Source organism: Variovorax sp. SG517, from assembly GCF_013376045.1.
In the GTDB taxonomy this organism is placed as follows: Bacteria; Pseudomonadota; Gammaproteobacteria; order Burkholderiales; family Burkholderiaceae_C; genus Variovorax.
The window spans coordinates 56761-113473 of record NZ_JABMJG010000014.1 but is presented as its reverse complement, the minus strand read 5'-3'; the positions used below and the strand labels follow the sequence as shown (position 1 = coordinate 113473).

49 protein-coding genes (2 of these 49 running past the window's edge) are annotated in these 56713 nt (G+C 68.7%); 25 read left to right on the top strand and 24 right to left on the bottom strand.

Annotated elements, in window-relative coordinates; all coding sequences use genetic code 11:
• Positions 1-852: the 3' portion of a threonine ammonia-lyase, biosynthetic gene (gene ilvA, locus FHT32_RS32005; protein ID WP_176668576.1), read on the top strand. It extends 765 nt beyond the left edge of the window; 852 of the gene's 1617 nt are visible here — the last part of the coding sequence; the start codon falls outside the window, past its left edge; it ends in the stop codon at positions 850-852.
• 67 nt (positions 853-919) lie between these two features.
• Here the strand turns inward: ilvA and FHT32_RS32000 are convergent, their stop codons facing one another.
• On the bottom strand, positions 920-1564 hold the full coding sequence (locus FHT32_RS32000; protein ID WP_176668575.1) for a type II secretion system protein N: 645 nt from the start codon (positions 1562-1564) through the stop codon (positions 920-922).
• A gap of 50 nt (positions 1565-1614) precedes the next feature.
• On the opposite strand from FHT32_RS32000, the gene gspG reads away from it, so the two are divergent.
• From gspG to FHT32_RS31930, 14 genes are all read left to right on the top strand, one after another.
• Positions 1615-2055: a type II secretion system major pseudopilin GspG gene (gspG, locus tag FHT32_RS31995; RefSeq protein WP_019654497.1), complete on the top strand. Its 441-nt coding sequence runs from the start codon at positions 1615-1617 to the stop codon at positions 2053-2055.
• Positions 2030-2548 (top strand): prepilin-type N-terminal cleavage/methylation domain-containing protein, encoded by a 519-nt coding sequence (locus tag FHT32_RS31990; RefSeq protein ID WP_176668574.1) that lies wholly within the window; start codon positions 2030-2032, stop codon positions 2546-2548. The genes gspG and FHT32_RS31990 overlap by 26 nt, the downstream gene beginning before the upstream one ends.
• Positions 2545-2937 (top strand): type II secretion system minor pseudopilin GspI, encoded by a 393-nt coding sequence (gene gspI / locus FHT32_RS31985; protein ID WP_176668573.1) that lies wholly within the window; start codon positions 2545-2547, stop codon positions 2935-2937. The genes FHT32_RS31990 and gspI overlap by 4 nt, the downstream gene beginning before the upstream one ends.
• 3 nt (positions 2938-2940) lie before the next feature.
• On the top strand, positions 2941-3642 hold the full coding sequence (locus tag FHT32_RS31980; protein ID WP_176668572.1) for a type II secretion system protein J: 702 nt from the start codon (positions 2941-2943) through the stop codon (positions 3640-3642).
• Positions 3639-4673 (top strand): type II secretion system minor pseudopilin GspK, encoded by a 1035-nt coding sequence (gene gspK / locus FHT32_RS31975; RefSeq protein ID WP_176668571.1) that lies wholly within the window; start codon positions 3639-3641, stop codon positions 4671-4673. Before FHT32_RS31980 ends, gspK begins: the two co-directional genes overlap by 4 nt.
• Before the next feature lie 126 nt (positions 4674-4799).
• Positions 4800-6011 carry a type II secretion system protein GspL gene (gspL, locus tag FHT32_RS31970; RefSeq protein ID WP_176668570.1) on the top strand — a complete coding sequence of 404 codons (1212 nt, stop codon included), beginning with the start codon at positions 4800-4802 and terminating at the stop codon, positions 6009-6011.
• Complete coding sequence (gene gspM / locus FHT32_RS31965; RefSeq protein ID WP_176668569.1) at positions 6008-6556, top strand: type II secretion system protein GspM; 549 nt, start codon at positions 6008-6010, stop codon at positions 6554-6556. The genes gspL and gspM overlap by 4 nt, the downstream gene beginning before the upstream one ends.
• Before the next feature lie 19 nt (positions 6557-6575).
• Entirely contained in the window at positions 6576-7376 is an 801-nt protein-coding gene (gspN, locus tag FHT32_RS31960) for a type II secretion system protein N (protein ID WP_176668568.1), read from the top strand.
• A gap of 5 nt (positions 7377-7381) precedes the next feature.
• Positions 7382-9712 carry a type II secretion system secretin GspD gene (gene gspD, locus FHT32_RS31955; RefSeq protein ID WP_176668567.1) on the top strand — a complete coding sequence of 777 codons (2331 nt, stop codon included), beginning with the start codon at positions 7382-7384 and terminating at the stop codon, positions 9710-9712.
• 16 nt (positions 9713-9728) lie between these two features.
• Positions 9729-11120 (top strand): GspE/PulE family protein, encoded by a 1392-nt coding sequence (locus FHT32_RS31950; protein WP_176668610.1) that lies wholly within the window; start codon positions 9729-9731, stop codon positions 11118-11120.
• Positions 11121-11129: 9 nt separating this feature from the next.
• Complete coding sequence (gspF, locus tag FHT32_RS31945; protein WP_176668566.1) at positions 11130-12368, top strand: type II secretion system inner membrane protein GspF; 1239 nt, start codon at positions 11130-11132, stop codon at positions 12366-12368.
• A 34-nt stretch (positions 12369-12402) separates the two neighbouring features.
• Positions 12403-13302: a 5'-nucleotidase gene (locus FHT32_RS31940; RefSeq protein WP_132796810.1), complete on the top strand. Its 900-nt coding sequence runs from the start codon at positions 12403-12405 to the stop codon at positions 13300-13302.
• Between the two features lie 55 nt (positions 13303-13357).
• On the top strand, positions 13358-14749 hold the full coding sequence (locus tag FHT32_RS31935; protein ID WP_176668565.1) for an 8-oxoguanine deaminase: 1392 nt from the start codon (positions 13358-13360) through the stop codon (positions 14747-14749).
• A gap of 171 nt (positions 14750-14920) precedes the next feature.
• Positions 14921-16930 carry a lipoxygenase family protein gene (locus tag FHT32_RS31930; protein ID WP_176668564.1) on the top strand — a complete coding sequence of 670 codons (2010 nt, stop codon included), beginning with the start codon at positions 14921-14923 and terminating at the stop codon, positions 16928-16930.
• Positions 16931-16932: 2 nt separating this feature from the next.
• Here the strand turns inward: FHT32_RS31930 and FHT32_RS31925 are convergent, their stop codons facing one another.
• From FHT32_RS31925 to FHT32_RS31915, 3 genes are read right to left on the bottom strand one after another with little or no spacing between them, the layout of a single operon-like run.
• Positions 16933-18213: a cytochrome c gene (locus tag FHT32_RS31925; RefSeq protein WP_176668563.1), complete on the bottom strand. Its 1281-nt coding sequence runs from the start codon at positions 18211-18213 to the stop codon at positions 16933-16935.
• A gap of 13 nt (positions 18214-18226) precedes the next feature.
• The gene (locus FHT32_RS31920) at positions 18227-18946 is read right to left on the bottom strand and encodes a c-type cytochrome (protein WP_176668562.1); all 720 of its coding nucleotides are present in this window, start codon (positions 18944-18946) and stop codon (positions 18227-18229) included.
• Positions 18943-19131, bottom strand: coding sequence for a DUF2970 domain-containing protein (locus tag FHT32_RS31915; RefSeq protein WP_176668561.1), 189 nt, complete (start codon positions 19129-19131; stop codon positions 18943-18945). The genes FHT32_RS31920 and FHT32_RS31915 overlap by 4 nt, the downstream gene beginning before the upstream one ends.
• A gap of 105 nt (positions 19132-19236) precedes the next feature.
• On the opposite strand from FHT32_RS31915, the gene FHT32_RS31910 reads away from it, so the two are divergent.
• Positions 19237-20655, top strand: coding sequence for a PLP-dependent aminotransferase family protein (locus FHT32_RS31910; RefSeq protein ID WP_176668560.1), 1419 nt, complete (start codon positions 19237-19239; stop codon positions 20653-20655).
• Here FHT32_RS31910 and FHT32_RS31905 read toward each other — a convergent pair.
• The 6 genes from FHT32_RS31905 to FHT32_RS31880 form a co-directional block, all read right to left on the bottom strand.
• Complete coding sequence (locus FHT32_RS31905) at positions 20603-21871, bottom strand: MFS transporter (protein ID WP_176668559.1); 1269 nt, start codon at positions 21869-21871, stop codon at positions 20603-20605. The two genes, FHT32_RS31910 and FHT32_RS31905, sit on opposite strands and share 53 nt — an antisense overlap.
• Before the next feature lie 298 nt (positions 21872-22169).
• Positions 22170-22997, bottom strand: a complete 828-nt coding sequence (gene phnX, locus FHT32_RS31900; RefSeq protein WP_176668558.1) for a phosphonoacetaldehyde hydrolase — start codon at positions 22995-22997, stop codon at positions 22170-22172.
• Between the two features lie 49 nt (positions 22998-23046).
• Positions 23047-24192 (bottom strand): TIGR03364 family FAD-dependent oxidoreductase, encoded by a 1146-nt coding sequence (locus tag FHT32_RS31895; protein WP_176668557.1) that lies wholly within the window; start codon positions 24190-24192, stop codon positions 23047-23049.
• Entirely contained in the window at positions 24189-25904 is a 1716-nt protein-coding gene (locus FHT32_RS31890) for a putative 2-aminoethylphosphonate ABC transporter permease subunit (protein ID WP_176668556.1), read from the bottom strand. The genes FHT32_RS31895 and FHT32_RS31890 overlap by 4 nt, the downstream gene beginning before the upstream one ends.
• Positions 25905-26219: 315 nt before the next feature.
• Positions 26220-27299, bottom strand: a complete 1080-nt coding sequence (locus FHT32_RS31885; protein ID WP_176668555.1) for an ABC transporter ATP-binding protein — start codon at positions 27297-27299, stop codon at positions 26220-26222.
• A gap of 31 nt (positions 27300-27330) precedes the next feature.
• The gene (locus tag FHT32_RS31880; protein ID WP_176668554.1) at positions 27331-28365 is read right to left on the bottom strand and encodes a putative 2-aminoethylphosphonate ABC transporter substrate-binding protein; all 1035 of its coding nucleotides are present in this window, start codon (positions 28363-28365) and stop codon (positions 27331-27333) included.
• A gap of 296 nt (positions 28366-28661) precedes the next feature.
• On the opposite strand from FHT32_RS31880, the gene FHT32_RS31875 reads away from it, so the two are divergent.
• Both FHT32_RS31875 and FHT32_RS31870 read left to right on the top strand, forming a co-directional pair.
• Positions 28662-29222 carry a phosphonate degradation HD-domain oxygenase gene (locus tag FHT32_RS31875; protein ID WP_176668553.1) on the top strand — a complete coding sequence of 187 codons (561 nt, stop codon included), beginning with the start codon at positions 28662-28664 and terminating at the stop codon, positions 29220-29222.
• A gap of 108 nt (positions 29223-29330) precedes the next feature.
• On the top strand, positions 29331-31121 hold the full coding sequence (locus tag FHT32_RS31870; RefSeq protein WP_176668552.1) for an ABC transporter ATP-binding protein/permease: 1791 nt from the start codon (positions 29331-29333) through the stop codon (positions 31119-31121).
• Here the strand turns inward: FHT32_RS31870 and queC are convergent.
• From queC to FHT32_RS31855, 3 genes are all read right to left on the bottom strand, one after another.
• The gene (gene queC, locus FHT32_RS31865) at positions 31073-31807 is read right to left on the bottom strand and encodes a 7-cyano-7-deazaguanine synthase QueC (protein WP_176668609.1); all 735 of its coding nucleotides are present in this window, start codon (positions 31805-31807) and stop codon (positions 31073-31075) included. The genes FHT32_RS31870 and queC overlap by 49 nt on opposite strands.
• Positions 31808-32009: 202 nt before the next feature.
• A complete protein-coding gene (locus FHT32_RS31860) occupies positions 32010-32483 on the bottom strand; it encodes a DUF1854 domain-containing protein (RefSeq protein ID WP_176668551.1) in 474 nt (157 codons plus the stop codon).
• Positions 32480-34768, bottom strand: coding sequence for an ABC transporter ATP-binding protein (locus FHT32_RS31855; protein ID WP_176668550.1), 2289 nt, complete (start codon positions 34766-34768; stop codon positions 32480-32482). Before FHT32_RS31855 ends, FHT32_RS31860 begins: the two co-directional genes overlap by 4 nt.
• 85 nt (positions 34769-34853) lie before the next feature.
• Here FHT32_RS31855 and cphA (FHT32_RS31850) point away from each other — a divergent pair, with 85 nt between their 5' ends.
• From cphA (FHT32_RS31850) to FHT32_RS31830, 5 genes are all read left to right on the top strand, one after another.
• Positions 34854-37145, top strand: a complete 2292-nt coding sequence (gene cphA, locus FHT32_RS31850; RefSeq protein ID WP_176668549.1) for a cyanophycin synthetase — start codon at positions 34854-34856, stop codon at positions 37143-37145.
• A 46-nt stretch (positions 37146-37191) separates the two neighbouring features.
• Positions 37192-39759: a cyanophycin synthetase gene (gene cphA / locus FHT32_RS31845; protein WP_176668548.1), complete on the top strand. Its 2568-nt coding sequence runs from the start codon at positions 37192-37194 to the stop codon at positions 39757-39759.
• 152 nt (positions 39760-39911) lie between these two features.
• Positions 39912-40340: a hypothetical protein gene (locus FHT32_RS31840; protein ID WP_176668547.1), complete on the top strand. Its 429-nt coding sequence runs from the start codon at positions 39912-39914 to the stop codon at positions 40338-40340.
• A gap of 97 nt (positions 40341-40437) precedes the next feature.
• A complete protein-coding gene (locus FHT32_RS31835; protein ID WP_176668546.1) occupies positions 40438-40899 on the top strand; it encodes a hypothetical protein in 462 nt (153 codons plus the stop codon).
• Between the two features lie 140 nt (positions 40900-41039).
• Positions 41040-41336, top strand: coding sequence for a hypothetical protein (locus FHT32_RS31830; protein WP_176668545.1), 297 nt, complete (start codon positions 41040-41042; stop codon positions 41334-41336).
• Positions 41337-41408: 72 nt separating this feature from the next.
• On the opposite strand, the gene FHT32_RS31825 is transcribed toward FHT32_RS31830, so the two are convergent.
• The 10 genes from FHT32_RS31825 to FHT32_RS31780 all read right to left on the bottom strand — a co-directional run bounded on the left by FHT32_RS31825 (position 41409) and on the right by FHT32_RS31780 (position 54214).
• Entirely contained in the window at positions 41409-42326 is a 918-nt protein-coding gene (locus FHT32_RS31825; RefSeq protein WP_176668544.1) for a dihydrodipicolinate synthase family protein, read from the bottom strand.
• A gap of 16 nt (positions 42327-42342) precedes the next feature.
• A complete protein-coding gene (locus tag FHT32_RS31820) occupies positions 42343-44091 on the bottom strand; it encodes an IlvD/Edd family dehydratase (protein ID WP_176668543.1) in 1749 nt (582 codons plus the stop codon).
• Between the two features lie 36 nt (positions 44092-44127).
• A complete protein-coding gene (gene yjfF / locus FHT32_RS31815) occupies positions 44128-45156 on the bottom strand; it encodes a galactofuranose ABC transporter, permease protein YjfF (RefSeq protein ID WP_176668542.1) in 1029 nt (342 codons plus the stop codon).
• A complete protein-coding gene (locus FHT32_RS31810; protein ID WP_176668541.1) occupies positions 45153-46199 on the bottom strand; it encodes an ABC transporter permease in 1047 nt (348 codons plus the stop codon). The genes yjfF and FHT32_RS31810 overlap by 4 nt, the downstream gene beginning before the upstream one ends.
• The gene (locus FHT32_RS31805; protein WP_176668540.1) at positions 46196-47722 is read right to left on the bottom strand and encodes a sugar ABC transporter ATP-binding protein; all 1527 of its coding nucleotides are present in this window, start codon (positions 47720-47722) and stop codon (positions 46196-46198) included. The genes FHT32_RS31810 and FHT32_RS31805 overlap by 4 nt, the downstream gene beginning before the upstream one ends.
• Positions 47723-47732: 10 nt before the next feature.
• Positions 47733-48950 (bottom strand): multiple monosaccharide ABC transporter permease, encoded by a 1218-nt coding sequence (mmsB, locus tag FHT32_RS31800; RefSeq protein ID WP_176668539.1) that lies wholly within the window; start codon positions 48948-48950, stop codon positions 47733-47735.
• Positions 48937-50505, bottom strand: a complete 1569-nt coding sequence (gene mmsA / locus FHT32_RS31795) for a multiple monosaccharide ABC transporter ATP-binding protein (RefSeq protein ID WP_176668608.1) — start codon at positions 50503-50505, stop codon at positions 48937-48939. Before mmsA ends, mmsB begins: the two co-directional genes overlap by 14 nt.
• A 2-nt stretch (positions 50506-50507) precedes the next feature.
• Entirely contained in the window at positions 50508-51578 is a 1071-nt protein-coding gene (gene chvE, locus FHT32_RS31790; protein ID WP_176668538.1) for a multiple monosaccharide ABC transporter substrate-binding protein, read from the bottom strand.
• Positions 51579-51717: 139 nt separating this feature from the next.
• Positions 51718-52683 carry an ABC transporter substrate-binding protein gene (locus FHT32_RS31785; RefSeq protein ID WP_176668537.1) on the bottom strand — a complete coding sequence of 322 codons (966 nt, stop codon included), beginning with the start codon at positions 52681-52683 and terminating at the stop codon, positions 51718-51720.
• A 76-nt stretch (positions 52684-52759) separates the two neighbouring features.
• Positions 52760-54214 (bottom strand): aldehyde dehydrogenase family protein, encoded by a 1455-nt coding sequence (locus FHT32_RS31780; protein WP_176668536.1) that lies wholly within the window; start codon positions 54212-54214, stop codon positions 52760-52762.
• Between the two features lie 148 nt (positions 54215-54362).
• Here FHT32_RS31780 and FHT32_RS31775 point away from each other — a divergent pair, with 148 nt between their 5' ends.
• Positions 54363-55328: a LysR family transcriptional regulator gene (locus FHT32_RS31775; protein WP_176668535.1), complete on the top strand. Its 966-nt coding sequence runs from the start codon at positions 54363-54365 to the stop codon at positions 55326-55328.
• A 24-nt stretch (positions 55329-55352) separates the two neighbouring features.
• On the opposite strand, the gene FHT32_RS31770 is transcribed toward FHT32_RS31775, so the two are convergent.
• Positions 55353-56126 (bottom strand): SDR family NAD(P)-dependent oxidoreductase, encoded by a 774-nt coding sequence (locus FHT32_RS31770; protein ID WP_176668534.1) that lies wholly within the window; start codon positions 56124-56126, stop codon positions 55353-55355.
• A 143-nt stretch (positions 56127-56269) separates the two neighbouring features.
• Here FHT32_RS31770 and FHT32_RS31765 point away from each other — a divergent pair, with 143 nt between their 5' ends.
• Positions 56270-56713, top strand: partial view of an SMP-30/gluconolactonase/LRE family protein gene (locus FHT32_RS31765; RefSeq protein WP_176668533.1) — the start only. 507 nt of this gene lie beyond the right edge of the window; the window shows 444 of its 951 coding nt (coding positions 1-444); it begins with the start codon at positions 56270-56272; the stop codon falls past the right edge of the window.

Sequence of the window (56713 nt, the reverse complement as noted above, 5' to 3'; positions counted from 1 at the left end):
GGCGAGGAAACCTTCCGCATCGCCAGCGAGCTGGTCGACGAATACATCGCCGTCGATACCGATGCGGTGTGCGCCGCCATCAAGGACATCTTCGTGGACACGCGCAGCATCGTCGAGCCGGCCGGTGCGCTGGCGGTCGCGGCCATCAAGGAATATGTCGCGCAGCACGGCCGCCATGGCGAAACCTATGCGGCGATCCTGTGCGGCGCGAACATGAATTTCGACCGGCTGCGTTTCGTCGCCGAACGCGCCGAGGTCGGCGAGGAGCGCGAGGCCCTGTTCGCCGTCACCATGCCCGAGGAGCGCGGCAGCTTCCGCCGCTTCTGCGAACTGATCGGCGAGATGCCGGCCAGCGAGTCGGAAGCGCCGGGCACGGGCGGCGGCGCGCTGCGCAACGTGACCGAGTTCAACTACCGCATCAGCGATGCGGCCAAGGCGCATGTGTTCGTCGGCCTCACGACGTCGACGCGCGGCGAATCGGCCGTCATCGCACGGACCTTCGCTGCGCATGGCTTCGATGCGCTCGACCTCACGCACGACGAACTCGCCAAGGAGCATCTGCGGCACCTGGTGGGCGGACGCACCGGCCTCGCGCACGACGAGCGCCTGCTGCGCTTCGTGTTCCCCGAGCGCCCGGGCGCGCTGCTCAAGTTCCTGAGCCTGATGCAGCCGAGCTGGAACATCAGCCTGTTCCACTACCGCAATCAGGGGGCCGACTACGGCCGCATCCTCGTCGGCCTGCAGGTGCCGGCCGGCGAGTCCGCCGAGTTCGACGCGTTCCTCAAGACGCTGGGCTATCCCTACGTCGAGGAAACGGCCAACCCGGCGTACCGGCTCTTCCTTCAGGCCTGAAAAGGCAGAAGCCGGCGCAAGGCCGGCTTCGCTCATCGATCCAGAACCCTGACGGGCGCTGACGGGGTTACTGCGCGGCCTGTTGTTGTTGCAGCGGCGCAGCCATCGCAGCCGGTTGTTGCAGCAACGCGCCGCCGGGCTGCGACGGCGGAGGCTGCATCTGCTGCTGCGGCATTTGCGGCGGAGCCGCGACCGCCGGCATCGTCGCAGGCGGCACGGCCAACACCGGCGCCCCCGCCAGCGCGGGGTTGGAAACGCTGATCGGCGCGCGCACCGGCAGTTGCAGCGTGAACGCGGCGGGCCCGTCGGCGCGCAAGCCGATCGTCGCGGAACGCAGGCCCACCGACTGCAGCACGTAGCTCTCGCCGACCGTCGAACCGACGCGGAAGGGCCGCGGCGGCTTGCCGTCGATGGAGATCAGCGCCGCTCCCTGCCTGGAAGGATCGGCCACCACGCCCGACAGCGCGAAGCGACTGGCCGCTTCCGGAGCCACGGGGGCCGTGCGCGACTCGGGCAGCACGCCCAGCAGGCGCGCCACCGCATCGGAGTCCGCCGCCACCGAAGGCCGAGGCATGGCCGCGGCAGCCGCGACAGCGTCCGTCGGCGACGCCAGGCGAAGCGCCCAGAACACCGCGGCACCGGCCGCCAGCGCCCAAAGCCCCGTCGTTGCAAGTGGGGCATGCCAGCGGGCTGCGGAGTAAGGACTTGTCATGGCCGCGGATTATCATGCAGCGCGCTTTCCGAATCATGTCCGCACAAGCTATGAACAAATTCCTCCGTGCCGCTACCCGTACCGTCCAACGCGGCTTCACGCTGATCGAGCTGATGGTCGTGTTGGTCATCATCGGCGTGCTGGCGGCACTCATCGTCCCGAACGTGATCGAGCGCGCCGACGACGCCCGCGTGACGGCCGCCCGCACCGACATCAACAACCTGATGCAGGCGCTCAAGCTGTACCGCCTGGACAACCAGCGCTACCCCACCGCCGAACAGGGCCTGCAGGCGCTGCTCACCCGCCCGACCACCGGCCCGGCCGCTCCCAACTGGAAGCCCTACGTCGAGAAGCTGCCCAACGATCCCTGGGGCCATCCGTACCAGTACCTGAACCCGGGCATCAAGGGCGAGATCGACGTGCTCTCGTTCGGCGCCGACGGCCAGAGCGGCGGCGAGGGCAAGAATGCCGACATCGGCAGCTGGCAGTAGCAGCGGCGGCTCGCACGCGCCGCCCCTCACCCCGCATCCACGCCGCTGCCACCGCCGGCCAGGCGGCTTCACACTGCTGGAGTTGATCGTCGTGATCGCCATCATCGCGATCGCCACCGCCGCCGTGAGCTTCGCCATCCGCGACACCAGCGCCGCCAACCTCGACCGCGAGGCCGACCGGCTTGCGGCCCTGCTCGAGTCGGCCCGCGCACAGTCGCGCGCCAGCGGCATCGTGGTGCGCTGGCGGCCGGTCGAGGGCAGCTTCAGGTTCGACGGCCTCCTGCCCGGCTCGCTGCCTGACGGCTGGGCCGCCGAGGGCATCACCGCCCAGGTCTCGCTCGCCAACGGCACGCTGGTGCCCGCGCTGCAACTCGGGCCCGATCCGATCATCGCGGCGCAGCAGGTCATGCTCTATTCCGCCGGCCCGCCCGCGCGCGCGCTGCGCATCTCGACCGACGGGGTGCGCCCCTTCACCGTCTCGGCGGTTCAATGAAAGCGCGACACGCTCCGGCTTCACGCGCCGACTCCCGCACCGGCGGCTTCACGCTGATCGAAGTGCTGATCGCGCTCGGCATCGTCGCGATCGCACTGGCCGCGGGTTCGCAGGCCACCATGTCGCTCACGCGCAACGCGCAGCGCCAGTCCGACCTCGTGCTGGCCGACCTGTGCGCCGAGAACGAACTCGCCAAGGCCCGCCTGTCGCGCCAGATGCCGGCGGTGGGCGACTCCGGTTCGATCTGCCTGCAGGCCGGCGTCTCGTTCAACGTGACCACCTCGACCATCCCCACGCTGAACCCGAACTTCCGGCGCGTCGACGTGCAAGTGCGCGACGAGGCCGACTCGCCGATCCTGCGCATCTCCACCGTGGTGGGGAGGTACTGATCGATGCCGACGCAACAACACGCTGGCATCCGCACCGCGCGCGGCTTCACGCTGATCGAGCTGCTCGTCGCCATCGCGGTGATGGCGCTGCTCTCGCTCGTGAGTTGGCGCGGGCTCGAGAGCATGTCGCGCGCCACCACGCAGAACCAGCAGCGCGCCGACACCGTGCTCACGCTGCAGGCCACGCTCGCGCAATGGGGCGCCGATCTCGACGCCGTGACCACGATCGCGCAGACGCGCCCCGTCGACTGGGATGGCCGCGTGCTGCGGCTCACGCGCCGCGGCAGCGACGACACGGCGCCGTCGGTGCAGGTGGTGGCGTGGACGCTGAAGTCGGGCCCCGACGGCGTGCGCTGGCGGCGCTGGCAATCGCTGCCCTTCACCACGCGCGGCGAATGGCAGCAGGCCTGGAACCTCGCGGCCGCCTGGGCGCAGGACGGCGGCGCGGGCTCGAACGGCGGCTTCAGCGACGTTGCGCTGGTGCCGGCCAACAGCTGGCAGCTCTTCTTCTTCCGCGACAACAGCTGGGTACCGGCCAGCCAGCTGCCCGTGGCACAGCCCAACCCCAACAATCCTTCGGGCCCCGTCGTCGCCATGCCCGATGGCGTGCGCCTCGTCATCACGCTGCCGCCGGGCGAGGGCCTATCGGGCACGCTGACGCGCGACTGGGTCAAGCCGACCGTCGGAGCGCCGAAAACCTCATGACGCCGACGCCCGAAAGAAGAGCAGCAAACGGCGAATGGCGCCGCCAGCGCGGCGCCGCCCTGCTCGCCGCGATGCTGACGGTGATGCTGGTGGCCACCTTCGCCGCCGCGGCGTTGTGGCAGCAATGGCGCTCGGCCGAGGTCGAAGGCGCCGAACGCGCACGCGTGCAGGCGGCCTGGGTGCTGATCGGCGCGCTCGACTGGTCGCGCCTCATCCTCGGGGAAGACGGCCGCGCCGGCGGTCCCGACCATCTGGGCGAGCCCTGGGCCGTTCCGCTGGAGGAAGCGCGGCTCAACAGCTTTCTCTCGGCCGAGAAGAACGTGGCCAGCGACAACCTCGAAGGGCTGCCGGACGCTTTTCTCTCGGGCCGCATCGTCGATGCGCAGTCCAAGCTCAACGTGCTCGCGCTGGTGGACAACGGCAAGCCGTCGCCCGCGGGCGTCGCCACCTTCACGCGGCTGTTCAACCTGCTGGGCCTGCCCGCGTCGGAGCTCAGCCTGATGACCACCGGGCTCGCTGCCGCGCTTGCCACGGGCACTTCGACCGACGGCAGCAGCGGTGGTGGCGGCGGCAGCAGCGGCGGCGATTCGGGTGCCGCGCCGCTGCTTCCGCAGCAGGTTTCGCAACTGGTGTGGCTGGGCCTCTCGCCTTCCACGGCCGCAGCGCTCGAGCCGTACGTGACGATCCTGCCGGTGAAGACCACGCTCAACCTCAACACGGCGAGCGCCGAAGCCATCAGCGCCAGCATGGAGTCGCTCAACATCGCCAGCGCGCGCCAGCTGGTGGAGCGCCGCTCGCGCGCCTTCTTCAAGGACATCGCCGCCGCCAACGCCGCGCTGCCCAGCGGCACCGCACCGTTCAACGCCGCCCAGCACGGCGTCGGCACCCAGTTCTTCGAGGTCTACGGCAAGCTGCGGCTCGATCGCACCTACGTGGAGGAACGCTCATTGCTACAGCGAAACGGTGTCACGGTGACGACGATCTGGCGCACGCGCGGCGCCGGCGCAACGGACACTACGGTCAAACCCTGATCTCGATGCATTATTTGTAGCCTAAAAGCCCTCCAACGCGCGTAGCCTCTACGCGACGCGCTATGAAAAACAGAGCGTCATCTTGTCAGACGCGCACCTACAATCACCGGCTTTTCCAAGATCCACATGACTCCCCTGCTGCTCATTGCTCCCCTCCCTCCGGCCGATGCCGCGGGAGAGTACGACTGGGCCCAGGCAGGCGACGACGGCATCGCATTGCGCAACCAGGGCCGGGCGTTGCTGGCGCTGCTGCCCTCGAGCACGGAGGTCATGCTGGGCATTCCCTCCGCGGCTCTCTCGTGGCACCGCGTCACGCTGCCCAAGGGCAGCATGGGCAGCGCGTCGAAGCTGCGCGCCGTGCTCGACGGCCTGCTGGAGGAACACCTGCTCGACGAGCCCGAAGCCCTGCACTTCGCGCTCGAGCCCGACGCCAAGCCCGGAGCACCCGTGTGGGTGGCGGCCTGCAACCGCATCTGGCTGCGCAGCGTCGTGCAGGGAATCGAGGCAGCCGGCCGCCGCGTGGTGCGCATCGTCCCCGAATTCGCGCCGCAGCCGGCCGACGGTCCGCCGATGCTGCTGGTCACCGGCGAACCGGAGGCCCCGAGGCTCACGGCGTGCGACGCCGACGGCGTGGTCTCACTGCCGCTGGCGGGCGCCGGGCAGGCCCTGTCCGACGGCCTGCCGCTGGACACCGCCGTCATCTCCACCGAACCCGCCGTGGCCGAGGCCGCCGAGTCGCTGCTGCAGCGCCGCGTACCCATCGTGCAGTCGCCGCAGCGCTGGCTGCAGGCCGCGCGCACGCCATGGGAGCTCGCCCAGTTCGACCTCGCGGTGACCGGCCGCGCGCGCGCGGGCAAGAAATTCGCGTCGGTGGTGCAGACGCTGCGCTACGCGCCCGAGTGGCGCGCCGCGCGCTGGGGCGTGGTCGCGCTGCTGCTCACCCAGCTCATCGGCCTCAACGCCTGGGCCTGGAAGGAACGCAACGCGCTCGAATCGAAGCGCCAGGCCGCCAAGGCGATGCTGACGGCGACCTTCCCCTCGGTGAAGGTCGTGGTCGACGCGCCGGTGCAGATGCAGCGCGAGGTCGCCTCGCTGCAGCAGGCCGTGGGCGACGTGGCGAACAGCGATTTCGAACCCATGGTCGGCGCGCTCGCCGCCGTGCTTCCCCCCGGCAAGGTGCCGAGCGCCGTCGACTACAGCGCCGGCCAGCTGCGCCTGCGCGGCCTGGGGCTGCAGCCCTCGGAGGTTTCGCAGATCACCGGCGCGATGGCGCCGCGTGGCTACAACGTGCGCACCGAGGGCGACCTCCTGCTGGTACAGGCCGAGGCCAACCGATGAATTTCAGCGAACAGCTCAAGGCCCGCTGGGCCACCCTGGAAGCGCGCGAGCGCCGCATGGTCTACGCCGCCGCCGCGCTCGTGGCGCTGGCGCTGCTGTGGTGGATAGCGCTCGCTCCCGCGCTGCGCACGCTGTCGGCGGCACCGGCCGAGCACGCGCAGCTCGATGCGCAGCTGCAGCAGATGGCCACGCTGCAGGCCCGCGCGAAGGCCCTGCAATCGCAGCCCCGCCTGAACCGCGACGACGCGATGCGCGCGCTCGAGACCTCCGTGCGCGAAGGCCTGGGCAGCAGCAACGCGCAGCTCATGGCATCCGGCGGCGACGGCGCCGCCACCGTCTCGCTGCGTGCAGCGCCCGCCGCGACCGTCGCCCAATGGCTCGGCCAGGCGCGCGGCAATGCGCACGCGGTGCCGCGCGAAGTCCATCTGACCCGCGCACCGGCCTCGACACCGGCACCGTCGGCACCTGGCGCGAAGGATGCGCCGAAGACGCCGCCGGTGCGCTGGGACGGCACCGTGGTCATGGCGCTGCCCGCGGCGCGATGAACAGCAACAAGCGCCCCGCATGCTGAGCAGCACCCCCATCCCCCAAGCCCGACCGCGCCGCGGCTGGCGTTGGGCGCTGCTCGGCGCCCTCGCCGGCGTGCTGGCGGCAGTGGTGCTGTTCGCGCCGGCGCGCTGGCTGTCGGCGGCGCTGTCGAGCTGGAGCCAGGGCCGCCTGGTGCTGGCCAACCCGCGCGGCACCGTCTGGAACGGCACCGCCGCCGTGGTCTTTGCAAGCGGCGCGGGCGGCACGCAGGCGGTGTCGCTGCCCGGCCTGGTGCACTGGCGCATGCGCCCCGGCTTCAGCGGCATCTCCGCCAGCCTCGACCTGCCGTGCTGCGCCGCGCAGCCGCTCGAACTCAAGGCCAGCCCGCGCGCCGGCGGCATGCTGGTCGCATGGCAGGACAGCCGCTCGCGCTGGCCCGCCACCCTGCTCATGGGCCTGGGCGCGCCATGGAACACGCTCAAGCTCGAAGGCGCGCTCGACCTCTCCACCAAGGCCTTCGCCATGCAGTGGGACGGCCCCGCGCTGCGCATCGCCGGCCAGGCCACGCTCGACGCCACCGACGTCTCCTCCAGCCTCTCGACGCTGCGGCCGATGGGCAGCTACCGCCTCACGCTCGAAGGCGGCAGCCGTCCCACGCTGCTGCTGAGCACACGCGAGGGCAGTCTCGAGCTCAACGGCAGCGGCAGCTGGACCGGCACCTCCTTCCGCTTCAACGGCGAAGCCAGTGCCGCGCCCGGCCGCGAAGACGCACTTTCCAATTTGTTGAACATCATCGGGCGGCGCGACAACGCGCGTTCGATCATCACCCTGGGTTGATCCTCATGATGAAGCCACTGTTTTCGACCGGCACCGTCGCGCTTGCCGTGCGCGTGCTGATCGCCGCCACGTTCCTGCAGGGCGCGCCCGCCGCGTTCGCGCAGACCGGCGACGCGCCGCGCCGCGGCGAGCCGATCACGCTGAACTTCTCCAATGCCGACATCGAGGCCGTGGCCCGCACCATGGCGGTGGTCACCGGCCGCGACGTGGTGGTCGACCCGCGGGTGAAAGGCACGATGAACCTGGTCACCGACCGCGCGATCCAGCCGGCGGCGGCCTTCAACCAGTTCGCCTCGGCGCTGCGCCTGCAGGGCTTCGCGGTGGTGGAGGCCGACGGCCTCTACAAGGTGGTTCCCGAAGCCGACGCCAAGCTGCAGAGCAGCACCGTCAACACCTCCATCGGCGCCACGGCGTCCAGCGGCAGCAACCAGATCGTCACGCAGATCTTCCGCCTCAACTACGAGTCGCCGAACAACCTGCTGCCGGTGCTGCGCCCGCTGATCCCGCCGAACAACACCATCAACGTGAACCCGGGCAACAACTCGCTCGTGATCACCGACTACGCGGACAACATGCGCCGGCTGGCGCGCATCATCGCGTCGCTCGACGTGCCGAACGCCTCCGACATCGAGATCATCCAGCTCAAGCATTCGGTGGCCACCGACATGGTGCCGCTGGTGCAGCGGCTGGTGGACGGCGGCGGCTCGGGCGCGCCCGGCGCGCCGGCGTCCCCCGGTGCGGCCGATGCGTCGTTCCGCACCACGCTCATGGCCGATCCGCGCAGCAACTCGCTGATCATCCGCGCGGCCAACCCGGCGCGCGTGGCGCTGATCCGCACGCTGGTCGACAAGCTCGACCGCCCCGCCGCCGAGAGCAGCAACGGCGCGGCCGGCAACATCTACGTGGTCTACCTGAAGAACGCCGATGCCGTGCGCCTCGCGTCCACGCTGCGCGCTGCGATGGCGGCCAACCAGCTGAATACGACGCCGGGAACGCCGGGCGCCACGGCCAGCGCCGTGCCGCAGCAGAGCGCGCCGCAGGCGATGCAGGTGAACCTGAACAACAGCGGCCAGTCGGGCGTCTCGGCCGCCGCCAGCGCACCGCTGAACAACGCCAACCAGCCGTCCACCGGCGGCCAGATCCAGGCTGACCCGTCGACCAACTCGCTGATCATCACCGCGCCCGAGCCGCAGTACCGCCAGATGCGCGCGGTGATCGACAGGCTCGACGGCCGGCGCGCGCAGGTCATGATCGAGGCGCTGATCGTCGAGGTGAGCGACACGGCCGCCGCGAAGTTCGGCGTGCAATGGCAGAGCGCGCTGGGCAGCAACGCGGTGATCGGCACCAACTCCTCGGTGGCCGGCGCCAATCTGCTCACGCTGACCCAGGCGCTGGCCACGCGCAACGCCGCCGGCGTGGCGGGGGCGATCACGCCGGGTGCGAACCTCGGCATTGCCGGCAAGATCGGCGGCCAGTACATCCTGGGCGCGATCGCCAGCTTCTTCGACAGCGACAAGGACGCCAACGTGCTGTCCAAGCCCAACCTGCTGACGCTGGACAACGAAGAAGCCAAGATCGTGATCGGCCAGAACGTGCCCTTCGTGACCGGCCAGTACGCCAGCACCTCGGGCTCGGTTGGCGTCAACCCGTTCACCACCGTCGAGCGCAAGGACGTCGGCCTCACGCTGCGCGTGCGACCGACCATCAACGAGAACGGCACCGTCAAGCTGACGATCTTCCAGGAGACCTCCACGGTCGATGCGAACACCGTCAACAACCAGAACGGCCCCACCACCAACAAGCGCTCGATCGAATCGAGCGTGCTGGTGGAAGACGGCGGACTGGTCATGCTCGGCGGCCTGCTGTCGGACACCTACAACAACACCGTCGAGAAGGTGCCGCTTGCCGGCGACATCCCGGTGCTCGGCAACCTCTTCAAGAGTCAGGCCCGCACGCGCGAGAAGGTCAATCTCATGATGTTCCTGCGTCCGGCGGTGATGCGCGATGCGGGCACCACCGAAGCCTTCGCGTACGACCGCTACGACGAGATCCGCGGCATGCAGCAGCGCACGCAGCCCGACACTTCCAACGTGATGCTGCGCGGCGTGAGCGGCTCGAACATCCTGCCCGAGATCGCACCGCCGCCGCGCGCACTGGCGCCTGCGTCGGCGGCTCCGTCGGCCACCACCTCCGCGCGCGGCGGCTCGCGCCTCGAAGGCACCCAGCTGATCCCGCCGCCGCAGCCCGCCGCGGACACCCGCAAGCTCGCGCCGAGCCCCTTGCGCGGCGCCCTGCCCCCCACGGCCGACCCGGTGAGCTCGCGGGAAATGCCTTGATACTGCCCTGATGTCCATGCGCTACCCCCTGCCCTACGCCTTCGCACGCAGCCAGCAGCTGTTGCTGGAGGAGACCGACGACGGCCGCTACACGCTGTGGATGTCGCCCAACCCGGCGCGCAGCGCGGTCGGCGAGGTTTCGCGCAAATACGGCGTGCAGGCCTTCGAGGTGCTGGCCGACGGCCCGCTGGCGCAGCGCATCAGCGCGGCCTACGCGCAGGGCGAGTCGAGCGCAGCCGCGGTGGTGAGCGAAGTGCAGAGCGACGCCGACCTCTCGCGCATGATGCAGGAGCTGCCGGCGGTCGAAGACCTGCTGGAGAGCGCGGGCGACGCGCCCATCATCCGCATGCTGAACGCGCTGCTCACGCAGGCCGCGCGCGACGGTGCCAGCGACATCCACATCGAGCCCTACGAGCGCACCTCGTCCGTGCGCTTTCGCATCGACGGCACGCTGCGCGAGGTGGTGCAGCCCAACCGCGCGCTGCACGCCGCGCTGATCTCGCGGCTGAAGATCATGGCCGACCTCGACATCTCCGAGAAGCGGCTGCCGCAGGACGGGCGCATCTCGCTGCGCATCGGCACGCGCGCGGTCGACGTGCGGGTGTCGACGCTGCCCAGCGCGCACGGCGAACGCGCGGTGCTGCGTCTGCTGGACAAGAGCGAATCGAAGCTCACACTCGAATCGGTGGGCATGCAGGGCGACACGCTGGAGCGCTTCGAGAAGCTCATCGCGCAGCCGCACGGCATCATCCTCGTGACCGGGCCCACGGGCTCGGGCAAGACCACCACGCTGTACGCCGCGCTGGCCCGGCTCGACGCGAGCCGCAGCAACATCATGACGGTGGAAGACCCCATCGAGTACGAGCTGCCGGGCGTGGGCCAGACGCAGATCAACGCCAAGATCGAGCTCACCTTCGCCAAGGCCCTGCGCGCCATCCTGCGGCAGGACCCGGACGTGATCATGATCGGCGAAATCCGTGACTTCGAGACCGCGCAGATCGCCATCCAGGCCTCGCTGACCGGCCACCTGGTGCTGGCCACGCTGCACACGAACGATTCGGTCAGCGCCGTCACGCGCCTGACCGACATGGGCGTGGAGCCTTTCCTGCTGAGCTCGTCGCTGCTGGGCGTGCTCGCCCAACGCCTCGTGCGCAAGGTCTGCACCTCGTGCGGCGGAGCGGGCTGCGAGGCCTGCGGCCAGACCGGCTACCAGGGCCGCACCGGCATCTTCGAACTGCTGGTGGCGGACGAGACCGTGCAGGGCCTGATCCACGGCAAGGCGGCCGAAAGCGAACTGCTGCAGGCCGGTGCGCGCGGCGGCCTGCGCCTGATGCGCGAAGACGGCGAGCGGCTGGTGCAGGCCGGCATCACCTCTCGCGCCGAGCTGCTGCGCGTCACCCGCGACTGACGAGCCGAGATGCCCGCCTACGCATTCGAAGCCATCGACGCCAGCGGCCAGTCGCGCGAAGGCGTGCTGGAGGCAGACACCGCACGCAGCGCGCGCAGCCTGCTGCGGGCGCAGGCGCTCATTCCGCTGTCGGTCAAGCCGGTGGGCAGCGACCACGTCAACGGCACCGGCCAGCGCAGTGTGCTCAGTCGCTGGCTGGGTGGCGGCAAGCGCGTCTTCAATTCGACCGGGCTCGCGGTGTGGACGCGGCAGCTCGCGGGGCTCGTCTCTTCTGGCCTGCCGCTGGAACGCGCGCTCACCGCGCTGACCGACGAGGCCGAATCCGACCAGCAGCGCAACCTCGTCGCCTCGCTGCGCGCCGAAGTCAACGCGGGCTCGCCGTTCGCGCGGGCGCTGTCGGCGCATCCGCGCGAGTTCTCGCCCATCTACACGGCCGTGATCGGCGCCGGCGAGCAGAGCGGCAACCTGGGCCTCGTGCTCGACCGCCTCGCCGACGACCTCGAGGAGCGCCAGGCGCTGCAGCAGAAGCTGATCGGCGCGGCGCTGTATCCGGCCATCGTCACGCTGGTGGCGATCGTGATCGTGATCTTCCTCGTGAGCTACGTGGTGCCTCAGGTGGCACAGGTGTTCGCGGGCACCAAGCGCTCGCTGCCTTTCCTCACCACGGTGATGCTGTCGCTGAGCGCCGGCGTGCGCAACTACGGCTGGTGGATGCTGGCCGCCGTGGTGCTCGCGGCCGTCGGCGCACGGCTCGCGCTGGCGCAGGAGGCGCTGCGCCTGAAGTTCGATGCGGCCTGGCTCAAGCTGCCGCTGGTGGGCAAGCTCTCGCGCGGCTACAACGCAGCGCGCTTCGCGAGCACGCTCGCCATGCTGGCCACCGCCGGCGTGCCGATCCTGCGCGCGCTGCAGGCCGCTTCAGAGACGCTGGGCAACCGCGCGATGCGCGCCGACGCGCTCGACGCGCTGGTGCTGGTGCGCGAAGGCGCGCCGCTGGCCTCGGCGCTGGCGCAGAAGAAACGCTTTCCGGGCCTGGTGTCGATGTTCGCGCGCCTCGGCGAGCAGACCGGCACCCTGCCGCTGATGCTGCAGCGCGCCGCCAACCAGCTCGGCGCCGAAGTCCAGCGCCGCGCGATGCACCTCGCCACCATCCTGGAGCCGCTGCTGATCGTGGCGATGGGCGGCGTGGTGATGCTGATCGTGCTGGCGGTGATGCTGCCGATCATCCAGCTCAACCAGTTCGTCAAGTGACGACGGCCGGCCCGCAGCGCAGGACGTACTCGACATGCCAGTAACCCTCGAAGACAAGCTCGTGGTCGCGATCTCCTCGCGCGCCCTGTTCAACCTCGAGGAAGAAAACAAGGTCTTCGAGGCGGGCGACAACGAGGGCTACATGAAGCTGCAGCTCGACCGCATCGACGTGCCTGCCGCGCCCGGCATCGCCTATTCGCTGATCCGCAAGCTGCTGCGCTTCAACGACGACGGCGTGCAGCGCGTGGAGGTGGTGATCCTGTCGCGCAACGACCCGGTCTCGGGCATGCGCATCTTCAGGTCGAGCGCGGCGGCCGACATCAAGCTGCAGCGCGGCGTGTTCACCCAGGGCCGACCGCCCTTCGGCTACCTGCGCCCGCTGCGCGCGCACCTGTTCCTGTCGGTCAACGCGCAGGACGTGCGCGAGGCGCTCAACGCCGGCTTTCCGGCCGCGCGCGTGCTGGTCGAATCGGTGAAAGCGAGCGACGCATGGCCGAACGAAGTGCGCATCGCCTTCGACGGCGACGCGGTGCTGTTCTCCGACGAGGCCGAGCGCGTGTTCCAGGCCCAGGGCCTCGATGCCTTCCAGGCGCACGAACTCAGCAAGGCCGACCTGCCCCTGCCCGAAGGCCCGTTCAAGCCGCTGCTGGCCGCGCTGCACCGCCTGCAGATGGCAGGCAACGCGCAGATGCGCATCCGCACCGCGCTGGTCACCGCGCGCAGCGCCCCGGCGCACGAGCGCGCGATCCGCACGCTGATGAAGTGGAACATCCGCGTCGACGAGGCCATGTTCCTCGGCGGCCTGCCCAAGGGCGAGTTCCTGCGCGAGTTCGAGCCCGACTTCTTCTTCGACGACCAGACGGGGCACGTCGATGCGGCCTCGCGGCATGTGCCGGCGGGGCATGTGAGCAGCGGGATCAGCAACGAGTCCTGAGCGGCGGCATCGCCTTGCGCTTGCCCGCGACCCGGGCCACGGCAAGAATGCCGCCATGCTGATCCTCCGACACGCCGACATCCTCGTCACCATGGACGCCGCCCGGCGCGAGATCGCCGACGGCGCCGTGGTGTGCGACGGCCCCACGATCGCCTGGGCCGGCCCCACGGCCGATCTGCCCATCGCGTACCTCGAAGCCCTGCGCGACGGCCGCGCCGAAGCCATCGACATGCGCGGCCACGTGGTGATGCCGGGCCTGGTCAACACACATCACCACATGTACCAGAGCCTCACGCGCGCAGTGCCCGAGGCGCAGGACGCCGAGCTCTTCGGCTGGCTCACCAACCTGTACCTGCTGTGGGCGCGCATCACGCCCGAGATGATCCGCGTGTCGACGCAGACCGCGATGGCCGAGCTGATGCTCTCGGGCTGCACCACCACCAGCGACCATCTCTATCTCTTTCCCAACGGCTCGCGGCTCGACGATTCGATCGAGGCGGCCGACGCGATGGGCATGCGCTTCCATGCTGCGCGCGGCAGCATGAGCGTGGGCCGCAGCGCCGGCGGGCTGCCGCCCGATGAAGTGGTCGAGACCGAGGAAGCGATCCTGCGCGACAGCGAGCGGCTCATCGGCCGCTGGCACGACGCCTCGCGCCATTCGATGCGCCGCATCGTGCTCGCGCCCTGCTCGCCTTTCTCGGTGTCGCGCGACCTGATGCGCCTGTCGGCCGAACTCGCGCGCGAGCGCGGCGTGTCGCTGCACACGCACCTGGCCGAGAACGACAACGACGTCGCCTACTCGCGCGAGAAGTTCAGCATGACGCCAGCCGAGTACGCCGAAGACCTGGGCTGGGTCGGCCGCGACGTGTGGCATGCGCACTGCGTGAAGCTCGACGAGGCCGGCATCGCGCTCTTCGGTCGCACCGGCACGGGCGTGGCGCACTGCCCGTGCTCCAACATGCGGCTGGCCTCGGGCATCGCGCCCATCGGTGCGATGCGCCGCGCGGGCGTGCCGGTGGGGCTGGGCGTGGACGGCAGTGCGTCGAACGACGGCGCGCACATGCTGGGCGAGGCGCGGCAGGCGATGCTGCTGCAGCGCGTGGGCTACGGACCGGCAGCGATGACGGCGCGCGAGGCGCTGGAGATCGCCACGCTGGGCGGCGCGCAGGTGCTGGGCCGCGACGACATCGGTGCGATTGCGCCCGGCATGTCGGCCGACATCGTGGCCTTCGACATGCGCGGCGTCGCGCACGCGGGCGCGGGGCACGACCCGGTGGCGGCGCTGGTGTTCTGCACGCCGGGCGCGGTGTCGCTGAGCGTGATCGGCGGCGCGGTGCGCATCCGCGGCGGTGCATTCACCGGGCTCGAGCTGGCACCGCTGCTGGCCAGGCATCGCGACCTGGCGCGCACGCTGTACGAAGCGGCACGGCACCCGCACACGGCCTGACGACGCCCTGACCAGGCGTTGCAGGGAACGCGCCTCGGAGTAGGCAGCAACCCTGATTGCCAACGCCCGAGCCCCTCCGCAGAATCCGCCCACCGAATAGAACGACCGTTCGATTCGGTGGCCGAGCCTTCCGTCGGCCTTCCCGAGACTCACAACAACAGGGAACTCCCGATGAAGCGCAGAGACATCCTCAAATGGTCCGCCTCGGCGGGCGGCCTGGGCCTGCTGGCGGGCAAGACATCCACCGCCTCGGCCGCATTGCCGGTGCCGAAGCCCATGCTGCCGCAGAAGATCGACCCGATCAGCGCCACCTTGCGCCGGCTCGAACTCGTGGGGCGGCAGGCGACCTATGTCTGGACCGAATCGCACATCAACCTCGCCGGCGTGCCGATGGGCGCGGTGGTGCCCGCCACCGAACTGCCGGCGCTGGAGCATCAGCTCAAGACCATCGCGAAGGCGCTGGAGGCCGTCACCAACTTCGCGGCCTCGTTCGCCACCAGCGCGCTGGCTTCCAGCAGCCTGCAGTCGCTCGACAACCTGCGCACGCGGCTTGCCAGCCTGCAGGCCAGCTTCGACCAGCTGCTGGCCGCCAACAGTGGGCTGGCGACGCTGCCCGCCGCAGTGCTGGCGCTGCTGGGCACGCTCACCGGCACGGCGGGCGACATCGCGACGCAGCTCAAGCAGATCCACCACGACCTGCTCTCGCAGGGCCCGCTGGGCGTGCTGAACGGACCGAAGACGGTGGCGCAGTACGACGCGCTCTTCGTCACCATCGAGAAGCCGGCCATCTCGCAGCTGCTGCACGACAACGACCTGTTCGCCGCCATGCGCGTGGCCGGGCCCAACCCGATGCTGATCCAGCGCGCGACGACGCTGCCGGCCAAGTTCCCGCTGGGCGACGCGCAGTACCGGCAGGTGATGGGCGCGGGCGACAGCCTCGCCGATGCCGCTGCCTCGGGCCGGCTCTACATCCTCGACTACGAAGGCCTGGGCGACATGGCGCCGGCCGGCGCGCAGGTCAAGCCGCTCACGGGCACTGGCTACATCCAGGCACCCATCGCGCTGTTCGCGCGGCCGAAGACGGGCCGCTCGCTGGTGCCGGTCGCCATCCAGTGCGGGCAGGATCCGGCCGCGAACCCGATCTTCCTGCGCGTGGATGACACGGCCAACGCCGAGGCCTACTGGGCCTGGCAGTCGGCCAAGACCGCGGTGCAGATGGCCGACTTCAACTACCACGAGATGTTCGTGCACCTGGGCCGCACGCACCTGATGTCGGAAGCCTTCGCGATGGCCACGCAGCGCCAGCTGGCAACCGCGCATCCGCTGAGCCGACTGCTGTCGCCGCACCTGGAAGGCGCGATGTTCATCAACGAGGCAGCGACGCTGATCATCATGGCGCCGCTGACCACGGGCGACGTGATCCTCGCCGCGCCCATCGAGACGCTGCAGCAGCAGTGCGGACGCGACCGCCTGGCCTACGACTTCCACGACCGCATGATGCTGCCCAACGACCTGCGCACGCGCGGCGTGGACGACGCAGCGGCGCTGCCCGACTACCCCTACCGCGACGACGCGCTGCTGGTGTGGAACGCGATCGCGCAATGGGTGGGCGACTACGTGGCCACCTACTACCTGAGCGACGCCGACGTGACCGGCGACTACGAGCTCAAGGCCTGGGCCGCCGAGCTGGCCACCAGCGGCAAGGTGCACGGCTTCCGGGCCATTGCCACGCGCGCGCAGCTGGTCGACGTGCTCACCGCCATCATCTTCAACGCCAGCGCGCAGCATGCGGCGGTGAACTTCCCGCAGTACGCGGTGATGACCTATGCGCCCTTCAGCGCGGGTGCCGAAGGGATGCCGGCGCCGACGAGTGGTGCTGGCCAGAACGAGGCGAGCTGGTCGCAGATGCTGCCTTCGCGTCTGGCGGCGCAGGAGCAGATCCTGCTGTTCCACATCCTCGGCGGCGTGTACTACCGGCCGCTGGGCGAGTACAGGGACAACGTCTTTCCGCACCTGCCTGTGCTGCTGGACCCGGCCATCGCGGGGCAAGGCGGACCGCTGGAGCGCTTTCGCAATGCGCTCGCGGGCATCGAGGCGGCCATCCGCCAGCGCAACACCACGCGCACGCGGCCTTACGAGTACCTGCTGCCGAGCCGGATTCCTTCCAGCACGAACATCTGAGCTCAGCGCCGCATGGTGTCGAGCTGCGTGACCGGTGGGCTGTCGTTGCCCCAGGAGCCGCGCACGTAGGTGAGCACGGCCGCGACCTCGGCAGCATCCAGCGTCTGGCCGAAGGGCGGCATGCCGTAGGGGCGCGGGTTGCCCGAGGTCGATGGCAGGAAGCCGCCGTGCGCGATCACCTGGATCAGGTTGGTGGGCCGCGCCATGTTCACCGCGCGGTTGCCCGCCAGCGGCGGGTAGGCGCCGGCCGCGCCTTGCCCCTGGTCGCCGTGGCAGTAGGCGCAGCGCTGGTCGTAGATCTTGGCGCCGCGCGCCATGGTGCCGGCATCGCGTCGGATCGGGGCCTTGGTTGTCGCCGCTTCGGCCGTCGGCGCGTCGGGCAGGTCCTTGAGGTAGCTGGCCATGGCCGTGAGGTCGGCGTCGCTCAGGTACTGCGTGCTGCGGAACACCACGTCGGCCATCGGCCCCATGACCGAGCCCCGCGGCGCCACGCCGTTCTTCAGCAGCGACACCACCTCGGCCGCGGGCCAGTCGGCCACGCCCGCTTCGTGCGGATCGGTGAGCGAGGGCGCGTACCAGTTCTCGACGGCGATCAGGCCGCCCGAGAGCCCCAGCTTCGTCTCGGTCGCACCCAGCGAGTTGCGGCTGCCGTGGCAGGCGATGCAATGGCCCAGGCCGTTGACGAGGTAGGCGCCCCGGTTCCATTCGGCTGGCTTGCCTGCATTGGTCACGAAGGGCTCGGGCTTGAACGACAGCGCCCGCCACACGGCCAGCGCGGCCTGCGTGTCGTAGGGGAAGCGCAGCCGGTGCTCGCGGTTGGGTGCCACCGAGGGCGGAACGCTGCGCAGGTAGGCGTAGATGGCGTCCGAATCCTCGCGCGTCACCTGCGTGAAGCTGGGGTACGGAAACGCGGGGTACAGCAGGCGGCCGTCCTTGCTGCGGCCGTTGTGCATCGCGCGCCAGAAGTGCGCGCTGCTCCAGCTGCCGATGCCGGCCTTGTCGTCGGGCGTGAGGTTGCTCGAATAGACGGTGCCGAAGGGTGTCTCGATGGGCATCCCGCCCGCATAGGGCTCGCCGCCGCGCGTGGTGTGACAGCCGGCGCAGTTACCCGCCAGCGCGAGGTAGCGCCCACGTTCGACCATCTGCGGCGTGGACTGGAAGGCTTTCGCCTGTGCGGGCAGCGGGTCTTCGCCGCGCAGGTTCATCGCCACGATGGTGCCGACGGCCGCGGCGCCGAGCACGATGAGCGCAAGCAGCAGCCAGCCGAGGTGTCGCAGTTTCATGGCTTCTGCTCCCTCACTTCGCGGGCATGCCGCCACATTTCACGGGCGGCGGTGCGGGCAGCGAGACTGCGGGCTTCGTATCGGCGGGCATAGGCTGCACGGCGAGCCAGCTCGCGACGGCGTTGATGTCGGCCGTGCTCATGCGCCGACCGATGTCGGCCATGCAGTCGGGCGCCGGCGCATGGCGCTCATTGGTGAGCCAGGCGCCGAGCTGCGACGACACATAGAGCCGCGGCAGTCCCAGCAGCCCCGGGATGGCAGGCTGCACGCCCGTGAGCGCTGCGCCGTGGCACTGCACGCAGGCGGGGATGCCGCGCGCCGCATCACCCTCGCGCACGAGCTGGCGGCCGCGCTGCAGCTGCTCGGGCGTCGCATCGCTGACCGGGGAAACGGGCGGGTAAGGCAGCTGCAGCCCGGCGAAGTAATCGGCCATCTCGCGCAGGTAGGCGTCCGACAGGTGCTGCACCATGTACGCCATGTCGCTGTTGAAGCGGCGGCCGTCGCGAAAGCTCACGAGCTGGTTGAACAGGTAGCCGGCCGGCTTGCCCGCCAGGCGCGGAAAGTAGCCGGCGTTAGTGGTCGCGCCCTCGCGTCCGTGGCAGGCGATGCAGGCGGCCACGCGCTGCTCGATGGTGTCGGGCACTGTGGCCGGAGTGCTGGGCGTTGCCGCGCTCGCCATGCCCTGCAAGGCAAGCAAAAGCCCGAGCGCGAGGAGCCTGAGTGCGCGCCTCATGTGCCGGCAACGTAGTGCGCCAGCGTGATCAGCCCCGCGATCAGCAGCAGCACCATCACGAGGGCCACGCCGATCAGCGGCAGGATGCCGACCTGCGCCGTCCGCTTTTCCGCGTCGGCGCGGCGGCCGCCCAGCCCGATGAAACTCCAGAGAACGGCGCGCAGCGCGCGCAAGAGATTCGACATGGGGCCAAGTGTGGCCCAGCCCGGCCAGAAAAAACAGATGCAGATTCGCTCCAATTGACCGGTGCAGATAAAGTGCCCCGAAGAACGAATCCAGCAAAGAAGCCGATGAAAAGGTACGAAGCCCTGGCCGCCAACATCGAGGCCTCGATCCGCAACGGCACCCTGAAGACCGGCGACCGCCTGCCCTCGGTGCGCCACACCGGCCAGAGCCGCGGGGTCAGCGCGTCGACCGTGTTCGAGGCCTACTACCTGCTCGAGGCACGCGGCCTGGTGCGGGCGCGCGACCGATCGGGCTACTACGTCACCGGCGGCGGCCTGCGCGACGCGCCGCCCGAATCCACCCTCACCTCGCGCCCCGCCGGCGAGCCGAAGTCGCTCGACGTGAGCGACCAGGTGTTCGACATCCTCGAAGCCAGCATGTCGCGCAAGGTGGTGCCCTTCGGCTCGGCGTTCCCCAGCCCGCTGCTGTTCCCGCTGGCGCGGCTGGGGCAGTTCATGGCCGCCAGCGCGAGGTCGCTCGATCCGTGGAGCACGGTGGACGACCTCACGCCCGGCAGCGCTACGCTGCGCCGGCAGATCGCGCTGCGCTACCTGGCCGACGGCATGCAGGTGCCGGCCGACGAGATCGTCATCACCAACGGCGCGCTGGAGGCGCTGAACCTCTGCCTCTCGGCGGTGACGCGGCCGGGCGACGCGGTGATCGTCGAATCGCCTACCTTCTACGCCGCGCTGCAGGCGCTGGAGCGCATGGGCCTGCGCGCCGTCGAGGTGCCGACGCACCCTGGCGAGGGCATCGACCTGGAGGCGCTGGAGCAGGCCATCGCGGCGCACAAGCCCGCCGCCTGCTGGCTCATGACCACCTTCCAGAACCCGCTGGGCAGCCTGATGCCCGATGCGAAGAAGCAGGCGCTGGTGGAGCTGCTCGCACGCCATGGCCTGCCGCTGATCGAGGACGACGTGTACGCCGAGCTGTACTTCGGCGAACGTCGCCCCCCACCGGCCAAGGCCTTCGACACGCAGGGGCTGGTGCTGCACTGCTCGTCGTTCTCGAAGTGCCTGGCGCCGGGCTATCGCATCGGCTGGACCTCGGCCGGCCGCTTCGCGCGCAAGGTCGCGCGGCAGAAGCTGTCGAGCACGCTGAGCACATCGGCGCCCGCGCAGCTGGCGCTCGCGGGCTATCTGGAGAAAGGCGGGCTCGACAGGCACCTGCGCAAGCTGCGCCAGACCCTGGCGATGCAGCAGGCCACCTTCGCGCAGGCCGTGGGGCATTACTTTCCGCAGGGCACGCACGCGACGCGGCCGCTGGGCGGCTACTTCCTGTGGGTCGAACTGCCCGCGCGGGCGAACGCGCTGGAGATCCACCGCAAGGCGCTGGAACTGGGCATCAGCGTCGCGCCGGGCCCGATCTTCTCGGCCACGCGCGCCTTCGGCAACTGCCTGCGGCTCAACTACGGCCACCCGTGGAACGAGGTCAGCGAGCAGGCAATGCGAACACTCGGCCGCCTGATCGCCGAAGCGTCCTGAACAGCAGGAAGCTCGCGATGCTCACGTTCACCAGGTTCCACGCAATGCCGTTGATGAAGGCCGCGTGGTAGCTGCCCGTGAGGTCGAACACCTTGCCCGACATCCATCCGCCCAGCGCCATGCCGAAGAGCGTGAACATCAGCACCGTGCCCACGCGCGCGCCCGCCTCCTTCGGCGGAAAGTGCTCGCGCACGATGATCGCGTAGGAAGGCACGATGCCACCCTGGAAAAGGCCGAAGAGCGCCGAGATCACGTACAGCGGCACCAGCCCGTCGAAAGGCAGGAACAGCAGCAGCGCCACGCACTGCAGCACGCCGCCCAGCAGCAGCGTGCGCAGCCCGCCGATGCGGTCGCAGATGGCGCCCGACACCAGCCGGCTCACGATGCCGAAGCCCAGCATCAGCGAAAGCATGAGCGCGCCCTGCGCCGGGCCGTAGCCCAGGTCGCCGCAGTAGGCCACGATGTGCACCTGCGGCATCGCCATGGCCACGCAGCAGGCCACGCCGGCCACGCACAGCAGGCCCTGCGCGGTGCCTATGCTCAGGCCGAAGGGGCGCGTCATGTCGCGCGCCGCAGCCGCGCCCGCGGCCGCGCTGGCCGGCGGTGCAACGACCAGTGCCGGCGGCCGCGCGCGGAAGAACATCGCCAGCAGCGCCATCGTCACGCCGCAGAAGATGCCCATGCCGATGTAGGTCTGGCGCCAGCCGACGGTCTCCACGAAGTGCTGCGCGATCGGCGGCCACACCGCGCCCGCCAGGTAGTTGCCGCTGGCGCACACCGCCACCGCGATGCCGCGCCGCTTGACGAACCACAGCGAGGTGTCGGCCACCAGCGGCGCGAAGGCCACCGAGCTGCCGAGCAGCCCGACCAGCAGCGCCTGCGCGACGGTGAAGCCGACGATGCCACCTGAAAGCCCCGTGGCGATGTAGCCCGCGCCCAGGAAGATCGCCCCCATCAGCAGCGGCTTCATCACGCCGATGCGGTCGGCCAGCTTGCCCATCAGCACGCCGCCGAAACCGAAGCCCAGCATCAGCAGCGTGTAGGGCAGCGAGGCGTCGGCGCGCGCGACGCCGAACTCGGTCTCCACCGCCGGCAGCATCACCGACACCACGTACATGCCGCTGCTGCCCACCGTCATGATCAGCAGGGTGAGGCCCAGGCGCACCATGGCGTAGCGCGAGTCGGGCTGGTGGATGGTTGTCTCGCTCGTTTTCATTTTTTTATCTCCGCGGCGAGGATACCCCGCAGCGCGAAAAGCCGAGACATGCGAAGAGCCCGGCGGCGCGGATGGCCGCCTCAGGCGCTGCGTCGGCTCAGTGCGTGTATGCCGCTGATGCGACCAGGCTCGCCAAAGCCTTCGGCGTGGGCACGCCGGGCTTCGTCGGCTTTTCGTCGCACGCGGCCGTCAGCAGGCCGAGGCAGAAGAGAAGGACAAAAGCTGCGCTTCGCATGCGAGCCATGCTAGGCCCGCCGCAGCCCGCGTCAAGTCGGACGCCGCCGCCTCCGGCTACAGGTCAGGCGGCGACAGGACGCTCGCCGCGCTGCAGCCTGCGCTCGATGTCTTCCAACACTTGCGGCAGGTCTGCCACGCTGTCGATCACGTAGTGCGCGCCGGCGGCCTCCAGCTCGACGGTGGCGCGCGCACGGCGCTCCCGCTGCGCGGCTTCGTCGAGCGCCCGCCACTCGGCCAGCGCGAGGCCGTTGGCATTGCCGCTGACCGCGAGGCCCACGGCCCAGGTGCCAGCGTTGAGGCCTTCCTGCAGGCCGACTCCCGTGTCGTCGACCTTCACCACCGTGTGCGGCGGCCACACGCCGAGGTCCGCGAAGCAGCGGTACATCATGAGCGGCGACGGGCGGCCCTCGGCGAGGTCGCCGGCGCACACGAGGTTGTCGGGCGAATAGCCGCCGGCGGCGGCGATGGGCACGACCACTTCCATGATCGGGCGGTTGTAGCCAGTGGTGGAGCCGATCTTCAGGCCGCGCTCGCGCGCCGCCTTCACCGCTTCGAGCGCGCCGGGAATGAAGTCGGCATGGTCGCGCACGCTGGCCGCGTTCATCGGCGTGAACACTTCATACAGCCTGTCGACGTCGGTGTCGCTGAATGCGTGTCCGTGCTTCGCTTCCCACTGCGCGGCGATGCGCGGCAGCGTGCCCAGCGCCTTGATGTGGTCCCACTTGGCCATGCCCATCGGGCCGCGCGCCTCGGCGATGGTGATGTCGACGCCGAACTGATCGAACAGCTTCACGAAGGCGCCCATGGGTGCGCAGGAGCCGAAGTCGAGGATGGTGCCGGCCCAGTCGAAGACGACGGCCTTGAGTTGCGAGTGGTTGTGGGCGTTCATTGCGGCAGGATGTGAATGGCTGGCTGAAAGGTGTGCGGCGCTCCGGAGCTCACCACGCACTGAAGACGTCGTGCGCGATGCCGAAGCCGGTGCTCGCGCCACTGCCGCTGGTGACCAGCACCAGCCGCGTGGCGTCGTCGGGCGCATCGATCACGCAGGGCGTGGTCTTCGATGAAGGGTACACGCCGGTCCAGCGCTCGGTGATCTGCGCAGCCTCGAGGTTGAGCGTGCTGCGCAGGTGGCGCAGGATGAGCTGGTCTACCTCCTCCATCGCGAAGGGCTCGGGCGCGTCGGCATAGTGGTGCGAGTCGCCCACCACCAGCGAACCGTCGGCGCTCTGCACCACGATCAGGTGGATGCCGTGTGCGAGCGAGGCGGCCTCTTCCTGCTGCAGGCGCGCGCGCAGCGCGGCGGCTTCGGGCAGCGTGCTGTAGCCCTCGTAGCGCACGAGGCTCAGGTCCATCATCACCGAGCCCGGCAGGCGGAAGCCTGCTTCGGGCTTCACGCGCAGCATCTGCAGGCGGCACAGCGTGAGCTCATGCGCGGCGATGCGATCGGCAAAAAGGCCGTGCAGGTCGGTGTTGGTGCAGACCACCACGCGCTCAGCATGCAGCGTGCCGCGCGAGGTGCGCACGCGCGGCGTTTCCACCTCGTGCACGGTTTCGCCGAAGCGGAAGGTCACGCCGTGCGCCTCGGCCAGCCACTTCGTGAGCAGGCCGATGGCAGTGCGCGATTCGACGCGCAGCTCGTGCGGGCTGAAGAGCACCGAGTGCGCATCGGTAAGGCTCAGCGCAGGCGCCCTGGCCTGCGCGTCGGCGGCGTCGAGCAGCTCGCAGCCCTTGCCCATCGGCGTGCGCATGAAGGCTTCGAGCACGTCGTGCGCTTCCGGACGATAGGCCGCGAGCCACAGGTTGCGGTGCACGACCTCGATGCCGGCCTGCGGCGCGACCTCGTTCCACACGCCGCGCGCATGCATCGCCCGGCGCCACATGTCGCCAGGCGCCTGGCCGGTGATGGTGATGAAGCCGAAGTTGCGGATCGACGCGCCGATGGCCGCCGTGTCTCGCTCGATCACGCAGACCTTGAGGCCGCGCTGCACGGCGGTGTAGGCATGGGCCAGGCCGACGATGCCTGCGCCGACCACGATGAGGTCGAAACTGTTCGGGTTGCCTGCTTGCGGGGTTGCGCTTGTCAACGATGTCTCCAGGTCTGGGTGCGCTTGATTGCCCAATGCCCCGCCAATGCGAACAGCCCCCGGCCGATGGCGGCGGTGAGCATGATCAGCGAGGCCATGGCGGCGGCGGGCGCCACGTCGCCGGCGTCGTCCATGTTGAGCACGGCAATGGCGGCGAGCGTGGTCTGCGGTGAATAGAGGAACACGACGGCCGACACGGTGGTCATCGCGTTCACGAAGAAATAGCCGCCCACGTTGAGCACGGTGGGCAGCGCCACCGGCAGGTGCACGCGCCACAGCGTGCGCCAGAACGGCACGCCCATCGATTCCGACACCAGTTCGTATTCGCGGTCGAGCTGGCGCAGCGCGGTGAGCGAGGTGAGGTGCGCCACCGAGAAGAAGTGCGCCACCGTGCAGACCACGAGGATGGTCATGCTGCCGTAGATGGCGCGCAGCGGGTTCGACGGCGAGATGAAGAAGAAGATGTAGCCCACGCCCAGCACCAGCCCCGGCACCGCCAGCGGCAGGTTGGCCAGCAGGTTGAGCAGCTCGCGCAGCAGGCCGAAGTGGCGCGGCTTCTCGACGAAATAGGCCGAGGCGAAGGTGACGAGCGCGCCCGCCACCGCCGCGCACACGGCCATGCGCAGCGAGTTGAAGTAGCTGCCCCAGCCGCCGCCGTCCATGTTGCTGAAGTCGTAGTTCTTGAACGACGGCACGAGGTTGTAGGGCCAGTAGGTGGCCAGCGACGCGAACACCGCCATGCCGATCATCACGAGGATGGCGCCGGCCGTGAGCACGCAGAACGCCAGCAGTGCACGGTCGCGCGACTTCACGGGCTCGGGCCGGTACGGCGTGGCGCGCGCCGACAGCGCCGCAGCCTGTTTGCCGCGCACGTGCCGCTCGACGAGGAAGGACAGCACCGCGGGAATCAACAGCACCAGGCCGACCACCGCGCCCATCTGGAAGTTCTGCTGGCCGACCACCTGCTTGTAGATGTCGGTGGCGAGCACGCCGGTCTGCCCGCCCACCACCTTCGGCACGCCGAAGTCGGTGACGACCAGCACGAACACCACCATCGCGGCCACGATGAGGCCGTAGCGCGACGAAGGCAGCGTCACCGTGCGGAAGATGCGCCAGCGCGAGGCACCCAGCGTCTGCGCGGCCTCGTAGAGCCGGCCGTCGGAGGTAGCCATGGCGGTGGTGAGGATCAGCAGCGCGTGCGGCAGCGTCCAGAACACCGAGCCGAGCACGATGCCCAGCGGCCCGTAGATCGACACGTCACCCAAGAGCCCCTTGAAAAGCCCCTGGTTGCCGAACAGGTAGACCAGGCTGATCGCGGGCAGCAGCGAGGGCGCAAGCAGCGGCATCAGCGCCACCGCGCGCAGCACGCCCTTGGCCGGCATGCACGACAGCGTGAGCCCGTAGGCATAGACGTAGGCGACGGCGGTGCAGATCACCGCGCTGATCGCCGCGAGCCCCACGCTGTTGAATGCCGACTGCACCAGCGCCGGGTTATCGAAGTAGCGCGCGAAATTGGCGAGGCCGACGAAGGCGCCCTCGCGATCGAAGAAGCTCTGGCCGACCAGCGCGCCGACCGGCAGCGCGACAATCACCAGCAGCAGGATCACGACCAGCAGGACGGCGGCGCCGGTGATCCAGCGTTCGCGGTCGAACGTGCTTCTGTGCGTTTTCGCCGGGAGAACCATGGCGATGGCCTCTGGGGAACTACTCATAGTTCGTGTTCCGGGCGCGTGCACAGGCCGCCGGGTACTCCCCTCCGCGAATGTCCCCCGGGCCTGCGGCCCTCCTCCTTTATTTCGCTGCGGGGAGCACCCGACGCCCTGCGCACAGGGCACGCTGCTCGTGTACCGCAGATCAACGACTGCTCTGTCCAACGCTCACGCCGATGGGGTGCCTTGCGCAGCGAAATAAAGGAGGAGGCCGCAGGCCGGGGGACATTCGCGGAGCAAGGTACCCCGTCGGCGTGAGCGCGCCCTGAACGGCGAACGTCAAACACAACGACAGAGCCCAAGCTGGAGGAATTCATCTCAATGCGCCAGTACAGACAGCGCATTCAACGGCAACTGGATATGCACCATGCTGCTCGGCACCAGCGGCTCGCCGCCGCCGCTGCGCGCATCGGCGGGCAACTCGGCCTCGATCTCGATGCCCAGCGGCTCGCAGGCCAGCCGGGCGCAGGTGCGGTTGCCGAAGAACTCCGTGTCGAGCAGGCGCGCCGCGAAGCTGTTGGCGCCGAGCTCGGTGCCGAAGCGCTTCACCACCACGTGCTCGGGGCGGATGCCCACGGTCGCCTGCGAGCCCACGCTGAGCTTGCCCGGCGCGCACAGCAGCTCGCTGTCGCGCACGCGCACCTTGCCGTCGGCCAGCACCGTGGCGGGCAGCATGTTCATGCGGCCCACGAAGCCCGCCACGAAGCGGGTGCGCGGCTGGCGATAGAGCTCGTCGGGCGTGCCGGCCTGCTCGATGCGGCCGTCGTGCATGAGCACCACGCGGTCGGCCATCGAGAGCGCCTCTTCCTGGTCGTGCGTGACCATGATGGTGACGATGCCCAGGCGCTTCTGCAGCGCGCGGATCTCGCTGCGCAGCGTGGCGCGCACCTGCGCGTCGAGCGCGGAGAGCGGCTCGTCGAGCAGCAGCAGGCGCGGGTTGGGCGCAAGCGCACGCGCCAGGGCGACGCGCTGCTGCTGCCCGCCGGAGAGTTGCACCGGGTACTTGTCGGCATGCGCGGCGAGCCCGACCAGATCGAGCATCTCGCGCGAACGCCTGGCCATCTCGCGGGCCAGCGCGCCCGTGGGATGCAGGCCGTAGGCGATGTTCTGCGCGGCCGTGAGGTTGGGAAACAGCGCGTACGACTGAAACACCACCCCGAAGCCGCGCGCCGCGGGCGGCAGGCCCGCGATGTCCTGGCCGCCGAGCAAAATCTGGCCGCTGTCGGCGCGCTCGATGCCGCAGACGATGCGCAGCAGCGTGGTCTTGCCGCAGCCCGAAGGGCCGAGCAGGCAAACGAACTCGCCGGGTTCGATGTCGAGGTCGATGCCGTCGAGCACGCGGGTGGCGCCGAAGGACTTGCCGATGCCGCGAAGGGAAAGAAAGCTGCTGCTCGTCATGGCCCGGTACCGTCTTGCTTCGATGTCGGGATCAAAGTGGCTTCTTTTCCGACTTCGATTCGTAGCGCCTGGACCACTCCGTCAGGATGCGCTCGCGGTTGGCGGCGGCCCAGTTGAAGTCGTTCTTGGCCAGCAGCTTCTCGACGTCGCCCGGTACGAATTCGAGCTTCTCCTGGACACCAGGCAGCGCGAGCACGGCGAAGTTCTTCGCGTACAGCTCGTTGGCCTGCTTCGTCACGGCCCAGTCGGCCAGCGCCTTGGCGGCTTCCTGCTTCTTGCTGGTCTTGATGATGCCGGTGGCTTCCATGTCCCAGCCCAGACCTTCCTTGGGCAGCACGATGTCGATGGGAGCGCCGTCGCGCTTGGTCTTGTTGGCGCGGTATTCGAAGGACATGCCCAGCGCGAACTCGCCGGCGCCGGCCTGGCGGCAGGGCTTGCTGCCCGACTGGCTGTAGATGCCGATGTTCTGGTGCAGCGCGTCCATGTATTTCCACGCCTTCTCTTCACCCATCATCTGGATCCAGCCCGACACCATCAGGTAGCCCGTGCCCGAGGCGGCCGGGTTGGGCATGGTGATCTGGCCCTTGTAGACCGGGTTGGTCAGGTCAGCCCAGCTGGCGGGCCTGGGCAGGTTCTTCTTCTGCGCTTCGGCGGTGTTGAAGCAGATCGCCGAGGACCACACGTCCATGCCGACCCACTTGGGCGGGTTGGCCGGGTCGCGCATGTTGGACTTGATGGCGTCCAGGCCCTTGGGCGCGTAGGGCTGGAGCATGCCCTCCTTGTCGAGCAGCATCAGCGAGGTGGCGGCCAGGCCCCAGACCACGTCGGCCTGCGGGTTGGCCTTTTCGGCCAGCAGCTTGGCGGTGACGATGCCGGTGGAGTCGCGCACGAACTTCAGCTCGATGCCCGGGTTCTCCTTTTCGAAGGCGGCCTTGTAGGCCTGCACCTGGTCGGCCTCGAGCGCGGTGTAGACCAGCAGTTCGGTGCGGCCCTGGGCCGAGGCGGCGAAGGCCAGCGAGAGCAAGGCGGCCGGCATGGCGGCCCAGCGGATGGAACGATGCAGCATGGACTGGGTTTCCTTGGGAGAAAGTGGAAGGAGGAAGGAAGGCGGCGGGGACCGGACGGACGCGAAATCGAAAGTACACAGAGCCGGCCGGTGACGAATGGCGGCGATGTTGGCAGCGGCATATGACAGTGATTTGTCAAAATGCCTCAAAAAAACTCAAATACCCAAAAACGCGCTAAGGCGCGACGCTTGCCGGCCCTCTCGCCGCGGCTGCGTCATCCAGGTGTCACCGTGGCGCGGCAGACTCGCGGACTTATTGCCCTTTGCTTTCGCGTCGCCCGCCGCACCCCACTTCCATGACACTCGACCTCGCCGAGATCGCCCGCCTGTTCGCCGAGCGCGGTGGCCTTGCCTACGCGGGCGAACCGGTGTCGCAGCTGGAACATGCGCTGCAATGCGCCTGGCTTGCCGAGCAGGCCGGCGCGAGCGATTCGCTGGTCACCGCGGCGCTGCTTCACGACCTGGGCCACCTGCTGATCGCCGAGCACCAGACGCTTTCGCACTCTCCCACCCAGCTGGGCATCGACGACCGCCACCAGTACATCGCCCTGCCGCTGCTGCGCGGTGCATTCGACGTGGGGGTGCGCGAGCCGATCCGGCTGCATGTGGACGCCAAGCGCTACCTGTGCGCGACCCGGCCCGACTATTTCTCCAGGCTCTCTCCCGATTCCGTGCGCAGCCTCGCGCTGCAGGGCGGCGTGATGGACGCCGACGCAGCCCAGCGCTTCGCCGCGCACCCATGGGCCGGCGATGCCATCCGGCTGCGGCAATGGGACGAGGAAGCGAAGGTCGAGGGTCTGCAGACACCGCCGCTGGCCCACTTCCTGACGACGGCCGCACGGGTGCTGCTGGGCTGACGGCACTTTTCCGAGGGCCGGGACCGGTTTCAGGCCGGTTTAAGAAACATTTGTCTACGATGGTCTCCTCACCATGACCGGCGCGCGAGCGCCTGCGAGGAAATCCGAATGTCCCTATCAGTCACAGCTCGCGCTGGCTCGTTCATCCAGGTGCTGCGCCGTGTTTTCAGGCTTGCGGCGCCTTATTTCAAGTCGGAAGAGAAATGGCGGGCGCGGACGATGTTTGCAGCCATCGTTGCGCTCAACCTGGCCTATGTCTATGCGCTGGTGCTTTTCAACCAGTGGTACGGCCGCTTCTACGACGGCCTGCAGAACAAGGATGTGACGGTGTTCTGGCGCGAGATCCGCGTGTTTCTCGTGCTCGCCTTCTTCAACATCGCGCTGCAGGTGCTCAAGTTCTACGTGACGCAGCTGCTGCAGCTGCGCTGGCGCGCCTGGATCACGCGCAACTATCTCGGCCGCTGGATGGCAAACCGCACCTTCTACGAGATGGAACTGGCGCGCTACGCCAGCAAGGAAGGCACGACGCCCGACAACCCCGACCAGCGCATCCAGGAAGACATGCAGCTGTTCACCAGCGCCACCATGACGCTGTCGATGGGCCTGCTGAACGCCGTGGTCACCCTGGTGAGCTTCGTCGGCATTCTCTGGGGCCTCTCGGGAACCACCGAGTTCTCGCTGAGCGGCACCACCTACCAGGTCGCGGGCGCGATGGTCTGGCTCGCGCTGGCCTACTGCGTGGTCGGCACCATCATCACCCACTACATCGGACGGCCGCTGATCGGGCTGAACTTCCGCCAGCAGCGCTTCGAGGCCGACTTCCGCCACCACCTGGTGCGCGTGCGCGAGTATAGCGAAGCGATCGCGCTCGACCGCGGCGAGAAGGTGGAACACGGCCAGCTCGACCTGCGCTTCGGCTCGGTGCTGCGCAACTACCTGCAGCTCATCAAGCAGCAGAAGAACCTGGTGACCTTCACTGCCTTCTTCGGCCAGGCGGCGGTCATCTTTCCGTTCGTGGTCGCGGCTCCTCGTTTCTTCAGCGGCGCGATCCAGCTCGGCCAGCTGATGCAGATCTCATCGGCCTTCGGCAAGGTGCAGGACTCGCTGAGCTGGTTCGTCGACAACTACGACAGCGTGGCCGTATGGCGCGCGACCACCGACCGTCTCACCAGCTTCGACGACGCGATCCGGGCCCGCGCCGCGCAAGAAAACGCTCTCGAGCGCAGCGATGCGCCCTCGCTGCAGGCCGACGGTCTCTCGCTGAACCTGCCGAACGGCACCTCGCTGCTGGCGAATGCGGCGCTCGCCGCGAAGGCCGGCGACAGCGTGCTGGTGCAGGGCCCGTCGGGCAGCGGCAAGTCGACCCTGTTCCGCGCCTTCGCGGGCATCTGGCCGTTCGCGCGCGGACGGGTGCAGGTGCCGGCCGACGCGATGTTCGTGCCGCAGCGGCCCTACATGCCGGACGGTCCGCTGCGCGTTGCGCTGGCCTATCCGGAGGACGCCTCGCGCTACAGCGACGAACAGCTGCGCCAGGCCCTGAACGACGCCCTGCTGCCCGAGTTCGCCGGCCGGCTGGACGACAGCGACGCGTGGAGCCAGAAACTGTCGGGCGGCGAGCAGCAGCGGCTCGCCATCGCGCGCGTGCTGCTGAAGAAGCCCCGCTGGGTCTTTGCCGACGAAATCAGCAGCGCACTGGATGCGCCGGCCGAGCGCACGCTCTATCAGCGGCTTTCCGAGATGGTGCGCGCGGGCGGCGGCGCGATGGTCTCCGTGGCCCATCGCGCGGCGGTGGGCGAGTTCCACAACCAGCGCTGGACGCTGGTGCCGGAAGCCGAGGGCGCGGCGGCGCGCTACCGCGTGGAGGTCGCGGCGGCGCCGGCGGGCAGCGCCGCCGCGTAGCGCTCCCACCCCTTCTTGCGCAGGTCGCAGGCAGGGCACTCGCCGCAGCCGTAGCCCCACGCCTGGCGATGGGTTCGATCGCCCAGGTAGCAGGTGTGGGTTTCCTCCACGATCAGGTCGACCAGCGGCTCGCCGCCCAGGCGATGGGCGAGGCTCCAGGTCTCGGCCTTGTCGATCCACATGAGCGGCGTCTCGATGACGAGGCGACGCTCCAGCCCGAGCGAGAGCGCGAGCTGCATCGCCTTCATGGTGTCGTCGCGGCAGTCGGGGTAGCCCGAGAAGTCGGTCTCGCAGACGCCGGTCACGATCACCTGCAGCCCGCGCCGATAGGCCAGCGCGCCGGCGAGCGTGAGAAACAGCAGGTTGCGCCCGGGCACGAAGGTGTTGGGCAGACCGTCGGCCTGCATCGCGAAGGCGACCTCTTCCGTGAGCGACGAGCCGCCCAGCTGCGCGAGCGCGGCGAGCGTGAGCACGTGGTCTTCGCCCAGGCGCGGCGCCCAGTCGGGAAAGCGTTCGCGCATCTTCGCGAGGATGCTGCCGCGCACGTCGAGCTCCACGCGGTGGCGCTGCCCGTAGTCGAAGCCCAGGGTTTCGACGCGCTGGTACTTCGAGAGTGCGTCGGCGAGGCAGGTGGTCGAGTCCTGGCCGCCGGAGAACAGAACGAGGGCGGTGGTGTGCAGGGGCATATCCGTCAACGGCGAGGCCGTTGTAGTCCAAAGGCGCAATTTTCGCAGGCTGCGCGAGGCCGTGGATACGAGCCCGCGCATGGGCGCCAAACGCCTGGCCGCATGGATCGTCACCCTTGCGGTGCCGCTGGCACTCGACATGGCCTGGCTTGGCGTCGCCGCCATGGACGGGCTGGTTGGTTAGCGGCGCGGCCGCCTTCGCCTAGAGGAAACGCTCGAGCAGCTTGCGCGAGGTGCGGTCGAGCGTCTTCACGTCCGGAATGCGGAACTGCACGCCGTGCGCGCTCGCAATGAGCAATGCGCCGCCTTCGAGCCGGCGGATGTCTTCCTCGGCCTTGAGCACGAAGCTGGTTTCGCCGCGGTCGGTGCTGATGGTCCAGGTGCTGGGCACGCCGAAGCTCGACACGCCGTGCAGCTTCAGCAGCGTGGGCGCGAAGTCGCGCACCGCGAGGTCTTCCTCGAGCAATGCGCGGGCCTGCGCCGGCAGCTGCTCGACGCTGTCGATCCAGACCAGCTCCCGCCCCTCGCTGCCGACCAGCGAGATGCCGTGGCCGGGCGCGCTCAGCGGAAAGGCCCGCACGGGCACGATGCCGACGTGGCGCTCGCCCTGGGCGTCGACCAGCACGAGGCGGCCGAAGGGGTCGCGTTCCAGTTGGAATGGGTTGCTGCTTGTCATGCGTCACCTGCCGGATGGGCCGCGTGGGTGATGGCGACCGGCGCCTGCGCGCTGGCACGCTCGTCGGCGGCGCCTTCGCTCGCGTCGTCGTCGCCCTGGCGCAGCTGCGCCTGGTAGAGCCGCCAGTAGGCGCCCTGCTTCGCCATCAGCGCGTCGTGCGGGCCGACCTCGACGACCTCGCCGCGGTCCATGACCACGAGCCGGTCTGCCTTGCGCAGCGTCGACAGGCGGTGCGCGATGGCGATGGTGGTGCGGCCCTGCACGAGGTTGTCGAGCGCCTTCTGGATTTCCTTCTCGGTCTCGGTGTCCACCGCCGAGGTCGCCTCGTCGAGGATCAGGATGCGCGGATCGATCAGCAGCGCGCGCGCGATGCTGATGCGCTGGCGCTCGCCGCCCGACAGGCCCTGCCCGCGCTCGCCCACCAGCGAGTCATAGCCGTGGGGCAGGCGCAGGATGAAGTCGTGCGCATGCGCGGCGCGCGCGGCGGCCACGATCTCCTCGCGCGTGGCATCGGGCTTGCCGTAGGCGATGTTCTGCGCGATGGTGCCGAAGAAGAGGAACGGCTCCTGCAGCACCAGCCCCACGTGGCGGCGGTAGTCGGCCACGGCGAAGCGGCGGATGTCGGTTCCGTCTACCTTGATGGCGCCGTCGGTCACGTCGTAGAAGCGGCAGATCAGGTTGACCAGCGTGCTCTTGCCCGAGCCGCTGTGGCCCACGAGGCCGATCATCTCGCCGGGCTCGATGGTCAGGTCGAGGTCGTGGATGACCGCGCGCGACCCGTAGCGGAAGCCCAGCCCGCTCATCTCGATGCGGCCCTGCACTCGCTCCACCTTCACCGGGTTGGCGGGCTCGGGCACGTTGCTCACGTGGTCGAGGATGTCGAAGATGCGCTTGGCGCCCGCTGCGGCCTTCTGCGTGACCGAGACGATGCGGCTCATGGAGTCGAGCCGGGTGTAGAAGCGCCCGATGTAGGCGATGAAGGCGGTGAGCACACCCACCGTGATGCTGCCGCGCGCCACCTGCCAGATGCCGAAGGCCCAGACCACGAGCAGGCCGATTTCGGTGAGCAGCGACACGGTCGGCGTGAACAGCGACCAGGTGCGGTTGAGCTTGTCGTTGACCTGCAGGTTGTAGACGTTGGCGACGCGGAAGCGCTCGGCCTCGCGGCGCTCCTGGGCGAAGGCCTTCACCACGCGGATGCCCGGGATGGTGTCGGCCAGCACGTTGGTCACCTCGGACCAGACGCGGTCGATCTTCTCGAAGCCGGTGCGCAGGCGGTCGCGCACGACGTGGATCATCCAGGCGATGAAGGGCAGCGGCACCAGCGTGACCACCGCCAGCAGCGGGTTGATGGAGATCAGGATGACCGCAGTCATCACGATCATCAGCACGTCGTTGGCGAAATCGAGCGCGTGCAGCGACAGGAAGACGTTGATGCGGTCGGTTTCGGAGCCGATGCGCGCCATCAGGTCGCCGGTGCGCTTGCCGCCGAAGTAGTCCAGAGGCAGGGTCAGCAGGTGCTCGTAGGTGGTGGTGCGCAGGTCGGCGCCGATGCGCTCGGACACCAGCGCCAGCAGGTAGGTGCGCGCCCAGCCCAGCCCCCAGCCGACCAGCGCCGCGATCAGCAGGCCGCCCAGGTACAGGCCCACGCGCATGGTGTCGATCTTCTGGCCGTTCTGGAACGGGATCAGGATGTCGTCCATCAGCGGGATGGTCAGGTACGGCGGAACCAGCGTGGCGGCGGTGGAGAACAGGGTCAGCAGAAACCCTGCGATCAGCTGCTTGCGGTAGGGTTTGGCAAAGCGGCCGAGGCGCAGCAGCACCCAGGTGGAGGGCGGGGTCTGGAGCTCGGTGTCGGCGGAATCGTCGCCGTCGGCCGTCTCGACGGCCTCGGGTGTCTCCTTGGCGACATCCGACATGCGCTGGCCGAACAGCTTGAGAAGCCGAAGGGCCGCGACCTGCCCGGCCAGGGTGTAGCGCCAGCGCGCCAGCCGGCCCGAGGGCCCCGTCAGATCGAGGGTTCCGACGCCCGCGTGGTCGGAAACGCGCAATTCCAGGGCCGCGTCGGTTAGCGGCCACTCACGCCAAGTGCCATCGGGATCGAGCGAAATCAGCTTCCGGTCAGTCAGGGCGACTAGGCCGGAGGCGAAGCGAAGTTGGTCGTCGAGGTCAACCGTCAGTGTTACCAGAACGTTTTCCGCGACTGCGAGGCGGTTTTTCAGTGCTTGTGCTGATGCCGCTTCTGTTTCGCCCTCCCGGGTGCCGACTGGATCGTGATGTTGCATTGTGTTTCTTTGACTCTTGCCCGTCGCGGGCCGCATGGACCGCGTCATGGCGCCCCAGGTCGGGCGCCGATTCTGACCGATAGCCATGGGCGCGCTTGAAGGCGCCGTGGTGCTCGGCCAAAGCACATCGAACGTTTGCATGACCCGTTTCGACGACATCCGCCTGCTGCGCATCAATTATTTGCGCGGCCCCAACCTCTGGACCTACCGTCCGGTGCTCGAAGTCTGGCTCGACCTGGGCCAGCTCGAAGACTACCCCTCCAACAAGATCGACGGCTTCACCGACCGCCTGACCACCCTGCTGCCGGCGCTCATCGAGCACCACTGCGGCGTCGGCGAGCGCGGCGGCTTCATCCAGCGGCTGACCGAAGGCACCTGGTCGGGGCACGTGCTGGAGCACGTCGTCATCGAGCTGCTGAACCTGGCGGGCATGCCGACCGGCTTCGGCCAGACCCGCAGCACCTCGGAACACGGCGTCTACCGCATGGTGTTCCGCGCGCGTGACGAGCAGGTCGCTCGCGTGGCGCTGGCCGAGGGCCACCGCCTGCTGATGGCGGCCATCAACAACGACCCGTTCACCGCCGCCGACGTGCAGAAGGCCGTCGACGCGGTCAAGGCCAAGGTCGAAGACTGCTACCTCGGCCCGAGCACCGCCGCCATCGTGGCAGCGGCCACCGATCGCGGCATTCCCCACATGCGGCTGAACAGCGGCAACCTCGTGCAGCTGGGCTACGGCGCCAACCAGCAGCGCATCTGGACCGCCGAGACCGACTACACCAGCGCCATCGGCGAATCGATCGCCAGCGACAAGGAGCTGACCAAGTCGCTGCTCGCGAGCTGCGGCGTGCCCGTGCCCGAAGGCCAGGTGGTCGCCGATGCCGAAGAGGCCTGGGAAGCCGCCGAGGACATCGGCCTGCCCGTGGTCGTGAAGCCTTCCGACGCGAATCACGGCCGCGGCGTCTCGCTCGAGCTGACGACGCGCGAGGAAGTCATGGCCGCCTTCGCGGTCGCCGAGCCCGAGGGCAGCGACGTGATGGTCGAGCGCTTCATCCGCGGCCACGAGCACCGCCTGCTGGTGGTGGGCGGCGAGGTCGTGGCTGCCGCGCGCGGCGAGATCATCACCGTGACCGGCGACGGCAAGGCCAGCGTGCGCGAACTCATCGACAAGCAGCTCAACAGCGACCCGCGCCGCGGCGCCGAGGAAGAGTTCCCGCTCGACGTGATCCTGATCGACACCGACGCCAAGCTGCAGCTCGAACTCAAGCGCCAGGACCTCAGCGCCGACGCCGTGCCCGCCGCCGGCCGCGTGGTCACGATCCAGCGCAACGGCAACATGGCCAACGACTGCACCGACCTGGTCCATCCCGAAGTGGCGCACGCCGCCGTGCTGGCCGCGCGCGTGGTGGGCCTGGACATCGCGGGCATCGACCTCGTGGCGCAGGACATTTCCAGGCCGCTCGGCCCGCAGGGCGGCGCAATCGTCGAAGTCAACGCCGGCCCCGGCCTGCTGATGCACCTGAAGCCGGCCGTCGGCTCGCCGCGCCCGGTGGGCCGCGCGATCTGCGACCACCTGTTCCCCAACGACGCACCCGGGCGCATTCCCGTGGTCGGCGTGGCCGGCTCGCGCGACACCGCCGTGCTGGCGCGCCTGGTGGCCTGGCTCATCAACCTGGGCGGCCGCCACACCGGCCTGGCCTGCCGCGACGGCCTGTTCCTCGAGCGCCGCCGCGTCGACGCGCGCGACAGCGCCAACTGGGAAGCCGGCCACCGCCTGCTGGTGAACCGCGCCGTGCAGGCCGTGGTGATCGAGAACGGCGCCGAGACCATCCTGCGCGACGGTCTCCCGTACGACCGCTGCGAAGTGGGCATCGTCACCGACCTCGACGGCTGCGAAGCGCTGGCCGACTACGACATCACCGAGAGCGACCAGATGGTCAAGGTGCTGCGCACGCAGGTCGACGTGGTGCTGCCCGAGGGCACGGCCGTGCTGAACGCCGCCGATGCGCGCGTGGCCGGCCTCGCGCCGTTGTGCGACGGCGCCGTCATCCTCTACTCGGCCGACGCGCAGGCCCCCGCGCTCGCCACGCACCAGAGCGCCGGCGGCAAGGCCGTGCTCGTGCGGCAAGACCGCGTGGTGCTGGCCAACGGCACCAGCGAATCGTTCCTGCCGGGCCTCGGCCGCCTGACCGTGTGGCGCGCCACCCATGCCGGCGTGAGCCTCGAAAGCCTGCTGGCCGCCGTGGCCGCGGCCTGGGCCATGGGCATTCCGCTCAACCTGATCGGTGCCGGCGTCGAAGCCTTCGAGGCCGATCTGCAGGCCGCGCTGGCCTCGCTGCAGCTCTCGCAGACCCAGCCTCTCCAACCCCAATTCGTCTGAGGCATCTTCGCCTCGCCAGATAGACAGCAGCAGCTCTCGCAGCCCCATGAAAGTCACCCGCACCCGAGCCCTTCGCGGGCCCAATCTCTGGAGCCGCCATACCGCCATCGAGGCGGTCGTGGCCTGCCAGGGCGACGAGAACGCCATCAGCAAGCTGAGCGGTTTCGAAGACCGCCTGCGCGCACGCTTCCCGACCATCGGCGAACTGCACCCGATGGTGCTGGGCCAGCCGCTGGCGCTGGCCCACGTGCTGGAGAACGCCGCCGTCGCGCTGCAGGCCCAGGCCGGCTGCGCGGTCAACTTCGGCCACACCTCTCCCACCGTGGAAGAAGGCGTCTACCAGGTCGTGTTCCAGTACACCGAGGAGGCCGTGGGCCGCCGCGCCGCCGAGCTGGCCGAGGAGCTGATCGTCGCCGCCCAGAACGACACGCCCTTCGACGCCGAAGCCGCCATCGCCGAGTTGCGCGACCTCGACGAATCGGAGCGCCTGGGCCCGAGCACGGGTTCCATCGTCGATGCGGCCGTGGCGCGCGGCATTCCGTTCCGCCGCCTCACGCGCGGCAGCCTGGTGCAGTTCGGCTGGGGTTCGAAGCAGCGCCGCATCCAGGCCGCCGAGGTCGACAGCACCAGCGGCGTGGCCGAATCGATCGCGCAGGACAAGGAGCTGACCAAGCAGCTGCTCAACGCCGCCGGTGTGCCGGTGCCGCTGGGCCGCCCCGTGAGCAGCGCGGAAGACGGCTGGGCCGCCGCCAACGAGATCGGCCTGCCGGTAGTGGTGAAGCCGCAGGACGGCAACCAGGGCAAGGGCGTGACGGTCAACATCAACTCGCGCGAGGAGCTGTTCGCGGCCTACGAATCGGCCGCCGTCTACGGCGAGGTGATGGTCGAGAAGTTCCTGCCCGGCTTCGACTTCCGCCTGCTGGTGGTGGGCGACCGCCTCGTGGCCGCCGCGCGCCGCGATCCGCCGCAGGTGATCGGCGACGGCAGTTCCACCGTGCGCCAGCTGGTCGACACGGTGAACCTCGATCCGCGCCGCGGCGAGGGCCACGCCACTTCGCTCACCAAGATCCGCCTGGATGACATCGCCATCGGCCGGCTCGAATCGCAGGGCCTCACGCCCGACAGCGTGCCCGCGCGCGGCCAGCGCGTGGTGCTGCGCAACAACGCCAACCTGTCCACCGGCGGCACCGCCACCGACGTGACCGACACCGTGCACCCCGAAGTCGCGGCGCGCGCCGTCGACGCGGCGCAGATGGTCGGCCTGCACATCTGCGGCGTCGACATGGTCTGCGAGAACGTGCTGCGCCCGCTCGAAGAGCAGCATGGCGGCGTGGTGGAAGTGAATGCCGCGCCCGGCCTGCGCATGCACATCTCGCCTTCGTTCGGCCGCGGCCGCGCGGTCGGCGAGGCGGTCATGGACACGCTCTTCGCCCATGGCGACGACGGCCGCATCCCCGTGGTGGCCGTCACCGGCACCAACGGCAAGACCACCACTGCGCGCCTCATCAACCACCTGCTCGCATCGAGCGGCCTGCGCACCGGCATGACCAACACCGACGGCGTGTACGTCGACGGCCGCCAGACCGACAGCGGCGACTGCAGCGGCCCCAAGAGCGCGCGCAACGTGCTGATGCACCCCGACGTCGACGCGGCCGTGTTCGAAGTGGCGCGCGGCGGCATCCTGCGCGAGGGCCTGGGCTTCGACCGCTGCCAGGTGGCGGTGGTCACCAACATCGGCAGCGGCGACCACCTGGGCCTGAACTACATCACCACCGTGGAAGACCTCGCGGTGCTCAAGCGGGTGATCGTGCGCAACGTGGCGCCCGACGGCTACGCGGTGCTCAACGCGGCCGACGCGAACGTCGCCGCCATGGCCGCGGGCTGCCCCGGCCACGTGATCTTCTTCACCGCCGACCGCATGCACCCGGTGATGGCCACGCACCGCGCGCAGGGCAAGCGCACCGTGTACGTCGACCAGGACACGCTGGTGGCCGCCGAAGGCTCCTGGCGCGAGCGCATCGCGCTGCGCGACGTGCCCATCACGCGCGGCGGCAGCATCGGCTTCCAGGTCGACAACGTGATGGCCGCCGTGGCCGCCGCGTGGGGCGTGGGCCTCGACTGGGACACCATCCGCAGCGGCCTCGCGAGCTTCATGAACGACGCGGCCGGCGTGCCCGGGCGCTTCAACGTCATGGACTACCGCGGCGCGACCGTGATCGCCGACTACGGCCACAACACCGACGCCATGCGCGCGCTGGTGTCGGCCGTGGACACCATGCCGGCGAAGAAGCGCTCGGTGGTCATCAGCGGCGCGGGCGACCGGCGCGACTCCGACATCCGCGACCAGACGGCCATCCTCGGCGAAGCCTTCGACGACGTGATCCTCTACCAGGACGCAGCCCAGCGCGGCCGCGCCGACGGCGAAGTCATGGCGCTGCTGCGCCAGGGCCTGCAGGGCGCGGCCCGCACGCGCTACGTCGACGAGATCCGCGGCGAGTTCGTGGCCATCGACGCCGCGCTGGCGCGCCTGCAGCCGGGCGATCTCTCGCTGATCCTCGTCGACCAGGTCGAGGAAGCGCTCGCTCACCTGGCCCAGCGCATCGCCGCCGGCTGAAGCCGGCCTTGCCGGACACGTCCCACACGCAGGGGCGAGTCCGGCCCGTTCGGCGGCGTGCGGCTGTCCCACAGCCACCGCCCGCCCCCGACAGCACACTGAGGCTCCGGTCACGCACCCTCCTGGAGGGGCGTGCATTCACAGGAGCCCTCATGAGAACAAGCCTTCGTTCCATTCTTTCCGCCACGGCACTCTTCGCCGCCAGTGGCTTCATCGCCTTCGGCGCGCAGACTGCCAGCGCACAGGCCACAGGCAGCGCAGGCAGCGCAGGCAGCGACGCCCGCATGCAGAAGGAGCGCGCCGCCTGCGACGGCGTGCAGCAGGACCGCGCAGCCTGCCTGCGCGAAGCCGGCGCCGCGCGCCAGGAAGCCGGGCGCGGCGGACTCACCAGCCCCAGCCCCGCGCGGGAACAGGTCAATTCGCTCGCGCGCTGCAGCGAACTGCCCGCCGCCGAGCAGCCCGACTGCGAAGCCCGCATCAAGGGCGGCCCGCGCACCACCACCGAAGGCAGCGTGATGGGCGGCGGCGTGATCCGCGAGACCGTGACGCCGCTTCCACCTCAACCTGCGCCGGCGCGTTGATACGTCGATACAAGCGGCAGGGTCGATGCGTGAACCCGGGCCGCTGCGCACAGTCCAACTTCTCCCTGGTCAACCAGCTCACCTCAAGGAGTCATACATGAAAAGCAACAAGCGTTCGATGCTCTTCACCGTGCTCGCCGTCGGGGCGCTGACAGTCTCAGCCGCCGCCTCGGCCGCCCCGCCCAAGCGCGGCGACAGCACCTATCAGCAGGAACTCGCCGTCTGCGGCCACAACCAGCAGGACCGCGCAGCGTGCATCCGCGAAGCCGGCGCCGCACGCCAGGCCGCTGCACAAGGCGGCCTGACCAGCGCGCCCGACTACCGCGCCAATGCGCTCGCGCGCTGCGGCCTGCAGCAGCCCGCCGACCGCGCCGCCTGCGAGGCGCGCGTGCTCGGCAGCATGGGCAACACCACGGCCAGCGTGGACGGCAGCGTGATGGGCGGCGGCGTGATCCGCGAGTCGGTCACCACCACCGTGGTGCCGCTGCCAGCGCCAGCGCCCGTGATGGAGCCGCAGCCGATGCCCATGCCCCGGCCGATGCCGGCTCCCATGCGCTGATCGGCTAGCAGGCTTCAGCACGCAGGGGCATCGCCATTTCCACGGGGATGGCGATGCCCTTACTGTCATATTTCTGTCATAAAAGCCCGTGGGCTGCTAGCTATAGTTCCCGGTCCCTGCCTACCGAGGAACCCTTTTTCATGAATGCCATCAAGGTCGCTCGCCGATTCATCGAAACGGACCCGGCCAACGAATCGGCCAAGATCCTGGCCCAGCTCGTGCTGGCCCTCGAGTCCGAACGCAGCTTCGAACTCATCACCCTCTACGAACTCGACTACAAGAGCTTCCAGCTCGCCATGGACATCCTGAAGGAGTGGCGCCTGGACCGCTACTACGCCAGCAAGTCCAAGCTGTTCGACCTGTCGCTGCAGGTCAGCGAACTCGAAGAAAACGCAAAGGGTACGAAAGAAGCGAACCCCAGCGAAGCCAAGGCCTGAGCGGCCTCAGCTATCTGTCTCTGTTCAGCGCGGCGGTGCCGTCGCGCTGTCCTTCCCTCTCTTTTCTCTCCGCTACTTCCCCCAGCGCAGCACCAGCGGATCGAGTCGCTTGGCGGTTTCGATCAAGCCCGCGCGCGTGTCGGGGTGCATCGCCGGCAAGGGGTGCCGCGGCGCCTCGCAGGCGATCACGCCGCCTTCCTTCATCAGCGACTTGCAGGCCAGCAGACCCGCCTGGCGGTTCTCGTAGTTGATGAGCGGCAGCCACTGCTGATAAAGCGCAAAGGCCTTGTCGCGGTCGCCCGAGCGGTGCGCCTCGATGATCGGGCGGATGCCGTCCGGATAACCGCCTCCCGTCATCGACCCGGTGGCGCCGGCATCGAGGTCGGGCATCAGCGTGATGGCTTCCTCGCCGTCCCACGGGCCCTCGATCGCATCGCCGCCCAGGCGGATCAGCTCCCGCAGCTTCGATGCGGCACCGGGCGTCTCGATCTTGAAGTACGCCACCTGCTCGATCTCCTTCGCCATGCGCGCGAGGAACGGCGCCGACAGCACCGTGCCGCTGGCCGGCGCGTCCTGGATCATGATGGGAATGTCCACCGCGTCCGACAGCCGCGCATAGAACTCGTAGATCTGCGGCTCGGGCACGCGGAAGGTGGCGCCGTGGTAGGGCGGCATCACCATCAGCATCGCGGCGCCCATGTCCTGCGCGCGGCGGCTGCGCTCGGCACAGACCTTGGTGCTGTAGTGCGTGGTGGTCACGATCACCGGCACGCGGCCCTTCACGTGTTCGAGGATGGTGCGGGTCAGCACCTCGCGCTCCTCGTCGGACAGCACGAACTGCTCCGAGAAGTTCGCCAGGATGCAGATCCCGTCGGAGCTCGCGTCGATCATGAAGTCGACGCAGCGCTTCTGGCTTTCGAGGTCGAGCGCGCCCTGTTCGGTGAAGGTGGTGGGCACCACCGGGAAGATGCCGCGGTATCTGGGAGTCATGGTGTCTGGGAGTGGATCAGTGTGAATGGCGGGGAACGGCCGCGCCGCGGCAGCCGACCAGGAAGTCGAAGTCGCAGCCTTCGTCGGCCTGCAGCACGTGGTTGACGTAGAGCTTCTGGTAGCCGCCGCCGCGCGTGCTCATCGGCTGCTTGTCGGACGCGGTGAGCGAGGCCAGGCGCGAAGCGAGCTCCTCGTCGCTGATGTCGAGGTGCAGGCGGCCTGCATCGCAGTCGAGCTCGATCCAGTCGCCGTCGCGCACCGCCGCCAGCGGCCCGCCGTCAGCGGCCTCGGGCGCGACGTGCAGCACCACGGTGCCATAGGCCGTGCCGCTCATGCGCGCGTCGGAGATGCGCACCATGTCCTTGATGCCCTGGCGCAGCAGCTTCGGCGGCAGCCCCATGTTGCCGACCTCGGCCATGCCGGGGTAGCCTTTGGGGCCGCAGTTCTTCATCACGAGGATCGAGCTGGCATCGACGTCGAGGTTCTCGTCGACGATGCGCTCCTTGTAGTGCTCCAGGTTCTCGAACACCACCGCGCGCCCGCGGTGCTTCAACAGCTCCGGCGACGCGGCCGAGGGCTTGAGCACCGCGCCGCGCGGCGAGAGATTGCCGCGCAGGATGCGGATGCCGCCATCGGCGATCAGCGGCTTGTCGAGCGGACGGATCACCTCGTCGTCGAGGCTGGGCGCATCGCGCACGTTGTCCCAGAGCGACTGGCCGTTCACCGTGAGCGCCCCGGGGTGCGGTAGCAGGTTGGCTTCGCCGAGCCGGCGCAGCACCGCGGGCAGGCCGCCCGCGTAATAGAACTCCTCCATCAGGAAGCGGCCCGATGGCATCAGGTCGACGATGGTCGGCGTGTTGCTGCCGATGCGCGTCCAGTCTTCCAGCTCCAGATCGACGCCGATGCGCCCGGCGATCGCCTTCAGGTGGATCACCGCATTGGTCGATCCACCGATGGCTGCGTTCACGCGGATCGCGTTCTCGAAGGCCTCGCGCGTGAGGATCTTCGACAGCGTGAGCCCCTCCTTCGCCATCTCCACAGCGCGCATGCCCGACATCTGCGCGAGCACGTAGCGCCGCGCGTCGACCGCCGGAATCGCCGCGTTGTGCGGCAGCGAAGTACCCAGCGCCTCGGCCATGCAGGCCATCGTCGATGCCGTGCCCATGGTGTTGCAGGTGCCGGCCGAGCGCGACATGCCGCCTTCGGCCGAGAGGAACTGGTGCAGGTTGATCTCGCCCGCCTTCAGCGATTCGTGCAGCTGCCACACGGCCGTGCCGGAGCCGATGTTCTTGCCCTCGAGCTTGCCGTTGAGCATCGGCCCGCCGGTGACCACGATGGCGGGGATGTCGCAGCTCGCCGCGCCCATCAGCAGCGCGGGCGTGGTCTTGTCGCAGCCGGTGAGCAGCACCACCGCATCGACCGGATTGCCGCGAATCGCTTCTTCCACGTCCATGCTCGCGAGGTTGCGCGTGAGCATCGCGGTGGGCCGCAGGTTCGATTCGCCATTGGAAAACACCGGGAACTCCACCGGGAAGCCACCCGCCTCCGAGATGCCGCGCTTCACGTGCTCGGCGATCTTGCGGAAGTGCGCGTTGCAGGGCGTGAGCTCCGACCAGGTGTTGCAGATGCCGATGATCGGGCGGCCATCGAATTCATGGTCCGGGATGCCCTGGTTCTTCATCCAGCTTCGGTACATGAAGCCATTCTTGTCGGCCGAGCCGAACCATTCGGTCGAGCGCAGTTTCTTCGGAGGGGTGTCCGGCATGCGAGTTGTCCTGAGGGGAGAGAGAGGGGAAAAAGGTCAGCGCCGTGGCGTGCGCGACGTGAAGAAGCGCTGCAGCAGGCAGAACACGAACAGCAGCGCGCCGACGACGATGCGCGTCCACCACGAGCTCAGCGTGCCGTCGAAGGAAATGAGCGTCTGGATGATGCCCAGCATGAGCACGCCGAAGAGCGTGCCCGCCACGTAGCCCACGCCGCCGGTGAGCAGCGTGCCGCCGATCACCACCGCCGCGATTGCGTCGAGCTCCAGCCCGACCGCATGCAGGCCGTAGCCCGAGAGCATGTAGAAGGTGAAGATCACGCCCGCGAGCGCCGAGCAGAAGCCCGAGAGCGTGTACACGCCGATCAGCGTGCGGCGCACCGGCAGGCCCATCAAGGTTGCCGACTGCTCGCTGCCGCCGATGGCGTACACCGCTCGCCCGAACGGAGTGCAGTGCGCGAGAAAGATCGCCGCCAGCAGCACCACGATGGCGATCACCGCGCTGATCGACACCGAGGCCTCGCCCCAGATGGGAATGCGGATCTGCGAGACCTCCGAGTAGAACTCGTTGGTGATGCTGATCGAATCGATGCTGATGAGGTAGCAAAGCCCCCGCGCCAGGAACATGCCCGCGAGCGTGACGATGAAGGGCTGCAGCCTGAAGCGCTCGATGAGCACGCCCATGAAGGCGCCGAATGCCGTGCCCATCACCAGCACCAGCGGAATCACGATGCCGGGGCTCCAGCCGTGCTTCTCGACCAGCGAGGCCGACACCATGGTGGTGAGCGCGATCACCGATCCCACCGACAGATCGATGCCGCCCGAGAGGATCACGAAGGTCATGCCCACGGCCACGACGATGAGGAAGGCGTTGTCGATCAGCAGGTTGAGGAAGACCTGCGCCGAGAAGAAGCCGTCGTAGAACACCGAACCCAGCGTGGCCACCAGCACGAACAGCGAGACGGTCGCCGCCAACGGCAGATACTTGGGATTGAGCCCCCTCTTGCCCCCTCTCCCGCGCGCGGGAGAGGGTTGGGGTGAGGGTGCAGCCTCGATCACCGCGCTCATGCCTTCGCTCCTTCATGCGCCGGCCGTTGCACCAGCGTGCGAACCTGCGACCTGAACTCCGGCGACTGCAGCAGCATCACCACGAACACCACGCCCGCCTTCACCACCAGGTTGATCTCCGGCGGCACGCCCAGCGAGTAGATCGCGTAGGTCAGCGTCTGGATGATGAGCGCGCCGATCACGCTGCCCACGAGGCTGAAGCGCCCGCCCGTGAGCGCGGTGCCGCCCAGCGTCACCGCGAGGATCGCGTCGAGCTCGATGAGCTGGCCCGCGTTGTTGCCGTCCGCGCTCTTGACGTTGGAGCTGATGAGCAGGCCCGCCACGCCCGCGCAGGCGCCGCAGAAGGCATATGCGCCCACGATCAGCCGCCGCGCCTGCACGCCGGCCACGCGCGCCGCCGTCGGGTTGATGCCTACCGCCTGGATGAAGAGCCCGAGCGCGGTGCGCGTGATGGCGAGATACAGCAGCACGAACACCGCCCCCACGATGAACAGCGAGAACGGCAGCCCCAGCAGGTAGCCGCTGCCGAGGAAGAAGAAGGGCTTGTAGTAAATCGTGATGATTTGCCCGTCGGCGATCAGCTGCGCGATGCCGCGCCCCGCCACCATCAGGATCAGCGTCGCGATGATCGGCTGCATGCCGACCTTCGCCACCAGCAGGCCGTTCCACAGCCCGCACACCAGCGCGATGCCGATGGCCGCGAGGATCGCGAGCGGCATCGGAAAGCGGCTCGTGTCGCTGGACACCGAGCCGCCGATCATCCACGCCGCGAGCGCCGCTGCGATGGCCACCACTGCGCCCACCGAGATGTCGATGCCGCGGGTGGCGATCACCAGGGTCATGCCGAGCGACACCAGCACAAGCGGTGCGGCGCGGTTGAGGATGTCGACGAGGCTGCCGTAGAGATGGCCTTCGCGCCATTCGAGGTGCAGGAAGCTGGCGTTGAAGACGGTGTTCACCGCCAGCAAGAGCAGCAGTGTGACGATGGGCCAGGCGAGGCGGTGATGCATCGCGGCCGAGATAGGGTTCCTGGGGTTCGTCATGCCGCGGCAATCATTTCGTACACCTCGTCCTCGGTCGAGCCGCCCGGCAGCTCGCCCACCTTCTTCCTGTCGCGCAGCACCACGATGCGATGCGCCACGCGCACCACCTCGCTCATCTCCGAGGAGATGAAGATCACCGCCATGCCGGCCTTCGCCAGCCGCAGGATCTCTTCCATGATCTCCTGCTTGGCCGCCACGTCGATGCCCCGCGTGGGCTCGTCGAGGATTAGCAGGCGCGGCTCGGTCGCGAGCCAGCGCGCGATCACGGCCTTCTGCTGGTTGCCGCCCGACAGCAGCCCGATCGGCGTCTCGACACTCGCCGTCTTGATGCCCAGCGACGCGACGAACTTCTCCGCCATCGCCGTCTGCTCTGCATGCGAGAGAAAGCGCTTCGTGCCCAGCCGCGCCTGCAGCGCCAGCGCGATGTTCTCGCGCACCGAGAGCTCGGCGACGATGCCGTCCGTCTTGCGCTCCTCGGGGCACAGCGCCAGGCCTTCACGGATCGCGTCGGACGGATTCGAGAAACTGAGGCTGCGGCCGTCGACCTTGAGCACGCCGCGGTCCGGCGTCTCCAGCCCGAACAGCAGCCGCGCGAGCTCCGTGCGGCCGGCGCCGAGCAGGCCCGCGATGCCGACGACCTCGCCCGCGCGCACGCACAGGTCGGTCGCCTGCAGCTGGCCCGCCTGGCCCAGGCCCTCGATCTGCAGCAGCGCGGGGGCGGCCTCGTCGAACGAAGGCAGCGCGGCCGGCCTCGCCGACTGCGCCGCGAGCTCGCGCCCGAGCATCGCGGCGATCAGCGCCTGCGGCCCGAGGTCGGCCGCCTTCCACTCGCCGATCCATGCGCCGTTGCGCAGCACGGTGATGCGGTCCGACACCGCGTACATCTGGTTGAGGAAGTGCGTCACGAAGACGATGGCCAGCCCCTCGGCGCGCAGCCGCCGCAGCACGTCGAAGAGCTTCTCGACCTCGTCGTCGTCGAGGCTGGAGGTGGGCTCGTCGAGAATCAGCACCTTCGACGACACGCCCAGCGCCCGCGCGATGGCCACCATCTGCTGCACCGCCACCGAGTAGCTCGACAGCAGCCGGGTCACGTCGATGTCGAGCCCGATGCGCGCCAGCAGCTCCTCGGCGCGCCGGTTCACCGCGGCCCAGTCGATGCGGAAGCCCTGCGCCGCGCCCTTGCGCGGATAGCGCCCCGCGAACACGTTCTCCGCCACCGAGAGGTTCGGGCACAGGTTCACCTCCTGGTAGACGGTGCTGATGCCCAGCTTCTGCGCCTCCAGCGGCGAATGCGCGCGGATCGGCTTGCCCTCGAGCAGCATCTCGCCGCCGCTGGACGGCAGCACGCCCGTGAGCACCTTGATCAGCGTCGACTTGCCCGCGCCGTTCTGCCCCATGAGCGCGTGGATCTCGCCCGGATACAGGTCGAGCCGCACGTCGCGCAGCACCGGGATGCCGCCGAACTGCTTGTGGATGCCCCGGAGCTGGAGAACGGGGCCGGGGCTGGGGCTTGCGTCTGCCATGTGCCGTGCGTCACTTGTTCTTGTTGTAGACGTCGATGAACACCGCCGCCAGCAGCACCAGTCCCTTGATGACCTGCTGGTAGTCGATGCCGATGCCCAGGATCGACATGCCGTTGTTCATCACGCCCATGATGAAGGCGCCGATCACCGCGCCCATCACCTTGCCGACGCCACCCGAAGCCGAGGCGCCGCCGATGAAGCAGGCCGCGATCACGTCGAGCTCGAAGCCCAGGCCGGCCTTGGGCGTGGCGGTGTTGAGCCGCGCCGCGAACACGAGGCCCGCCAGCGCCGCGAGTGCGCCCATGTTCACGAAGGTGAGGAACGCGAGCCGCTGCGTCTTCACGCCCGACAGGCGCGCCGCCTTCTCGTTGCCGCCCAGCGCGTAGATGCGCCGGCCGACGGTGGTGCGGTTGGTGACGAAGTCGTACACCACGATCAGCACCGCCATCACGATCAGCACGTTGGGCAGGCCTTTGTAGGTCGACAGCAGGTAGCTGAAGAACAGGATGATGGCTGCGAAGAACAGGTTCTTCACGAGGAAGAAGGCGTAGGGCTCCTGCTCCATGCCGTGCGCCGCCAGCTTGGCGCGCCCGCGCATCTTGAAGAACACCAGCGCCACGGCGGCCAGCGCGCCCACGATCAGCGAGGTGGTGCGGAAGGCGTCGCCGCCCAGCGGGTCGGGAATGAAGCCCGAGCTCAGCCGCTGGAACTCCACCGGGAACGGTCCCACCGACTGCCCCGCCAGCAGCGCCAGCGTGAGCCCCTTGAACACCAGCATGCCCGCGAGCGTGACGATGAACGACGGGATCTTGCGGAAGGCCACGAACCAGCCCTGCGCCGCGCCGATGACCGCGCCCGCGAGGATGCTCACCAGCGCCGTCGGCACGAAGTGCCAGTCGTACTCCACCATCAGCACCGCCGCCAGCGCGCCGATGAAGCCGCACACCGAGCCCACCGACAGGTCGATGTGCCCTGCCACGATCACCAGCAGCATGCCCAGCGCCATGATGACCACGTAGCTGTTCTGCAGCAGCAGGTTGGTGAGGTTCAGCGGCCGCAGCAGCGTGCCGTCGGTCAGCACCTGGAACAGCACCATGATCGCGACCAGCGAGATCAGCATGCCGTATTCGCGCAGGTTGTTCTTCAGGAAGCCGGCATGCAGCTTCGCCGACGCCCCTTCCGCCACGGGCACGGCGGTCTTCACCGTATTGACTTCAGGCTGGGACATGAATCGAACTCCCCGAACTCACGATGGCATGCATGATGCGCTCCTGCGAGGCTTCTGCAGCCGGAAACTCGGCGACGAAGCGCCCCTCGTTCATCACGTAGATGCGGTCGCACATGCCGAGCAGCTCCGGCAGTTCGGAAGAAATCATGAGAATGCCCTTGCCCTCGCTGGCAAGCCTGTCGATGATGGTGTAGATCTCGTACTTGGCGCCCACGTCGATGCCGCGCGTGGGCTCGTCGAGGATCAGCAGCTCGGGCTTCGTGAAGAGCCACTTGCTCAACACCACCTTCTGCTGGTTGCCGCCTGAAAGGTTGACCACCAGCTGCTCGATGCCCGAGCAGCGGATGTTGAGCGCCTTGCGGTACTCGTTGGCCACCTTGAACTCGCGCCCGTGGTCGATCACCGACTTGTCGGCGATCGCATCCAGGTTCGCGAGGCTGATGTTCTTGCGGATGTCTTCCTCCAGCACCAGCCCGAGCCCCTTGCGGTCTTCGGTGACGTAGGCGATGCCGTGGTCGATAGCCTTGCGCACCGTGCTCACGTCCACCGGCTTGCCGTGCATGAACACCGAGCCGCTGATGCGCTGGCCGTAGGACTTGCCGAAGACGCTCATGGCCAGCTCGGTGCGGCCCGCGCCCATGAGGCCCGCGATGCCGACGATCTCGCCCTGGCGCACGTTCAGGCTCACGCCCTTGATCTGCTCGCGGTCGGCGTGCAGCGCGTGGTGCACGCGCCAGTCGCGCACCTCGAACACCGTCTGCCCGATCTTCGGGTCGCGCTGTGGGTAGCGGTGCGCCATGTCGCGCCCCACCATGCCGCGGATGATGCGGTCCTCGCTGATGGGCTGGCCGCGGCAGTCCATGGTCTCCACCGTCGCGCCGTCGCGCAGCACGGTGATGGAGTCGGCCACCTTGGCGATCTCGTTGAGCTTGTGCGAGATGAGGATCGACGCGATGCCCTGGCGCTTGAGTTCCAGCAGCAGCATCAGCAGCGCGTCGCTGTCGTTCTCGTTGAGACTGGCGGTGGGCTCGTCGAGGATCAGCAGCTTCACCTCCTTGGCCAGCGCCTTGGCGATTTCCACCAGCTGCTGCTTGCCCACGCCCAGGTCGGTCACCAGCGTGGTGGGCGGCTCCTTCAGGCCCACCTTGGCGAGCAGCTCGCGCGTCCTCGCATAGGCGGCGAACCAGTCGATCACGCCGGCGCCGTTGGCAAGCTCGTTGCCGAGGAAGATGTTCTCTGCGATGGACAGCAGCGGCACCAGCGCCAGCTCCTGGTGGATGATGATGATCCCGAGCTTCTCGCTGTCGGCGATGCCCCTGAAGCGGCGCTCCTCGCCCTCGAAGAAGATCTCGCCGGTGTACGAGTCGCACGGGTAGACGCCGCTGAGCACCTTCATGAGCGTCGACTTGCCCGCGCCGTTCTCGCCGACCACCGCGTGGATCTCCCCCGCGCGCACGCTGAGGTTGACGTTGCTCAGCGCCTTCACGCCGGGGAACGTCTTGGTGATGCCGCGCATCTCGAGGATGGCGCCGGCACCGTCGCTGCTGCCCTGCATGCTCACTTGATCTGGCTTTCCTTGTAGTAGCCGCTGTCCACCAGCACCTGCTTCCAGTTCGAGGCGTCCACGCTCACCGGCTTCAGCAGGTACGAGGGCACGACCTTGATGCCGTTGTTGTAGGTCTTGGTGTCGTTCACCTCGGGCGTCTTGCCCGAGAGCATCGCGTCCACCATCGACACGGTCACCTTGGCCAGTTCGCGCGTGTCCTTGAACACGGTGGAGGTCTGCTCCTTGCGCAGGATCGACTTCACCGAGGGGATCTCGGCGTCCTGCCCCGACACGATGGGCATCGGCTGCGAGGCCGAGCCGTAGCCCACGCCCTTGAGCGACGAAAGAATGCCGATGGACAGGCCGTCGTACGGCGACAGCACCGCGTCGACGCGGTCCTTGGTGTAGAAGGCCGACAGCAGGTTGTCCATGCGCGCCTGCGCCACCGCGCCGTCCCAGCGCAGCGTGCCGACCTTGTCCATGCCCATCTGCTTGCTGCGCACCACCAGCTTGCCGCTCTTGATGTAGGGGTCGAGCACCGACATCGCGCCGTTGTAGAAGAAGAAGGCGTTGTTGTCGTCGGGCGAGCCGCCGAAGAGCTCGATGTTGAACGGACCCTTGCCGCTCTTCAGGCCCAGCGCCGCCTCGATCGACTGCGCCTGCAGCACCCCGACCTGAAAGTTGTCGAAGGTGGCGTAGTAGTCGACGTTCTTCGAGCCCTTGATGAGCCGGTCGTAGGCGATGACCTTCACGCCCTTGTCGGCCGCCTTCTGCAGCACGTCCGACAGCGTCGTTCCGTCGATGGCTGCGATGACCAGCACCTTCGAGCCTTTGGTCACCATGTTCTCGATCTGCGCGAGCTGGTTGGGAATGTCGTCTTCGGCGTACTGCAGGTCGGTCTTGTAGCCCTTGTCCTTGAAGTACTTGACCATGTTGGCGCCGTCGGCGATCCAGCGCGCCGACGATTTGGTGGGCATGGAGATGGCGATCAGGCCCTTTTCCTGCGCGCTGGCCAGCGGCGAGAAGCCGACGATGGCCAGTGCGACGCCTGCGAGCGATGCCTTGAGGAAGTTGCGTTTCATGGTTCGATCCGTTTTTTTCAATGGGTGCTGTGTCTTTTCCAGGAACACCGCGGAACCGGCCTTGCCGGGCCGCAGGTGTTGCCCCCGGCGAGGGGGTTGGCGAAGCGGACACGAAGTGCCGCGCAGCCTGGGGGAGTACTCAATACTTTCGGTTGGGGAATTCCTTTGCCGCGACTTCCATCGGGAAGATGCTCTCGACCGTCACGATGCGCTTGGGCAGCGTCTTGCCTTCCTTGATGTCCTTCACCGCCTGCATCAGCTGCGGGCCGAGCAGCGGGCTGCATTCCACCGACACGTTGAGCTTGCCGGCGATCATGGCCTCGAAGGCGCCCTTCACGCCGTCGATGGAGATGATCACGATGTCCTTCGCAGGCTTCAGGCCGGCTTCCTCGATGGCCTGGATCGCGCCGATGGCCATGTCGTCGTTGTGCGCGTACAGCACATTGATCTTCTTGCCCTCGGCCTTCAGGAAGGCTTCCATCACCTCCTTGCCCTTGGCGCGCGTGAAGTCGCCGGTCTGCGAGCGGATGATCTTGAACTTCGGGTCGGCCTTGATGATTTCCTCGAAGCCCTTCTTGCGGTCGATGGCCGGGGCCGAGCCCACGGTGCCCTGCAGCTCGACGATGTTCACGTCGCCCTTCTGGTCCTTCATCTTCTCCACCAGCCAGCGGCCGGCCTTGCGGCCTTCCTCGGTGAAATCGGAGCCCATGAAGGTCACGTAGAGCGAATCGTCCTTGGTGTTGACGGAGCGGTCGGTCAACACCACCGGGATCTTCGCGGCCTTGGCCTCGCGCAGCACAGTCTCCCAGCCCGACTCGACCACCGGCGAGAAGGCGATCACATCCACCTTCTGAGCGATGTACGAGCGGATGGCCTTGATCTGGTTCTCCTGCTTCTGCTGCGCGTCGGAGAACTTGAGCTCGATGCCGGCCTCCTTGGCGGAGGACTTGATCGACTCGGTGTTGGCGGTGCGCCATTCGCTTTCGGCGCCCACCTGCGCGAAGCCGAGCACGAGCTTCTTCTGCGCGAGCACGGAAGCGGGCAGCATTCCGCCGAGCGCGGCGGCGGCCAGGGCGGTGTTGAGGGTGCGGCGATTCATGGTCATGGGAATGTCTCCTTCTTGATGATTCCGAGGATTTGCCTGTCGGCGTTGCTGTTGACGTACTGAAACCCCGTCCGGCTCAGGCCAGCATGTAGCCGGTCTTCACCGTCGTGTAGAACTCCGCGGCGTGGCGCCCTTGTTCGCGCGGCCCGTAGCCCGACCCCTTGCGGCCGCCGAAGGGCACGTGGAAGTCCACCCCCGCGGTCGGCAGATTGACCATCGTCATGCCGACCACGGCATGGCGCCTGAAATGCATCGCGTGCTTCAGCGAATTGGTGCAGATGCCCGCGCACAGGCCGAAGGGCGTGTCGTTGCACAGCGCGAGCGCCTCGTCGTAATCGTCGGCGCGCAGCACGCAGGCCAGCGGGCCGAAGATCTCCTCGCGCGCGATGCGGTGCGAGGGCTTGGCGAGGAACAGCGCGGGGCTGATGTAGTGGCCGGTGGTGGCGCGCTCCAGCGCTTCGCCGCCCCACACGTGCTCGGCGCCTTCTTCGCGCGCGGTGTCGACCCAGGCGAGGTCCTGCGCGAAGCGCTCTTCGTCGACCACCGGACCGATGTCGACGCCGCGCTCCAGCGCGTGGCCGATCTTCAGCGTCTTCAGGCGCTGGCGCAGCTTCGCCACGAAGGCGTCGTGCACCGCCGATTCGACGATGAGCCGGCTCGACGCGGTGCAGCGCTGGCCCGCGGAAAAATATGCGCCCTGCACGGCGCAGTCGACGGCACGGTCGAGGTCGGCATCGGCCAGCACCACCAGCGCGTTCTTGCCGCCGGTCTCCAGCTGCACCTTGGCGCGCCTCGCGGCCGCTGCCTGCAGGACGCGCTCGCCGTTGGCCATCGAACCCGTGAAGCTCAGCGCATCGACCAGCGGGCTGTCGACCAGCGCCTGCCCCACTTCGCGGCCGCTGCCCATCACGAGGTTGAAGGCACCGGCCGGCAATGCGGCCCGGCTGATGATCTCGGCCAGTGCCCAGCCGCAGGCCGACACCAGCTCGGCCGGCTTGAACACCACGCTGTTGCCATGGGCCAGCGCGGGCGCGATCTTCCAGGCGGGAACGACGAAGGGCGAGTTCCACGGCGTGATGAGCCCCACCACGCCCACCGGTTCGCGCGTGACATCGACCTGCACGCCGGCGCGCACCGAGGCCACGTTCTCGCCGCCGCCGCCGCGCATCGCTTCGCCCGCGAAGAACTTGAATATCTGGCCCGAGCGCGCCACTTCGGCCACCGCCTCGGCCAGCGTCTTGCCTTCTTCCCGCGCCAGCAGCAGGCCCAGGTCGTCCTTGCGCGAGAGCAGTTCGGTGCCGATGCGGTCGAGCACGTCGGCGCGCCGCTGCGGCGTGCTGTGACTCCAGTGGGGGAAGGCTTCCGTGGCGGCGCGGATGGCGGCCTCGGCCTGGCGGCGATCGGCACGTGCGTACTCGGCCACCACTTCGCTGGTGTCCGAGGGATTGGCGCTCACACCGGTGGTCGCGCTGGTTTCCCAGCGGCCGTTGATGTAGAGCCGCACGTTCTGATGGATCTCGCCGTGGATCACCGGGGCGTGGACCTTGTCTCTGTTGTTCTTGAAGTGCCCCCAGTCTATGTATAGATTTGATATCGATCCAATCGTTTTTTGAGCAAAATGGATATCGATCGCCGGATTCTGGAAAACCCGGTCAATCCTTTGTTTGAAGTCCAGAGACATGACCAACTACAACCACTGGTTCATCCGCGCCCGCCTCAAGACCCGCCAGTTGCTGCTGCTCGTGGCCCTGGCCGAGGAAGGCAACATCCACCGCGCGGCCCAGGTGCTCAACATGACGCAGCCGGCCGCCTCCAAGCTGCTGAAGGACCTGGAAGACGTGCTGGAGGTGCCGCTTTTCGAGCGCCTGCCGCGCGGCATGCGGGCGACCTGGTACGGTGAGACCATGATCCGCCACGCCCGCGTGGCGCTCGCGAGCCTGAACCAGGCGCACGACGAACTCACCGCGCTCAAGGCCGGCCGCTTTGGCCAGGTGAACGTGGGCGCCATCACCGCGCCCGGCCTCACGCTGATGCCGCCGGCCGTGGCGATGGTCAAGCGCGAGCAACCCGACCTGCGCGTGTCGCTGGAGATCGAGACCAGCCCCGTGCTGCTCGAGCGGCTGGAGCAGGGCAAGCTCGACATCCTCGTGGCGCGCCTGTTCGCCGAACACGACAAGTCGCAGCTGCGCTACGAAGCCCTGAGCGAGGAGCCCGTGTGCGCGCTGGTGCGACCCGGCCATCCGCTGCTGGGCGTGAGCGGCCTCACGCTGCGCGACGTGGTGAGCGCAGGCTGGATCGTGCCGCCCGCGGGCAGCGTGCTGCGCCACCGCTTCGAGCTGATGTTCCAGGAGGAAGGCCTCGCTCCGCCCACCAACACCATCGAAAGCCCGGCCCTGCTCTTCATCACGCGCATGCTGCAGCAAAGCGACATGGTCGCCGTGCTCGCGACCGACGTGGCGCGCTACTACGCATCGCACGGCATCGTGTCGCTGCTGCCGCTGGACATGCCCTGCCACATGGACGCCTTCGGCATCATCACCCGCACCGACCGGCTGCTGTCACCGGCGGCGAAGGTGATGCTGAAGGCGCTGAAGACGGCGAGCGTCAGCGTCTACGGGCGCAAGCTGGAGATGGAGATCGACTGACCGGCAACCGGGCGGGCCGCGGCTTCAGGTCCAACCGGCGTCGACGGTGAACTCCTGGGCCGTGCACATCTTCGCGTCGTCCGATGCGAGGAACAGCACCATGCGCGCGATGTCTTCGGGCATGAGCTTGTCGGGCAGGCACTGGTTGCGCTTGAGCGACTGCTCGCCCTCCTCGTCGAGCCACAGCTTGACCTGACGCTCGGTCATCACCCAGCCGGGCGAGACGGTGTTGATGCGGATGCGGTCGCGGCCCAGGTCCACCGCGAGGCCGCGCGTGAGACCGTTCACCGACGACTTCGCGATCGCGTAGCAGGGGTAGCCGGAGCCCTTGGTCTGCCAGCCCGTGGAGCCCAGGTTGACCACCGAGCCGAAGCCCAGGCGCTTCATGCCCGGCACCACCGACTGGATGGCGAAGAGCGCGGGACGCTCGTTGATGGCCATGCGGTTGTCGTAATAGTCGGGCGTGACCGATTCGAGCGTGTGGCGGTCGTCGCTCGCCACGTTGTTGACGAGCACCGCGAAGTCGCCGAGTTCGGCGGCCGCGTCGGCAATCGCCTTCTGCAGCGCGGCGATGTCGCGCACGTCGCAGGTGCGCCACCACGGCGCGGCATGGCCGGCATCCTCGATCTGCTTCGCGAGCGCCGCGCTGGCGCTTTCGGCAATGTCGACGAAGGCCACGCGGGCGCCCTGTTCGGCGAACGCCGAAACGATGCCCGCGCCGATGCCGCTGCCTCCGCCGGTGACGAACACGGTGCGGCCCTTGAGGCTCGGATGGATGGAAAACTGGGGGGAATTCAAGAAAAGTCTCCGAGATGGGAATCCAAAGGCATTGCAATACAGATATCAATCAATGCCGCTATTTTAAATTTCGGTTATCAATATGCCTTGATACCATCCGCCGCGTCAAGACGACCGACAGACACGAACAGGAAAGAAGACCAATGAGCCAAGAGACAAGCAGCCCCGTTCCCCCCGTCCCCCCTTCTCCCTCTCCTTCCGTCATCGGCCAGGCCGAGTGCATCTGGCCCGCCGGCGCGAACCTCGGCGAAGGCACCATGTGGTCGCAGCGCGAGCAGGCGCTGTACTGGATCGACATCCTCACGCCGCGCCTCTTCCGCTACGACCCGGCCACCGGCGCGCAGCGCACCTGGCACTTCGACGAGGAGATCACCGCCATCGCCGAGCGCGCATCGGCTCCCGGCCTCTTCGTCACGCTGCGCCGCGGCTTCGCGCTCGTCGACACCACCGCGCCCGGCGACGAGGCGAAGCCGCGCTACCTGCACCAGCCCGAGCCCGAGCGCACCGGCAACCGCTTCAACGACGGCAAGTGCGACGCGCGCGGCCGCTTCTGGGCCGGCAGCATGGACTTCGACTGCAAGGCGCCC

Excerpts from the sequence above, each read along its gene's own strand:
- FHT32_RS31915 (WP_176668561.1), bottom strand. The coding sequence starts at position 19,131 with ATGTCGAATCTCTTGCGCGCGCTGCGCGCCGTTCTCTGGAGTTTCATC.
- FHT32_RS31890 (WP_176668556.1), bottom strand. The coding sequence starts at position 25,904 with ATGAGTAGTTCCCCAGAGGCCATCGCCATGGTTCTCCCGGCGAAAACG.
- gspG (WP_019654497.1), top strand. The coding sequence starts at position 1,615 with ATGAACAAATTCCTCCGTGCCGCTACCCGTACCGTCCAACGCGGCTTC.
- cphA (WP_176668548.1), top strand. The coding sequence starts at position 37,192 with ATGAAAGTCACCCGCACCCGAGCCCTTCGCGGGCCCAATCTCTGGAGC.
- FHT32_RS31840 (WP_176668547.1), top strand. The coding sequence starts at position 39,912 with ATGAGAACAAGCCTTCGTTCCATTCTTTCCGCCACGGCACTCTTCGCC.
- gspF (WP_176668566.1), top strand. The coding sequence starts at position 11,130 with ATGCCCGCCTACGCATTCGAAGCCATCGACGCCAGCGGCCAGTCGCGC.
- gspL (WP_176668570.1), top strand. The coding sequence starts at position 4,800 with ATGACTCCCCTGCTGCTCATTGCTCCCCTCCCTCCGGCCGATGCCGCG.
- gspD (WP_176668567.1), top strand. The coding sequence starts at position 7,382 with ATGATGAAGCCACTGTTTTCGACCGGCACCGTCGCGCTTGCCGTGCGC.
- FHT32_RS31930 (WP_176668564.1), top strand. The coding sequence starts at position 14,921 with ATGAAGCGCAGAGACATCCTCAAATGGTCCGCCTCGGCGGGCGGCCTG.
- FHT32_RS31860 (WP_176668551.1), bottom strand. The coding sequence starts at position 32,483 with ATGACAAGCAGCAACCCATTCCAACTGGAACGCGACCCCTTCGGCCGC.
- FHT32_RS31835 (WP_176668546.1), top strand. The coding sequence starts at position 40,438 with ATGAAAAGCAACAAGCGTTCGATGCTCTTCACCGTGCTCGCCGTCGGG.
- gspI (WP_176668573.1), top strand. The coding sequence starts at position 2,545 with ATGAAAGCGCGACACGCTCCGGCTTCACGCGCCGACTCCCGCACCGGC.
- FHT32_RS31935 (WP_176668565.1), top strand. The coding sequence starts at position 13,358 with ATGCTGATCCTCCGACACGCCGACATCCTCGTCACCATGGACGCCGCC.
- FHT32_RS31905 (WP_176668559.1), bottom strand. The coding sequence starts at position 21,871 with ATGAAAACGAGCGAGACAACCATCCACCAGCCCGACTCGCGCTACGCC.
- FHT32_RS31950 (WP_176668610.1), top strand. The coding sequence starts at position 9,729 with ATGCGCTACCCCCTGCCCTACGCCTTCGCACGCAGCCAGCAGCTGTTG.
- FHT32_RS31875 (WP_176668553.1), top strand. The coding sequence starts at position 28,662 with ATGACACTCGACCTCGCCGAGATCGCCCGCCTGTTCGCCGAGCGCGGT.
- FHT32_RS31825 (WP_176668544.1), bottom strand. The coding sequence starts at position 42,326 with ATGACTCCCAGATACCGCGGCATCTTCCCGGTGGTGCCCACCACCTTC.
- mmsB (WP_176668539.1), bottom strand. The coding sequence starts at position 48,950 with ATGTCCCAGCCTGAAGTCAATACGGTGAAGACCGCCGTGCCCGTGGCG.
- FHT32_RS31785 (WP_176668537.1), bottom strand. The coding sequence starts at position 52,683 with ATGACCATGAATCGCCGCACCCTCAACACCGCCCTGGCCGCCGCCGCG.
- FHT32_RS31810 (WP_176668541.1), bottom strand. The coding sequence starts at position 46,199 with ATGACGAACCCCAGGAACCCTATCTCGGCCGCGATGCATCACCGCCTC.
- FHT32_RS31870 (WP_176668552.1), top strand. The coding sequence starts at position 29,331 with ATGTCCCTATCAGTCACAGCTCGCGCTGGCTCGTTCATCCAGGTGCTG.
- phnX (WP_176668558.1), bottom strand. The coding sequence starts at position 22,997 with ATGAACGCCCACAACCACTCGCAACTCAAGGCCGTCGTCTTCGACTGG.
- queC (WP_176668609.1), bottom strand. The coding sequence starts at position 31,807 with ATGCCCCTGCACACCACCGCCCTCGTTCTGTTCTCCGGCGGCCAGGAC.
- FHT32_RS31980 (WP_176668572.1), top strand. The coding sequence starts at position 2,941 with ATGCCGACGCAACAACACGCTGGCATCCGCACCGCGCGCGGCTTCACG.
- cphA (WP_176668549.1), top strand. The coding sequence starts at position 34,854 with ATGGGCGCGCTTGAAGGCGCCGTGGTGCTCGGCCAAAGCACATCGAAC.
- gspM (WP_176668569.1), top strand. The coding sequence starts at position 6,008 with ATGAATTTCAGCGAACAGCTCAAGGCCCGCTGGGCCACCCTGGAAGCG.
- FHT32_RS31885 (WP_176668555.1), bottom strand. The coding sequence starts at position 27,299 with ATGACGAGCAGCAGCTTTCTTTCCCTTCGCGGCATCGGCAAGTCCTTC.
- FHT32_RS31880 (WP_176668554.1), bottom strand. The coding sequence starts at position 28,365 with ATGCTGCATCGTTCCATCCGCTGGGCCGCCATGCCGGCCGCCTTGCTC.
- FHT32_RS31855 (WP_176668550.1), bottom strand. The coding sequence starts at position 34,768 with ATGCAACATCACGATCCAGTCGGCACCCGGGAGGGCGAAACAGAAGCG.
- FHT32_RS31805 (WP_176668540.1), bottom strand. The coding sequence starts at position 47,722 with ATGGCAGACGCAAGCCCCAGCCCCGGCCCCGTTCTCCAGCTCCGGGGC.
- FHT32_RS31940 (WP_132796810.1), top strand. The coding sequence starts at position 12,403 with ATGCCAGTAACCCTCGAAGACAAGCTCGTGGTCGCGATCTCCTCGCGC.
- FHT32_RS31830 (WP_176668545.1), top strand. The coding sequence starts at position 41,040 with ATGAATGCCATCAAGGTCGCTCGCCGATTCATCGAAACGGACCCGGCC.
- yjfF (WP_176668542.1), bottom strand. The coding sequence starts at position 45,156 with ATGAGCGCGGTGATCGAGGCTGCACCCTCACCCCAACCCTCTCCCGCG.
- FHT32_RS31920 (WP_176668562.1), bottom strand. The coding sequence starts at position 18,946 with ATGAGGCGCGCACTCAGGCTCCTCGCGCTCGGGCTTTTGCTTGCCTTG.
- FHT32_RS31910 (WP_176668560.1), top strand. The coding sequence starts at position 19,237 with ATGAAAAGGTACGAAGCCCTGGCCGCCAACATCGAGGCCTCGATCCGC.
- mmsA (WP_176668608.1), bottom strand. The coding sequence starts at position 50,505 with ATGCAGGGCAGCAGCGACGGTGCCGGCGCCATCCTCGAGATGCGCGGC.
- FHT32_RS31925 (WP_176668563.1), bottom strand. The coding sequence starts at position 18,213 with ATGAAACTGCGACACCTCGGCTGGCTGCTGCTTGCGCTCATCGTGCTC.
- gspN (WP_176668568.1), top strand. The coding sequence starts at position 6,576 with ATGCTGAGCAGCACCCCCATCCCCCAAGCCCGACCGCGCCGCGGCTGG.
- FHT32_RS31775 (WP_176668535.1), top strand. The coding sequence starts at position 54,363 with ATGACCAACTACAACCACTGGTTCATCCGCGCCCGCCTCAAGACCCGC.
- FHT32_RS31820 (WP_176668543.1), bottom strand. The coding sequence starts at position 44,091 with ATGCCGGACACCCCTCCGAAGAAACTGCGCTCGACCGAATGGTTCGGC.
- gspK (WP_176668571.1), top strand. The coding sequence starts at position 3,639 with ATGACGCCGACGCCCGAAAGAAGAGCAGCAAACGGCGAATGGCGCCGC.
- FHT32_RS31990 (WP_176668574.1), top strand. The coding sequence starts at position 2,030 with ATGCCGACATCGGCAGCTGGCAGTAGCAGCGGCGGCTCGCACGCGCCG.
- FHT32_RS32000 (WP_176668575.1), bottom strand. The coding sequence starts at position 1,564 with ATGACAAGTCCTTACTCCGCAGCCCGCTGGCATGCCCCACTTGCAACG.
- chvE (WP_176668538.1), bottom strand. The coding sequence starts at position 51,578 with ATGAAACGCAACTTCCTCAAGGCATCGCTCGCAGGCGTCGCACTGGCC.